Raw genomic sequence first — 57,007 nt, forward strand, 5'->3', positions numbered from 1 at the left:
ACGCCCAGCTGTTCGGTCGTCAGCACCGCGATCTGGGCGGTGTTCAGCGCCGCCACTGCCGCCGTGCTCAGGCCGGAGATGTCCGTCGTCTCGATGGCAACGATCGCTGCGGTGGACAAGGCACCGATCTGGGCCGTCGTCAGGGCACCCAGCTGGGTCGAAGTCAAGGCTTCTACCTGGGCCGTCGTCAGCACCGCCACGTCACGGGTTTCCAGCGCACGCACCTGGGCCGTCGTCAGCACGCCCAGCTGTTCGGTCGTCAGCACGCCCACTTGGGCGGTGTTGAGCGCTGCCACTGCCGCCGTGTTCAGGCCGGAGATGTCGGAGGTCTCGATGGCAACGATGGCCGCCGTGTTCAGCGCGCCTACCTGGGCCGTCGTCAGGGCGCCTAGTTGGCTGGAAGTCAGGGCAGTGACCTGGTCGGTGGTGAGCACTGCCACATCACGGGTTTCCAGGGCGGCAATCTGGCTCGTCTTGAGGACGCCGATCTGTTCCGTCGTCAGGGCAGCCACCGCAGCCGTCGTCAGGGCAGCCACCGCAGCCGTGTTCAGCGCCGTCAGGTCGCCCGTTTCGATCGCCACTACCTGGGCCGTCGTCAGGGCCCCTACCTGACTGGTCTTCAACGCGCCGATCTGGCTCGAGGTCAGGGCCACCACTTGTTCCGTGGTCAGCACGCCCACCTGGGTCGTCGTCAGGGCGGCAACCGCTGCCGTGCTCAGGCCGGAGATGTCCGTCGTCTCGATCGCCACGATGGCCGCCGTGTTCAGCGCGCCAATCTGGGCCGTAGTCAGGGCGCCCAGCTGGGTCGAGGTCAGCGCCACCACCTGCTCGGTCGTCAGCACCGCCACGTCGCGGGTTTCCAGCGCACGCACCTGGGCCGTCGTCAGCACGCCCAGCTGTTCGGTCGTCAGCACGCCCACTTGGGCGGTGTTGAGCGCCGCCACCGCGGCCGTGTTCAGGCCGGAGATGTCCGTCGTCTCGATGGCAACGATCGCTGCGGTGGACAAGGCGCCAATCTGGGCCGTCGTCAGGGCACCCAGTTGAGCCGAACTCAAAGCAGCCACCTGCTCGGTATTCAGCACCGCCACGTCACGGGTTTCCAGGGCGGCAATCTGGCTCGTCTTGAGGACACCGATCTGTTCCGTCGTCAGGGCAGCCACCTGTGCCGTCGTCAAGGAGGCAATTTGGGCTGCGGACAGGGAAGTCGTAAGTGCAGTGATATCAGTGGTTTCGATGGCCACGATCTGGGCCGTGGTCAGAGCACCGATCTGAGCCGTGGTCAGGGCGGCAATCTGGCTCGAAGTCAGCGCCACCACCTGTTCCGTGGTCAGTACCGCCACGTCGCGGGTTTCCAGGGCGGCAATCTGGCTCGTCTTGAGGACGCCGATCTGCTCCGTCGTCAGGGCAGCCACCGCAGCCGTCGTCAGGGCAGCCACCGCGGCCGTGTTCAGCGCCGTCAGGTCACCCGTTTCGATCGCCACTACCTGGGCCGTCGTCAGGGCCCCTACCTGGCTGGTCTTCAACGCACCGATCTGGCTCGAGGTCAGCGCCACCACCTGTTCCGTGGTCAGCACGCCCACCTGGGTCGTCGTCAAGGCGGCAACCGCTGCCGTGCTCAGGCCGGAGATGTCCGTCGTCTCGATCGCCACAATGGCCGCCGTGTTCAGCGCACCAATCTGGGCCGTGGTCAGAGCACCCAGCTGGGTCGAGGTCAGGGCCACCACCTGCTCGGTGGTCAGCACCGCCACGTCACGGGTTTCCAGCGCACGCACCTGGGCCGTCGTCAGCACACCCAGCTGTTCGGTCGTCAGTACCGCAATCTGGGCGGTGTTGAGCGCCGCCACTGCGGCCGTACTCAGGCCGGAGATGTCCGTCGTCTCGATCGCCACGATGGCCGCCGTGGACAAGGCACCGATCTGGGCCGTCGTCAGGGCTCCCAGTTGGCTGGAAGTCAGGGCAGTGACCTGGTCGGTGGTGAGCACCGCCACATCACGGGTTTCCAGGGCCGCAATCTGGCTCGTCTTGAGGACGCCGATCTGCTCCGTCGTCAGGGCAGCCACCGCAGCCGTCGTCAGGGCAGCCACCGCGGCCGTGTTCAGCGCCGTCAGGTCGCCTGTTTCGATCGCCACTACCTGGGCCGTCGTCAGGGCCCCTACCTGGCTGGTCTTCAACGCGCCGATCTGGCTCGAGGTCAGCGCCACCACTTGTTCCGTGGTCAGCACGCCCACCTGGGTCGTCGTCAGGGCCGCAACCGCTGCCGTGCTCAGGCCGGAGATGTCCGTCGTCTCGATCGCCACGATGGCCGCCGTGTTCAGCGCGCCAATCTGGGCCGTGGTCAGGGCGCCCAGCTGGGTCGAGGTCAGCGCCACCACCTGCTCGGTGGTCAGCACCGCCACGTCGCGGGTTTCCAGCGCACGCACCTGGGCCGTCGTCAGCACGCCCAGCTGTTCGGTCGTCAGCACCGCGATCTGGGCGGTGTTGAGCGCCGCCACTGCCGCCGTGTTCAGGCCGGAGATGTCGGAGGTCTCGATGGCAACGATGGCCGCCGTGGACAAGGCGCCAATCTGGCTGGTCTTCAACGCACCGATCTGGCTCGAGGTCAGCGCCACCACCTGTTCCGTGGTCAGCACGCCCACCTGGGTCGTCGTCAAGGCGGCAACCGCTGCCGTGCTCAGGCCGGAGATGTCCGTCGTCTCGATCGCCACAATGGCCGCCGTGTTCAGCGCACCAATCTGGGCCGTCGTCAGAGCACCCAGCTGGGTCGAGGTCAAGGCTTCCACCTGGGCCGTCGTCAGCACCGCGATGTCGCGGGTTTCCAGGGCACGCACCTGGGCCGTCGTCAGCACGCCCAGCTGTTCGGTCGTCAGCACCGCAATCTGGGCGGTGTTCAGCGCCGCCACTGCCGCTGTAGACAGGCCGGCAATATCAGAGGTCTCGATGGAAACGATGGCCGCCGTGGACAAGGCACCGATCTGGGCCGTCGTCAGGGCGCCAAACTGGCTCGAGGTCAGGGCTGCCACCTGCTCGGTGGTCAGCACCGCCACATCACGGGTTTCCAGCGCACGCACCTGGGCCGTCGTCAGCACACCCAACTGCTCAGTCGTCAGCACGCCCACTTGGGCGGTGTTCAGTGCCGCCACTGCGGCCGTGTTCAAGCCGGAGATGTCGGAGGTCTCGATGGCGACGATGGCCGCCGTGGACAAGGCACCAATCTGGGCCGTCGTCAGGGCACCAAACTGGCTGGAAGTCAGAGCGGCAACCTGCTCGGTGGTCAGCACCGCCACGTCGCGGGTTTCCAGCGCACGCACCTGGGCCGTCGTCAGTACGCCCAGCTGTTCGGTCGTCAGGGCAGCTACCGCAGCCGTCGTCAGAGCAGCCACAACAGCCGTATTCAGCGCCGTCAGGTCACCCGTTTCGATCGCCACTACCTGGGCCGTCGTCAGAGCCCCTACCTGGCTGGTCTTCAACGCGCCGATCTGGCTCGAGGTCAGCGCCACCACTTGCTCCGTGGTCAGCACGCCCACCTGGGTCGTCGTCAGGGCGGCAACCGCTGCCGTGCTCAGGCCGGAGATGTCCGTCGTCTCGATCGCCACGATGGCCGCCGTGTTCAGCGCGCCAATCTGGGCCGTCGTCAGAGCGCCCAGCTGGGTCGAGGTCAGCGCCACCACCTGCTCGGTGGTCAGCACCGCCACGTCGCGGGTTTCCAGCGCACGCACCTGGGCCGTCGTCAGCACACCCAGCTGTTCGGTCGTCAGTACGCCTACCTGGGCCGTATTCAGCGCCGCAATACCGGCTACCGACAGAGCTGAAATATCCGAAGTTTCAATGGCAACGATGGCCGCCGTAGACAAGGCCCCCACCTGAGCCGTGGTCAGAGCAGCAATCTGGGAGGACGAAAGCGACTCAACCTGGCTGGTGGTCAGCACTGCCACATCGCGGGTTTCCAGGGCAGCAATCTGCCGGGTGCTGAATACATTCAACTGCGCCGTCGTCAGCGCCGCCACCTGATCGGTACCCAAAGCCGCAACAGCGGCAACGGAAAGGGCAGAAACATCAGACGTTTCGATTGCCACCACCTGCTCGGTCGTCAGGGCGGCAATCTGGGTAGTACGCAAGGCGGCAATCTGGGCAGAACTCAGCGCGGCGATCTGATCAGTGGTGAGAACAGCCACATCGCGAGTTTCCAGCGCGGCAATCTGGCTGGTTTTGAGAACTGCAATCTGCTCGGTGGTAAGGGCAGCCACCTGAGCCGTATTCAGCGCTGCGGTCGCCGCAGTGGACAGACCGACAATATCCGTCGTTTCAATCGCAGCAATCTGGGAGGTCGTCAGGGCGCCGACCTGGGTCGTCTTCAGGGCGCCGATCTGGGCAGAGGTCAGCGCAACGATCTGGGAGGTCGTCAGGGCAGCGACCTGAGAGGTTGTTAGTGAGCCAACCTGATTCAAAACCTTGAGCACCGCGATGTCAGCCGTTTCCATCACGACCAACTGCGCCGTATTCAAGGCAGCAATCTGGGTAGAGGTAAGCGCCATTACCTGAGTTGTAGTCAGGACCGGCACTTGCACCGTAGTCAGGGCCGCTATGTCGGCCGTAGTAAGGGCAGCGATCTGCGAAGTAGAGAGGGCCGCGATCTGAGCCGTGTTCAATGCGGAAATTACACTCATTTTTTTGCCCTTTTTTTGGAAGACAGCGCTCTGACTTATAACGTAAAGATACGTAAGGCACACGATACACCATTGCGCCGATTCATTACATGAAATCGGCGTCAAGCATAAAATGTGCCCACAATCCCGTTCGAGACCGAAGGGAATCGTTACGTCGTTTTACGGCTGGTAGCTCTAATACTTTAGACCAGGGAAGAAAAAAAATTGAAAGACTTTCCATCCCCAAACGGGACGACGGAAAAGGTTCAGCCCATTCACTGGGTGACAGAGGACTTATGCACCAGAAACGTCACAGGGATGTGACAAGAATGGGCAGTTCGTACTCAGGAAGCCACCGCAAGTTCCTGGCGCCTGAACTCCGCCACCAGCAAGCCGCCCTCTAGTTTGAGAATCCGGTCAGCAGCGGCTGTTGCATTATTGCGGTGGCTGATCATGACAACCAGTCGGCCCTCTGCCTTGAGCTCCCGAACCGCCCGCAACAAACACCCTTCGCCCGCGTCATCCAGATGGGCATTGGGTTCATCCAGGACGATCAGCAAAGGATCGCCGTACATGGCCCGGGCCAAGCCGATACGCTGGCGCTGGCCAGCGGAAAGCAGATGCCCCGACTCGCCAATCTGGGTGTCATAGCCTTTCGGATGCCGCAACACCATTTCGTGAATGCCGGCCCGTTTGGCCGCCCGGACCACCTGCTCCGGATCCACTTCACCAAACCGGGCGATATTCTCGGCGATGGATCCCTCGAACAACTCGATTTCCTGCGGCAGATAGCCAATCCGGGGACCGAGAAGATGACGATCCCAAGCCTCCACATCCCGTCCATCGAGCAGAACCTCACCTTGCCGCTCCGGCCAGATACCGACCAGACAACGGGCAAAGGTGGACTTGCCGGAACCGGAAGGCCCCACCACCACCACCACCTCCCCAGGAGAAAAGCTGGCATTCAGGTGTTTGAGAATGGGCTTGGCCCGTTGGCTGGCGGTAGCCGTTAGTCCCCGGACCAGCAGTTCAGCCCGCTCCGGTACTGCATCATCCAATGAAGAAGGACGCCCCCCTCTCTCCAGCAGTTTCTCCAACCGCAGGAAGGAAACCCGGGCAGTAATGAAATTGCGCCAAGTGTTAACCATCATGTCGATGGGCGCCAAGGTACGGGACATCAGCAGATTGGCTGCCACCATGGCCCCCGGCGTCAGCCGGCCATCGATGACCAGCAGGGATGAAATGGCAATGATCAGGGACTGCTGGCTGTAGCGCACAAGCTTCGAGATTTCCTGCAGCCGGTGCGACCATTCCTGGGCCTGGTGATTCAGCCCCAGGGCCCGTTGCTGCTTCTCCCGCCAACGGCGCCGCAGGTTCTCTACCATTCCCAGGGACTCGACCACTTCACAGTGGCGGCTCTTCGCCTGCACATAGCCCAGGGCCTGGCCGCTGGACTCCAGAGCTGCCTCCAGAGGTTCGTGGGTGTAGTAATGGGTGGCCCAGGTGACACCTGCCAGGAGCAGACAAAACACAATGGCACTAAAGCCCAGCAGGGGATGCAGGATAAACAGCACCCCGATGTAAACGATGGTCCACGGCGCATCGAAAAAGGCAAAGATGGCCGGTCCGGTCAGGAACTGGCGAATGCCGGTGAGATCACCGAAACTCTGCACATGGGTTCCGGTACGATTCAGCACCGACTCGAAAGTCGCCTGAAAAACCCCGGTGCTCAAATATTCGTCCAACCGCACGCTCAGGCGCACCAGCAGCCAGGAACGCACCCACTCGGCAAAACCCATGATGCCCAGCAGGACGAAGGCAATGATGGTGAGGGAAATCAGGGTCAGTTCGCTCTGACTGATCATGACCCGGTCGAAGACCTGCAGCATGTAAAGCGTGGGCACCACCATCAGCAGGTTCGAGACGAAACTGAACAACCCCACCACCATGAACTCACGGCGGAAGCCCCATAGAGCATTGGCCAGGACGCTGCGGGAAAAGAACTCCGGCTTTTTCATGCCCCGCTCCCTCCCGAAGCCGGGGCAGGCACCGCTTTCCCCTTGATGGACTGGGGATAGAGCACGGCCAGCACCTCATCGCGCTTGCCATAGAGCTTCACGGCCCCCTCCTGGATCACCAGCAGGGAATCCACCACCCGCAAAACGCTGGTCAGGTGGGAAATAACCACCACCGCAACACCGCGGGCCTTCAGCATTTCCAGCGCCTGGGCCAGGGCCAGGTCACCAGCCTCATCCAGGCTGGCATTGGGCTCATCCAGCACCACCAGCTTGGGATTGCCATAGATGGCCCGAGCCAGGGCCACCCGCTGGCGCTGCCCGCCGGAGAGGAAGCAGCCGTCGCTGCCGACCTGACTGTCGTAGCCCTCGGGCAGGTCGGCTATGTTCTCGTGCAACCCAACGACACGCGCCGCCGCCTCCACCTGCTCCATGTCGACGTCACCGAAGCGGGCAATGTTCTCGGCCAGGGTCCCTTCAAACAGTTCCACATCCTGGGGCAGATAGCCCAGGTGCGGCCCCAGTTCCGTCTTGTTCCATTGGTAGATGTCGACGCCGTCCAGACGCACCTTGCCCACTGCGGCAGGCCAAACCCCCATCAACACCCGGGCCAGGGAAGTTTTGCCGGCAGCGGAAGGGCCGATGATGGCCAGAATCTCTCCGGGAGAAACCTTGAAATTCAGTCCTTTCAGGATCGGCGCCCCGCCACCGGGAGCCGCCGCCACCACGCCCTCCACCGTCAGATGCCCCTGGGGGGCCGGCAGCCTCATGCTGGCCGGCTTCGCCGGCAGGTCATGCAGGACCTTTTCCAGCCGATCGAAGGCGTCGCGGGCGCCCACCACGATCTTCCACATCGAGGTCAATTGCACCAGCGGCTGGACCACCCGCCCACCCAGAATGGTCGCAACGATCATGGCGCTGCCGCCACCACTCATCAGTCCTTTCAGCGTCAGCCAGCATCCGAGACCCAGCAGCAACGAGCCCTGACCGATCTGGACGACCTTGGCCAGGGTCATCCCTTTCCCCGCATGATCGGAAGCAATCGCCTGCAACCGCAGGAAACGGCGTTGCCGCACCATCCAGCGCTCATGCAGATGGGACAGCATGCCCATCGCCTGAATCACCTGGGCATTGCGCAGAACGCCGTGGGCGTAGCCCTGGGCTTCCATCATGGCACTTCCCGCCTGCTTCAGAGGGGGATCGGTACGGCGCTCCTGAACGTAGGTCAGCACAAACTGGATCAGCGCGCCGATCACCGAAAAGTGACCCAGCACCGGATTGATGCTGTAGATCAGCAGCAGGAACAGCAGGGAAACAGGAACATCCAGCGCCGCCATGAGGGCCGGACTGACAAGGAAGTCGCGCAACGTGCGCAAGTCCGAGAGGGAATGCACTGCGCCGCCTGGCAGGCGTCGCAAACTGGCATCGAACACCAGGTTGAACAGGCGGTCCCCCAGCAGGGCTTCAAGTTTGAGACCAGCCTGGAGCATGATCTCGGCCCGGACGTAATCCAGCACCACCGTCAGCACATAAAGCCCGAGCACCAAGCCCGTCAGCATCACCAGGGTGGTGAAGTTGCGGCTGTAGATGACCCGGTCGTACACCTGCATCATGTAGGCGACCGGCGCCAGGGCAAGGATATTGATGAAGCAGCTGAAAAAGAACGCCTGGCGGAAACTGCCACCCAACTGGCCAAAAATCCGCCACAGCTCTGAAGTGCGTTTGCCGGCAGCGTTCATGTCGACCTCTCTGGCAAGCACTGCACCACGGCTTCCGGCATTTCCGGCAGCAACTGTCGCCAGAACTCGGGCTCGTACTTCCACCAGGCATGCCCGCCCATCGGCGCCTGTCCACCGTTGACGGCGAAATAGAAGGAAGGCTTGAGTTCCATGGCAAAACGGGAGGCCATCACTTCATTGGGCAGAATGAAATCGGTGGATAGCCCGCCCATGATGGAGAAGAAAAGATCTTCGCTGGAGCCGGTGCGGTCGAAGATATCCACCGCAGCGCCGAACTCCTGGAGCAGGGACAGGCATTTGCGCACCCGCCGCAGCGAGAGTCCTCCATTGCCGACATGGGCCCGGGTCCGCTTGCCCCGCGGCCCATCGAAAACCCCGGCATTGACCAGAATCTCCACACCATCGGGCCAGGGCGCCCCCACATAATCGAAAGGCTGGGCAGCCCAATAATCCAGTTCGTCCTGCAGCAGGATGGCGTCGGTCTGCAGGATGAGCAGATACTCATAGCTGAGGAACCGGGTGTAGAACCCGGGACTCAGCAGCAAGCGGTTGTAACCGGGAATGGAGGCGAAGTTCTCGGCGGGAAAGGCCAAGTACTGCATTCCCGGGTAACGGGCCTGGTATGCCGAAAGATCCAGGCCTTCAGGACCGATAAAGAGCAATGGGTGCCGGCCGCCGAGCACGGTCAGGGAATGGTCCAGAGAGTACTGTTCCAGGGGGTCGAGGCGGTCCTTGTAGATGGGAACCAGGATGATGGTTTTACGCATGGCCGCCGCTCCGGGCATCATCACTGGTCCAGGCCCAGATAGCCGCCCTGGTAGCTGCGATCGCCGCTGGCAATGGCCGCGATGAACTGCTCCACGGCAAGAAAGACCTGCTCGCAACGATTGTCGATATGGTGCTTATCCAGGGCCTCCGCAACGCGTCGAATCAGGCCGCTTTGCCCGGCTGCATCGAAACGGGCGACGGCCTGGTCATTGATGGCCCGGGGATCGATCAGATCGGCCACTTCGTAATAGAGGGGAATATCGCCGAGCAAGGCCACTTCAGGCAGATTGCGATAGAAGGAGGGCACGATGGGAATCCCGCCCACCATCAGGGCGTTGTAGACCCGAATCGGCACACCGCCCAGAACCGGAGCGATCCAGTGGGTCTTGTGGGCTGCCCACTCGCGAAAGTTGTCCAGATCCGACTTGTGCTTGTAGTCGTTGCTGGCAAACCCGACCGTGGGGAAGGTCTTGGTCACGGTGGCCAGAGCCCGGTTGCGACGCTGATAATTGCCGTAGAAGGCATGAGGCCCTAACGGTTCGTTGCTGCGAGCTTCCAGCAGCACACTGAAATGGTCGGCCACAAACTTCCGGGTCCATTGATGCACGCCGATAAAAACGGGGCCAATGACGCAGGGATTGAAGTGGGACAGCAGGAAGGCGTTTTCGGAAGTCCCCGAGATATAGAAATCGCAGTTCATCGCCAACATGGCGCTCATCTGGATCCAGTGCTGGGAATCCCAGTCCCAGATGACAAACAGAACCTCTGGGTTCCGATTGTAGAACTCCATGTAGACCGGCAGATTCCTGCCCACATCGTTGTTGGTCAGGAACAGCAGGCTGCCGGGTGGAAAATGCAGATCGGGGTCGGTGAGGAAATCCGGTGGCAGAGGGATGAACTCCCGGCCCGCCGCCAGAGGCTGGCACTTCTTCAGATGCTCGCCGAGATAAACCTTGCCCACCTTGCCAAAGAGTCCGCTGGCGGCCTTCTTCTCGATCTGGCTGCGCTTGAGCATGGCCAGGGAATCGAAATAGGCATCCTGCAGAATTTCGTGGATGCCCTTGTTCAGGTCAGCCAGGGCATTGATCAACTCGACGGGATTCTTGGCGGTGGTCATTGGCAGCAATCGAAATGCAATAGTCAGGCAAGAGGGCCGGCTGGCGCCGGCTGCATACGGGCGGATACTGCCTTTACAGCATCAATCACCGCCGTTACCTGGGAATCATCAAGGGTCGGCCCCATGGGCAGACTGAGGACTTCACGGTGCAGAATCTCCGTGATGGGGAAAGCGCCTTCCCTGTACCCCAACCCGGCATAAGCCGGTTGCAGATGGGGAGGTACCGGATAGTGAATCGCCGTCTGCACACCGGCTTCATGCAGCGCCACCTGCAGCGCATCCCGCTGGGGACTGCGCACCACGTACAGGTGCCGGGCTGACACATGGCCCGGGGCCTCCTGCATCAATTGCAGCCCGGCCGCCCCCAGTTCGGCATCGTAGCGTGCCGCGATCTGGCGGCGACGCTGGTTCCAGCCATCCAGCAACGGCAGCTTGGCCCGCAGGAAGGCCGCCTGAATCTCATCCAGACGGCAATTGAAACCGGCCTCTTCATTCCGGTACTTGCTGCGGGAACCGTAATTGCGGAGCAACCGCAGTCGCTCGGCCAGTTGCGGATCGGAAGTCGTGATTGCGCCGCCATCGCCCAGGGCGCCAAGGTTCTTGCCCGGGTAAAAGCTGAAACCGGCGGCATGCCCCAGGCTGCCGGCCCGTCGCCCGTGGCAGGTTGCGCCATGGGCTTGGGCGGCGTCCTCGATCACCTTCAAGCCATGACGCTCCGCCAGGTCCATCAGAGGCGCCATCTCGGCAGTCTGGCCATAAAGATGAACCGGCATGATGGCCTTGGTACGTGGCGTGATGGCCGCCGCGACGGCCTGCGGATCCATGTTGCCGGTATGGGGCAGAGGCTCGACCGGGACCAGACGGGCTCCGGCATAGGTAACGGCCAGCCAGGTGGCGATGAAGGTATTGGCGGGAACGATCACCTCGTCCCCGGCGCCAATGTCGTAGGCCCGGAGAATCAGGTGCAGGGCCTCCAGGCCATTGGCCACGCCTATGCAGTAGTCGGTCTGGCAATAGGCTGCAAATTCGGCTTCGAACGCCTCCACCTCCTGGCCCAGGACAAGCCAGCCGGAATCCAGCACCCGTGTCAGGGCTGTATGGAGCTCCGGGGCCAGGGAACGGTTGAGTTCCTTGAGATCAAGAAAGGGAATCACGCCTGACGCTCCCGAACCGCGGACATGAACTGATCGTAATCCCGGATGTAATCGGCTTCGTCATACTTTGAGGAAGCCAACACCATGCAAACGGCACCGGACGAAAAATTGTCCAGATACCGCCACATCATGGGGCAGACATAAAGACCGAAGTAGGACCGGTTGAGATGGAAGCGGCGCTGTTCCTGCCCGTCATCCAGCACCACGTCGAAACTGCCGGACATGGCCACGATGAACTGGTGCAGGTTGCGGTGGGCATGGGCGCCCCGGTCGGCGCCGCCAGGCACATCGTAAAGATAGTAGACGCGCTGGATGTCGAAGGGCACGTGATTCCCCCCTTCGATAAAGGTCAGGTTACCCCGGGGATCGTGAATCTTTGGCAAATCCAGGATGCGACAGTCGGCCAACGGCATGGCGATCTCCTAGACCGGAGGAAGGGAGGCGACGACGTAAATCTCGCCGGCAATATCGGGATAGCGTTCGCCCATCTGCATAAAGGCCTCGATCATGGCGGGAGTCCAGTGGCTTTCGATCTGCCCGTTGGAAACCGGCTTGAGCCAGTAGCCGCCGAAAACGTCCACCCGCAATCCGGCCTGGCTGAATGCCGCCCGAAAGGACTCCGGATTAAAGACCCGGCGATGGCCGTGGTGCCGGTCCATCTCGTTGAGGGCATCCTCCTGGGGCAGCAGGCCCATGATGGTGGCGGCCTGCCGGTGCACGGAACGGGCATTGGGCACGGCGGCAAAGATCCGGCCACCGGGCTTCAGCCACTGCCGCGTCCGGGCCAGGATATCCACCGGGTCCTGCACATGCTCCAGCACATGGCCAAGGATAATGGTATCGAACCGCTGGGTCGGCTGGAATTCCTCGAACAGCGCATGCACCACGGTGGCCGCAGGAAAGCGCTGGCGCAGGCTGTCGCAAAACAGGGCCGAGCCCTCGACGATGGTCATGGCCTTGCCGGTGGTGGCCAGTAGTTCAGTCATCACGCCTTCTGCCGGCCCCATTTCCAGCAGGCTGTCCCCCTGGAGATGGCGCTGCAGGATGCGGAAACAATAGCTGATGGCCGCCGGCATGACCCCTGCGGAATACAGGGATGCCTGGGATATCTGCTGCAGTTTGCTTTTTTCTTCTGTACTCACGCACTTCCCCCGGGGCGGTGGGCCGCCCTTATCTTTCAATGAATTCAAGCATCAGGCCGTTACGGAACATGACAAAACTGATGCGCCGCCCGCCAAATGCAACTGCCGCCACCGGCGCCACGGTTACCCGGGCCCGCTGGCTGCGGGCCCACTCCAGGGCGCCTTCGATATCCGCCACCAGATAGGCGAAGTGGTACATCTTGATACCGGCATTAAGCCAGGGGATCAAAGTCTCGGCCCCGGGCAGGTTCTCCAACAGTTCGATACGGGGCCCCGGACCGACGAGAAAGCAGCCCGCCACGCCCTGCACGGGATCGGCAAAATCCTCACCTTCCTGACGATAACCAAGAAAGGCAAAGAATGGGCGCTCTTTCTCCAGGGAAGCTGTGGCATAGCCCACATGGTGGAACTCGTACCCTTCGGGCAGCTCCGCCAGGGCCTGGGGCAACTCAAGCACGATACAGCCTCCGCGCGGTCAATTGGGCCAGCTTTTCCAAGCGGGGCGCCAGATCGTGCCACGCGGCACGGTTCACCCGATGCTCCACCGCATCCACACGCCGTCCATCCAGATCGAAATGCCCCGGCAGACGGGTACGCTGGGCGATGCCGCAGGAGTCATGGAAAGACACCACGGATGCGTTATCGGCCACGGTCCTGCAATACACTTCGTCCAGCCCCAGCTGCTCGAAGGCACAACGGTAGATCAGCCAGGCACTTTCCACCGCGGCCAGGGAGCCAGGCCTGAGAATCCAGCGTCCCCATTCCCCGGCATGACCGGCGGCATCGATGTCATAGAGCGAGATCACCCCTTCGGGCAGACCATCTTGCTGCCGCTCCACCACAAAATAGTAGTCACCCGGGCGCTCATAATACTGGGCCAGCCATGCCAACTGAGCCGCCAGACTGGAGGAAGTGGCATGCAGGAAGCGGTTGAGCTGCGGATTGTTGCGCAATTCCAATACCAAGGCGGCATCCCCGTCGTCGATGGGACGCAGACGGAAAGCAGGCCCCGCCACAGTCAGGTCATGCCGCATGGAGGGCCAGAGCTCCATCCACAATCTGGCTGACGCTATTCAGCTCGGCCAGCGCTTCCTCCGAGAATTGCAGGCCCAATTCATCCTCGATGGCAAAAATGACCTCGATGTGCTTCAAGGAGTCCCACTGGGGCGTGTTCTTGCGCGAGCTGTCGGGATTCACTTCGCATTTGAGAACAGTGGCAAGAACGGCCAGTACCAAGGCTTCAATTCTCTGACGATCCATAATCGACTTATTACTCCTGGTTCAGGGTTACGCCGGCAGCCGGGGTGAAATCCCGCACCAACTGGGCCGGCATATTATGCAGTCCAGCCTCTGGATGGGTATCGCAGCCCAACAGGCGGGCCAGCCAGTCCAGTGCCGGCTGATTGCGCGGACCGTGGGCAACCCGGAATGCCAGCTCCTGGCAACCGGCAAAGATCGGCATCCGGCGCAGGGCTTCCAGGATGATGGTGTCTTCCAGCTGGCGCCCCATGGCCCGGCAGCTGACGCACAACTCTTCCACCAACAGGCATTCGCCCTGGCGCTCTGCCACGATCACCGCGATCACGCCGCTATCCGACAAACGATCGCTCAGTTGCACGCTGGCAATGCAGGCATCCCGACGCTCCAGCCGCTCGGCCACCTCGGCCTGGTTGAAACGGCGCATGGCCAGATTGAACTGGTTGGTCTTGTTGCAAAGGTCCGCCAGCCGGGTCAGTTGAGCCACCGGGTCGATGCGATACACCAGGCTCACCTGCAGGCTGCGGAAATATTCGGCCGGATCGGTTGCATGTTCGGCCAGGACATCCCGCTCCGCGTTGGCCTTGAGATCCTGGATGCGCTTGGCATCGTCACTCTCCACCTTCCAGCGCCATAGCCCCGGGTAATAGTGGATCGCGCGGCAGGTCAGGGTAGCGTCCGGGTGGGCATAGACGGCATGGACCGATGGCAGTTGCATGGTCACGCTGGCCAGTTCCCCCGGATTGTCATCGACGAACAGCACGGCATCGGCAGCAATGCGCAAGGCCTTGGCAATGCGCTCCACCGCAGCGGCCTTGTCGCCCCAGGAGACCTCGGTGGCCGAAAAGTCTTCCCAGCGCAGGGGATAATCCTGGCGCTGGGCAAACAGGGCCTCCACGTCGGCGCGCTCGTTGCGCGAGACCAGGGCCACGAAGACGCCCCGCTGCTGCAGGCCTTTGACGTAGTTTTGCAGGGCCTCGTGACCGGGCGTCAACTGCACGCCCTGAATGCCCTCTTCACCGAGTACGCCGGCATGCAGGGTATGGTCCAAGTCCAATGCCACCGCTTTTACCGGCGGCAGCAGGGCCCCAGGCAACCAGTGGCAGGCCAGCTCCCGGGCCAACTGGACCTGGGCGGCATTGGCCACGGGAGTCCCGGCCAGCGCCGCAGAGCGCGAATCCCTCAGGGGCACGCCGGCTTCGCTGCAGACGCTGCCGAGATCGGCGAAGTAAACGGCCGGCAAAGCATCCACCAGCGACTGCAAGCGGGCCCGCTGCGGCGCCTCATCGAGCCAGGTGGCAATGATGACGGGGGCCTTGGACATGCTGCGCAAGGCATGCAGACGCCCTTCCAGCCAGGGCAACCATTCATCGAAAGCCATGCGTGCCAGAAAACGGTCGCTATCCAGCCACAACAGTTCCGCATCTGCCTCCTGCCGGTCCACGAACATCAGGGAATCGTCATAGCCGCCCAGACGGAAGTCGGCCTGCCAGCCGCAGAAGGCGAAATACGGAGTCGTCAGGGGCACCAGAGGCTCGAAGGCATGGTTGCGCCACACATTGACGCTTGCCGACTGGCGGGAAGGCGCAGGAAGTTCGAGTCCCTGCAACGCCAGGCGGTTCGGGCGGGGCGCAAACAGGACAGCCTGGGCCTCGAACAGGGACATGGCCCCTTCGATGGTCTTTTCGGTCGGCAATTTTGCAGTAGCAGTCATTTCAAACGTTCCGTCGCTCAGTTGCGGCAAGCCCGATTCTATCCAACGCCCCGCCAGTCGGGCGACGGGAGTATCAGCTTTCCAGGGGGACTTTCTGCATCACCGTCAGAAGATGAGGGCCCCGCCACTCCTGAATGCGCATGCTGAAAGCGCCCTTGAAGCCGTAGGTGGCGGCCCAGCGATTCACATTGTCGAAATACAGAGGGAAGGTCTCCTCGGTAATGATATTGACGTGGGTCGGGTCCCGAAATGCCACCCCATTGGGATAGGCCGGGGTGAGGGAAAGGAACATGCCGCCCACCTTCAATACCCGGTAGACCTCGTTCATCAGTTCGATAAAGGAATTGCGCCGGTCCGGCGCATAGACCAGGCGCGGCACATGCTCGATGAAATCGTGGGCCGTCACGTAGTCAAAGAAATTGTCCTCGAAGGGAATGGGCTCCACCACCAGATCGGCACAACGGATATTGGCTTCGAGGTTTTCCAGCACATCGATGCCGTACAGTTCGTCCGCATTGAACGGGTTTTTGGGTTGGGGGCCGCAGCCCAGATCCAGCGTCTTGCTCATTGCATGCTCCCAGCCGTTGCGGCGATCCGCAGCGGCCATTGGTCATTTCTTGGAAATATAGGGGTTGCCAGGGAAGGACGTGATGGACCAGAGCCCGGAAAACTGCCGCACATCGATATCCGGCCGTTCCTTATAGACGATGGCCAGCAGATAGTTGTATTTCTGCTGGTGCCGGGCGCACAGGGTCTCGGCAGCCTCGACCTTCTGGCGGTAATCAACGAACTCGGGATTGTCTTCCCGCGCCACAATCTCGCTGGCGCCTTCGTACCACAGGTCATACAGCCCCCGGGTGGCCACTGCGGGCAAGTCCAGCCCCAGGGCAACCTTGTGCAATTCGCGGCGGGACAGGGTATAGACGTAATTGCCGGAGGCTTCGTACCCCGCCGGCCAATCCCCGACATAAGCCGGATGGTCGATCAGGGGGTCCTGGGGTTCGATCAGCACCACCGCCTTGCGCGCCACGCGCAGCATCTCGTAGAGCGCCACCATGGGACGGGGAAAATGGTGGAAGGCCTCCTTGCACAGCACGTAATCCACCGAGTCATCCTTGAAACTCAGGGCTTCGGCATTTTCGACCCGGTAATCCCGGATCAGGCCACGCTGCTTGGACTGGCGCAACAGGTGCTCGCCAATGCTGGTGGGCAGGACCGACTTGAAACCTTCCCGGGTCATATGGAAGGCATCGGCGCCGAACGGGTCACCCACCGTGATCCAGCTATTTTCCTTGGTATGGGACAGGCACTTGAAAACCGGCTCGAAAAACCGGCGGGCACGCCACCAGCCGACAATATCCATTTTCTGGAAAAGCTCGAACTCGGTGTCGTTCTGGGTATTGACCACGTCGAAATCGACATGGGAAGAATAAAGCCGCTCCACCGCCGACGGTGCCAGCCCGGTGCCTTCCAGCAAGCCTTCACGCCGCAGGAGGTCCGACAGCCGCCCTGCCAGGCCATCGCCGGCACCCGCCGACGCGACCAACCGGGCAATGTCCCCCAGCGTCCGCTCACGGCGCGCCAGGCGAGCCTCCAGCGGTGCTACATGCAGCTCGGAAAACTCTCCAAGCAAAGTGCTCACAGTCTTGTCCTGCAATTGGCAACTCCCCCAGTTAAGTTTTTTTAGCGACCTACTCAGGTACCGCACAGGGCATCTTCCGCCCCCCCGAGTTGACTGCGCCGCCACATGGCAATGTAGGCAGCCTCCAGATTACGGCAGAAAGCATCGGTATCGAACAGGGGCTGGGTCGCCAGATTGGCCTGCAGGCGGGCTTTCAGCGCCGCCAGCCGCGCCGGGTCCGTCGCCAGGGCCAGGGCCAGGGCTTCGTATTCCGCCAGGGATTTGGTGGCCAGTTCCGGCAGACCCACGGCATGCACCAGGCTGCCGGCAACCCGGGCCGGGAAGGCATTGCCCATGTAGGTGACGACAGGCAGGCCGGCCATCAGGGCATCGGCTGCCGTGGTGTGGGCATTGTAGGGATGGGTGTCGAGGAAAATGTCGGCCTGGCGGTAGCGGGCCAGATGGTCCTCGACCAGGGGAACGCGCCCGGCAAAGACCAGGCGGGACGGATCCACGCCCCGGGCCCGGGCCTCCTTGCGCAGATTGCCCTGGGACACTTCATTGCGCGACACCAGCCACAGCACACTGCCGGGCACCTGGCGCAGCAGGTTCATCCAGATGTCGAAGACGGGCGGCGACACCTTGTAGTCGTGGCTGAAGGAACAGAACACCACGCCCTGCTCGGGCAGCCCGCATTCGCTGCGACTGGGCGTGCGCTCGGAAATCTTCACCCCCGAGTCGGTCGGCAGGTAGGCATCCGGCAGATAGACGACCTTCTCGTCGTAGAAGCGCTGGTGTTCCGGGGGAATGACGAAACGGTCGGCCAGGATGTAGTCCATGTAATCCAGGCCCAGGGTGCCGGGGTAACCCAGGTAATTGACCTGCACCGGTGCCGGCCGGTAGGCGAAGACGTCGGTGCGGGAATCGGCGGTGAAACCGGCCAGGTCCACCGCAATGTCGATCTCCATCTCCCGCATCAGTTCGGCGATTTTGCGGGTACCCATCTGCTTGGCATCGATGAAATGATCGAAGGCCTTTTCCATGCGCCCGCGCAGGCGGCTCTGGTCATTGATGCCCAGGGAAATGGCAACCGTCTCGAAGCGGGACTTGTCGTGGCGCTCCAGAACCCCGGCAATCAGATGGCCCACCGGGTGTTCCCGCAGATCGGGGGAAACATAGGCGACCCGGATGCGCTCATGCCGGTACCGTTCCCCGCGCCACAGGGGCTCGGCCTTGGGATAGTGGTGCTGGGAAAAGGTCCGGGCGCAGCGTTGATGGTCTTCCGCCGAATCGGACAGGGCCATGAAGGCCAGGGACTTGCAAGCCCGCCGCCCGGCCCGCACGCCGGCGACAATGGCTTCCTGCAGGGCAGCGAAGTCGGTCCAGTCGCAGGCATGGAGGCGCTCATAGCTGAGCAGGCCGTAGCCATAATCGTAGTTGGGATTGATCGCCAGCAAACGCTGGAACATGCCCACGGCCTCGGTGCTGCGCTTGAATTCGGTGAGCAGGATGCCGCAGTTGCCCAGGGCCAGCTGGTGGTTGGGATCGTAGGTCAGCACCCGGTTGAAACGCTCCAGGGCTTCCTGGTGCCGCATCAATTCCCGCAGGAGGGCGCCGCTGTTGATCAGCACCTCGGTATAGTCCGGGCGCACTTCCAGGGCCTTGTCGTAGGCCTGCAAAGCCTCTTCCTTCTGCCCCAGGGCCTGCCGCACGGCCCCCAGCACAAACCACAGGGGGGCGAACTGGGGCGCCACCGCCACCCCGTGTTCCAGCAGGGGGACGGCCTGGGCTGCCTTGCCCTGCTTGAGCAGGATGACTCCCACCGAATACAGGGCCGCCGCATCGTTCGGATTGTTTTGCAGGCAGATGTTGAAAAGGGCCAGGGCTTCGTCGAGCCGACCCTGGTTTTGCAATTCAATGGCCTGGATCAGCAGGGTATTGGGGGCGTTCATGAATGAGCGGCGATTTCGGTCAAAGTAAGGCTGAATCTGGCTAATAACGGCACGGGCGCCCAATTATCAAGCCCATCCGGCCCTTTTGCGCAGTTTCCACGAAATAAACTCAAAAAAAACGCACTCCGTGGAGTGCGTTTTCTGGAATGCGAAAAAATCTGAATCGGAGCAATCCCCATCACACCTGGATATTCATCACATCCTGGTAGGCGGAAACCAGCTTGTTGCGCACCTGGACCATCTCCTGGAAGGAAACGTTGGCCTTCTGCAGGGCGATCATCACTTCATGCAGGTTGGTATTGGGATCCCCAGCGGAAAAATCCTGAGTCATGGACTGGGCCTGTTGCTGGGCCGAGTTGACCTGATCGATGGAATTCTTCAGCACCTGGGCGAAATCGGCCCCACCGGCCGACGCGGCAGCGTTATCCACCGACTTGGCGGCAGCGGTCCCTGCGGTGCTCCGCAGCTGACTCAACAAATTATCAATACCTTTGGTGTCCATGTGCTTCTCCAACAGTCACCAGCGTTATAGCAAAAGACAGGCCAACCTGAAAGCTATTCGTTCAAATAACCGGCCAAACGGTACTGTCTGAGCTTATGACGCAAAGTCCGCTCGGAAATTCCCAGTTTTTCAACCGCCAGTTTGCGGGAGCCCCCCACCGAGGCCAGCGTCTCGAGGATAAGCTCCCGTTCCCAGTCTTTAATACTATCGGCTTTTTTCCCGCCGGACTGAAGAGCTCCGTCCTCCTCGACCGATATGGCCTGGGGGACCTGCGGCGCCAGCTGGGGCGCCTCCATCATGACCGGAGGCGGCGGCACATAGACAGGCGCGGCCGCGGCCGGAGCACCGGGACGGGCCACCAGATGCAGATGTGCCGCATCCACCTGGTCCCCGGGCGCCAGGATCAGGGCCCGCTGCATCACATTGACCAGTTCCCGCACATTACCCGGCCAGGAATGGACGCGCAGGGCCTGTTCGGCCGCCGGCGTCAGCAGGAGGCCGGGGCGGCCAGATTTGCCGCCCTGATCGGCAAGAAAATGCCGGGCCAAGGGCACCACATCGTCCGGCCTTTGCCGCAAGGCGGGAATCAGCAAGGGAAAGACATTGAGCCGGTAATACAAATCCTCGCGGAAGATGCCCTTGGCCACTGCCTCGGCCATGTCCCGGTTGGAGGTGGCCACCACCCGGATGTCCAGGCGCACCGGCTGCTTGCCGCCGACCCGCTCCACTTCCCGCTCCTGCAGCACCCGCAGCAACTTGGCCTGCAGCGCCAGAGGCATTTCCGTCACTTCATCCAGCAGCAGGGTGCCGTTCTGGGCCTGCTCGAACTTGCCGGCCTGGGCCTGGTTGGCACCGGTGAAGGCGCCTTTTTCATAACCGAAGAGGGTCGCTTCCAGCAGGCTTTCGGGGATGGCTGCGCAATTGATGGCGACAAAGGGGCCTTTGCGCCGGGCGGAATGGTTATGGATGTAGCGGGCCACCACCTCCTTGCCCACCCCGGACTCCCCGGTGAGCAGGACGGTGGCGTCGGTCTGGGCCACCCGGGCGGCCAGGGAAAACAGGTTGCGGGAAGCGGCATCCACCGCCACCACGTCGGAATCCTCACCCATGGCCGGCAGGCGGTAACGGGCCACATGCTCGAGCAGGGCCTTGGGCTCGAAAGGCTTGAGGAGGAAGTCGCAGGCCCCCGCCCGCATGGCCTCAACCGCACGGTCCACATCGGCGAAGGCCGTCATCAGCACCACCGGCAGGTGCGGATACTGGCCACGGATTTCCTTCAACAGGGTGATGCCGTCCATGGGCTCCATGCGTACGTCGCTGACGACAATGGCCACCGGCCGTTCGGCCAGGACCTTCAGCGCTTCCGGGCCGGAGGCTGCCGAGAGGACAGCCTCACCGGCCAGTTCCAGGGTATCCACCACTGCTTCCCGCAGGTTGGGATCGTCCTCGACGACCAGGATGGGCAGGTTGTTCGCCATCTGCTTTCTAGCTTTCCACGACAAATTGGCTTGCCGGCCCCGCCGGCAATTCCAGGGTAAATTCCGAACCTTCTCCGGGCCGGGAGCGGACACTGATGGTTCCGCCATGGGCCCGGGCAACACCGAGAGCAATTGCCAGGCCAAGTCCGGTTCCCTGGCCCCGGGTTGTGAAAAATGGCTCGAAAATCCGTGCCTGGGCTTCGGGGGCAATGCCAGGCCCGGTATCGCTGACGGCGATGTAACAGCGCCCTTCGCTTACCCGGGCCTGCAGCAGCACCCGGGGCGGGCGCTCGGTCCGCCCTTCCACCACCTGCAGGGCATTTTCCAGCAGGTTGGTCAGGGCGCCGGCAATGGCCTTGCGCGCTCCCATCATTATAAAGTCGCCGACCTCGGCCTCCACCCGGAAATCCACGCCATGGCGCTTCATCAACGGCTCCACGGCCTGCACTGCCTCGGTCACCAGCGCCGCCACCGGAATGGCTTCCCGGCCGATGCTTTCACCCCGGGCAAAGAGCAGCACGTCCTGGATCAGGCGCTCCAGGCGCTTCAACTGCTCCGTCGCCTTGTCGGCAAAGCGGGTCCGGGCCTCGGGCGCCAGTTCCGGCTTGCCCAGATTGCTGCTGTACAACAGGGCCGTGGCCAGGGGCGTGCGCAGCTGATGGGCCAGGGAGGCGGCCATCTCGCCCATGGCCGCTAGGCGCTGATTGCGCTCCAGGTTGGCCTTCATTTCATGGGCATGAGTGATGTCGTGCACCAGGAGAATCTGGCCGCCGGCGGAATCCAGAGGGCTTTTGGCAATGCTCACCCGCCGACTGCCGACCTGCCATTCATCCGGCGCCCCGGTGGGTACCAAGGCCTGGCCGGAGACCCGGGACCAGCCCTCACCCACCAGATCCTGGCCGAACATGGCCTTGGCTGCCGGATTGGCCTCGGTCACCAGAAAAGCGCTATCCAGCACCACCACCCCTGCCGGCAGAGCATTGAGCAACAAGGACAGACGCTCGGACAAAGCCTCCTTTTCCTTGTACTGACGCCGCAACTCGCCGTTGGCCACCGCCAGTTCGGCCGTCAGGGAGGCCACCCGGCCCTGCAGGGCATCGTAGGCCTGGGTCAGTTCCTGGGAAACCTGATTGAAAACGTCGAAGGCTTTTTGGAGTTCCTGGGCCTTGGCGTCCGGGCGCTCCTGCACGGGTTCCGGCAACGATGGGGACATGGGAAAGAAGGCGAGAGTTGATTGCAATAAGCGGATACAATATAGAATATTTCTTAGAAATTTTCGCTTTTTGCTTGATTAGTATCTGACTTCCCGGCCCAGCGCCCCTCCTCAGTCTCTGCAAACACATACTATCGATGGCGGCAACCCAGGACACTGTAGATACCACGGCCTCCCAGCCAGGCAACAAGATCAGCGAAAAGCTTCGCGAAGCCCTGGGCCGGCTGACCAACCAGCAAAAGATCGCCCTCATGGTGGCGGTCGCCGCCATCGCCGCCCTCATCATGGGCACCATCCTGTGGAGCCGCCAGCCCGACTACAAGGTGCTGTTCAGCAACCTGTCGGAAAAGGATGGCGGCACCATCATCACCGCCCTCGAACAGCTCAACGTTCCCTACAAGTTCACCGAGGGCGGCGGCGCCATCCTGGTGCCCGGTGAAAAAGTCCATGAAGTCCGTCTGCGCCTGGCCTCTCAGGGGCTGCCCAAAGGCGGTGCCGTCGGCTTCGAGCTGATGGAAAACCAGAAGTTCGGCATCAGCCAGTTCGCCGAACAGGTCAATTTCCAGCGCGCCCTGGAAGGGGAACTGGGTCGCACCATCCAGTCCGTGGCCGCCGTCGAGTCCGCCCGGGTGCACCTCGCCATCCCCAAGCCTTCCGTATTCGTCCGGGAAGAACAGAAACCCACCGCCTCGGTCATGGTGCACCTCCACCCCGGCCGCACCCTGGAGCCCGCCCAGGTGGCGGGCATCGTGCATCTGGTGTCCTCCAGCGTGCCCCAGTTGCCCATGTCCAACGTGACGGTGATCGACCAGAACGGCAACCTGATTTCCCAGCTGAAGAGCAAGCTGATCGAGGCCGGCCTGGACCCCACCCAGATCAAGTACGTCCAGGAAGTCGAGGCCAGCGTCATCAAGCGTATCGACGACATCCTGGCACCGGTGGTCGGACCGGGCAACGCCCGGGTCCAGGTGGCAGCGGACATCGACTTTTCCCAGACCGAACAGACGGCCGAGAGCTACCGCCCCAACACCACCCCGCCGGACATCAGCATCCGCAGCCAGCAGACCTCCGAAACGGCCAACGTCAATCCGCCGGCCCAGGGCGTACCTGGCGCCCTGACCAACCAGCCGCCAGTGCCGGCTACCGCCCCCATCACCTCGCCGCCCGTGGCCGGCCAAGCGACGGCCCAGACCGGCGCCACCAACGGCCAGCCGCCCCCGCCGGGACAGATCAACGCCGCCGGCGTGCAGGCCCCCATCTATTCGGCAGGCCAGCCCATCAACACCCGCAAGGACTCCACCATCAACTACGAGGTGGACAAGACCATCAAGTACGTCAAGCAGTCGGTGGGGGTGATCAAGCGGCTGTCGGTGGCGGTGGTGGTGAACAACAAGAAGGACACCACCAAGGACGGCAAACCCACCACCCGCCCCCTGACCGAAGCAGAACTGAAGCAGATCAATGACCTGGCCCGGGAAGCCATGGGCTACGCCAAGGAGCGCGGCGACACCCTCTCCGTGGCCAATGCCGCCTTCACCGCCGTGGAGAAGGAAGACAACGAGCCGCCCCTGTGGAAGCAGCTGGCGACGCCGGAAATGGGCAAGGACCTCTTGAAATATCTGCTCATCGGCGCCATCGTTGCCTATATCCTGCTGGCTGTGGTGCGCCCCATTCTGCGCACCATGTTCCCGCCCCCGTCGCCGGAGGTCGAGGAGGAGGAAGGGGAAGAAGGCGAGGAGGACGTCGAGGTGGATCTCACCGCCATGGGCGGCGATCTCATCCTGGCCACCTACGAAGGCAAGATGCAGAAGGCGCGGGAAATCGCCCACGCCGATCCCAAGGCTGTGGCCAACATCATCAAGGATTGGATGGGCGTAAATGCCGGCTAGCGAAGATGGCCTGGAAAAGGCCGCCATACTCCTGATCGCCCTGGGCGAGGAAAACGCCGCCGCGGTGCTGCAGCAGCTCGGCCCCCGGGAAGTGCAGAAGCTCGGCCACGCCATGGCCACCCTGCGTACCGTGCCCCGGGCCCGGGTGGAATCGGTGCTGGAAGAATTCCACACCATCCACCACGAGCATGCCGCGGTGCACGTGGATACGGATGCCTACATCCGCAATGTGCTGACCAAGGCCCTGGGCGACGACAAGGCCTCCAACCTCATCTCCCGCATCCTCCAGGGCGGCGAGACCTCGGGCATCGAAGGCCTGAAGTGGATGGATGCCAGCACGGTGGCCGACCTGATCCGCAACGAGCACCCCCAGATCATCGCCACCATCCTGGTGCACCTGGAGCACGACCACTCCAGCGAAATCCTCAGCCTGTTCCCGGAACGGCTGCGCAACGACGTCATCCTGCGCGTCGCCACCCTGGAAGGGGTGCAGCCGGCGGCCCTGAAAGAGCTCAACGACGTCATGCTGCGCCTGCTCTCCGGCTCCGCCAACATCAAGAAGTCCGCCATGGGCGGTGTCCGCACCGTGGCCGAAATCCTCAATTTCATGGGCTCGGCCAACGAAACTTCGGTGATCGACTCGGTGCGGGAATACGACCCGGACCTGGCCCAGAAGATCCTCGACGAAATGTTCGTCTTCGAGAACCTGCTGGACCTGGACGACCGCAGCATCCAGCTGCTGCTGCGCGAAATCCAGTCCGACTCCCTCATCCTGGCCATGAAGGGTGCTTCCGAGAACCTGCGCGAGAAGATTTTCAAGAACATGTCCCAGCGGGCTGCCGAAATGCTGCGGGAAGACCTGGAGGCCAAGGGCCCCGTGCGCATTTCCGAAGTCGAAACCGAGCAGAAGGAAATCCTCAAGATCGTTCGTCGCCTTGCCGACGAGGGCCAGATTGTCCTCGGCGGCAAGGGCGGCGAAGAGATGATCTAGCCGTAGAGGGACCCCCGAACTGCCATGACCGCCGGCTACATCCCGAAAGAAAAGCTGACCGCCTACGAGCGCTGGGAGCTGGCCGCCTTCGACGAGCCGGAGACGCCACCGGCCCCCGAACCGGAGCCGGAACCGCCGCCCCCGGCCGAGGAGCCGCCCCCCCCGGCAGCCGAGCCGGAAGAGACCATTCCCTTCCCCACGGCGGAAGAGATCGAGCGCATCCACACCGAGGCCCACGAGGCCGGCTACAACGCCGGCTACGAGGAAGGCGCCGCCCGCGCCAAGGCTGAGGCCGAGCGCCTGGACAACCTCATTCACAGCCTGGCCCAGTCGCTGCAGGTGCTGGACCAGGACATCGCCGACCAGTTGCTGGGACTGGGTCTGGAAATCGCACGCCAGGTCACCCGCAGCGCCCTCAAGGTCAAACCGGAACTGCTGCTGCCGGTGGTCAGGGAAGCCCTGGCCGCCCTGCCCGTCAGCCATGCCCATCCGACCCTGACCCTGCATCCGACGGATGCCGCCCTGTTGCGCGAGCACCTGGGGGAACAGATCAGCCACGGCGGCTGGCGACTGCTGGAAGACCCGGACATGGAAGCCGGCGGCTGCCGGGTCCAGGCCGGCGCCAGCGACATCGACGCCACCCTGGCCACCCGCTGGAAACGGGTCCTGGAAGCCATCGGCACCGAGCAGGACTGGTTCCAGGGTTAAGCCCGGAGCACCCCCTTGAGCACCCCGCCCCCCTCCTCCCTGGCCGTGTGGCAACAGTTCCTGGCGAACTGCACCGAAGCGGCCGGCAATACCCATCCCCTGATGCCCGCGGGTCATCTGACCCGCATCAACGGACTGGTGATGGAGGCGGCCGGCCTCAAGCTGCCCCTGGGCAGTTCCTGCCGCGTCCTGCCTCCGGGCGGTTCGCCGGTGGAGGCGGAGGTGGTCGGTTTCAACGGCGAGAAGCTCTTCCTCATGCCGTCGGACGACGTCTATGGGCTGTCCCCGGGTGCCGCCGTGGTGGCCCTGGAAACCCCTTCGCCGCCCCCCCTGGTCGGCAAGCCGCCCCCCTTCCGCCGCCGTTCAGTGGACAAGGCCAAGCTGGTTCCGGTCGGCATGGGCCTTCTGGGACGGGTGGTCGATGGCGCCGGCCGTCCCCTGGACGGCCTCGGCCCCCTCCACGCGGAAGCCCTGCGCCCCCTGCACAGCCGGCCGGTGAACCCCATGTCCCGGGCTCCCATCAGCCGCACCCTGGATGTGGGCGTACGCGCCATCAACGGCCTGCTCACCGTCGGCCAGGGCCAGCGGATGGGCCTCTTCGCCGGTTCCGGCGTCGGCAAATCGGTGCTGCTGGGCATGATGGCCCGCTACACCGAGGCCGAGATCATCGTCGTCGGCCTGATCGGCGAACGGGGCCGGGAAGTGAAGGAGTTCATCGAGCAGATCCTCGGGGAAGAAGGCCGGCGCCGTTCCGCCGTCATTGCCGCCCCCGCCGACACCAGCCCCCTGATGCGCCTCCAGGGCGCCGCCTACGCCACCTCCGTGGCCGAATATTTCCGCGACCAGGGCAAGCAGGTGCTGCTGATCATGGATTCCCTCACCCGCTATGCCATGGCCCAGCGGGAAATCGCCCTGGCCATTGGCGAGCCCCCGGTGACCCGGGGCTATCCGCCCTCCGTCTTCGCCCGCCTGCCCCAGCTGGTGGAGCGGGCCGGCAACGGCCCGGACGGCGGCGGTTCCATCACCGCCTTCTACACCGTCCTGGCGGAAGGGGACGATCAGCAGGACCCCATCGCCGACTCGGCCCGAGCCATCCTCGATGGCCACATCGTGCTCAATCGCCAGCTGGCCGACGCCGGCCACTATCCGGCCATCGACATCGAGCAATCCATCAGCCGGGCCATGGTGAACCTGATCACCCCGGCCCAATTCGACCTGGTACGGCGTTTCAAGCAGCTCTATTCCCGCTACCAACGCTCCCGGGACCTGATCGCCGTCGGCGCCTATGTCGCCGGCTCGGACCCCATGGTGGACCAGGCCATCCAGCTGATGCCCCTGCTGGAAAAGTTCCTGCAACAGGACCTCTCCGACCGCTCCAGCATTGAAGCCACCCTGGCCATGCTGCAACAGATATTTCCAAGCATCGGCTAGTTTCCCTTTCCCCATACTCTAGAATGGGGAACATGGACTGGAACCGCCAATGACCAAGCCTTTCACCCTGCAACCCCTGCTGGAACTGATGCAGAACCGGGCCGACGAAGCCAGCAAGGAACTCGGCCGGCGTATTGCGGCCGAGCAGGACACCAAGGCCAAGCTGAACATGCTGATCCAGTACCGGGACGAGTACGCCGAACGCTTCCGCCAGGCCTCGGCCCAGGGTCTGAGCCCGGCAGGCTGGCGCAACTTCCAGGAATTCATCGGCCGCATTGATGAGGCCATCGCCCAGCAGCGGGTCGTGGTATTGACCTCGGAACAGCACACGGCGGCAGGCCAGGCCGAATGGCTGGCCCACCACCACAAGCTAAAAGCCATCGACACCCTGGCCGAACGCCATCTGGCTGCCGAACTGCAACGGGAAATGAAGCAGGACCAAAAGCAGCAGGATGAATTTTCGGCCCGCAAGGCCCGTTCCGATCAATCCGACGCAGCCTGACTCCCTGGCACGGGGATTGCTCATCCATCGACAGTTCCGATTTGCGGATGAGAGATAACCATGCCCAGCCCCGCCGTTGCCGCCCCCGTCAATATGCCTCCCGCCATGGCAGGGGCCGCCAATGCAGCCGCTGCCGCTTCTAGTGCTAGCACCAGCGGCGATGCATCGGCTTCGGCGGCGATCAATGGCCCGATTGGCGCCGATTTCGCCGCCCTGCTTCTGGCCCAGATGGGTACTGCGGTAGAAATGGTGGCGGGTGGCGACATCGCCGCCAATACCGAGTCCGCTGAATTGACGGAAGAAACAACCGACCCCACCGCCAACGCCAGCGACATGTCGGCATTGTTTGCCGCCCTCGCCTTTACGCAGACCCAGCCGACAACACCGGCAGCCCCGATTCTGGCCAAGGAAGCCGGCAACGGCCCGCTGACAGCGCCGGAACTCAAGATCGGCGAGGGCACCGGTAGCGCCAAGGGAGCCGATCCCCTGGCAGCACAAGCAGAGGGTGGAGTGCCATCCCCAGTCATCGGCGGTAGCGCTGCGGAGAACAGCGGCAACGATTTTGGCAACAAGCCTGGCGGCAAAGCGGCAAACATTGCCGCCTTCGACACCACACTGAAGCAAATCGAGGCCAAAACGGACATTTCCGCCCCCGTGCTGCCGGATGCACCGCCGGCCGTGCATGCCGCCCATCAGGCCCACGGCAGCGCCAATACGACTTCCTCCGTGACCCAGGCCCGGGTCGACACGCCGGTGCGGGACCCGGCCTTTGGCCAGGAATTCAGCCAGAAAATCGTCTGGCTTGCCGGCCAGGACAAGCAGTCCGCCCAGCTGACCCTGAATCCGCCCCAGTTGGGACCGGTGGAAGTCAGCCTGAAGATCAGTGGCGACCAAGCCACCGCCGTCTTCTCCTCACCCCACGCCGAGGTGCGTGAAGCCATTGAAGCCGCCCTGCCTCGTCTGCGCGAAATGATGGGCTCGGCCGGTCTGGAGCTGGGACAGGCCAACGTCAGCAGCCAGTCTTTCCAGCAGCAGCAACAGGAACAGGCCGCCCAGAACCAGGCCGGCGCCTCCCGGGGCGGCAGCACAGGCGGTATACTTGCGGAAGGTGGCAATGAACCGGCTGCAACTACAGGTACCGTGATTCGCCAGAGCAACGGCCTGGTGGACACCTTTGCCTGAGACAGACGGCCCTGCCGATAAAAACACGACCGCCAAAGCGGCATGACAAATAGAGGAGTCCACTATGGCGAAAGCCGAGGCCAAACCGGCCGCTGAAGGTGAACAGGCGCCAAAGAAAAAGGGCAAGCTGCTCATCATCATCATCGCTGCTGTCGTCCTGCTCGGCGCCCTGGGTGCGGGGGCCTTCTTCATGCTCGGCTCCTCCAACCATGATGAGGACGAAGAGGTCGCCGCCGATGCACCCAAGGCCAAGAAGAAGAGCGGCAAGGAATCCCCGCCTGTCTATGTGGCCCTGGAGAACTTTACGGTCAATCTGGTGCCCGACCAGGGAGAGCAGTATCTCCAGGTGGCGGTATCCATCGAACTGGGCGATGCTGCGGCCGGTGAGCAGATCAAGCTGCACATGCCCAAACTACGCAACAAGGTGATGCTGCTGCTGTCGAGCAAGAAAGGCTCCGACCTGGTTTCCAAGGAAGGCAAGGAAACCCTGGCCGAGGAAATGAAACAGGAAATGAACGGCGTTCTCGACCCTGCAGGCAAGGGTAAGGACGGCCCCATCAAGGAAGTGCTTTTCACCTCCTTCATCATTCAGTAGAAACCGGAACCCAATGTCCCAGGATTTCCTGTCCCAGGAAGAGGTCGACGCCCTGCTCAAGGGCGTGACCGGCGAAAGCGACGAACCGGAGCAATCCGGCGACGCCGAGGCCGGCGTTCGCGCCTACAACCTGGGCACGCAGGAACGCATCGTGCGTGGGCGCATGCCCACCATGGAGCTGATCAACGAGCGCTTCGCCCGTTATCTGCGCATTGGCCTGTTCAACTACATGCACCGCAACGCCGAAATTTCGGTGGGGCCCATCAAGGTGCAGAAGTACAGCGAGTTCATCCGCAATCTGGTGGTGCCGACCAACCTCAACCTGGTGTCGGTCAAACCCCTGCGCGGCACGGCCCTGGTGATCTTCGATCCCAACCTGGTGTTCCTGGTGGTGGACAACATGTTCGGCGGCGACGGTCGCTTCCATACCCGGGTCGAAGGGCGGGACTTCACCGCCACCGAGCAGCGCATCATCCAGGGCATGCTCAACGTGGTTTTCGGCGAATACGAGCGTTCCTGGAAGCCGGTGCACGAACTGAAGTTCGAGTACATCCGCTCGGAAATGAATTCCCAGTTCGCCAACATCGCCACCCCTTCCGAAATCGTCGTTTCCACCTCCTTCACCCTGGAATTCGGCGGCGCCACTGCCGACATGCACATCTGCATGCCCTATTCCATGGTGGAACCGATCCGGGACCTGCTCTACAGCACCATGCAGAGCGACCAGCTGTCCACCGACAAGCGCTGGGTGGGCACCCTGCGCCGGCAGTTGCAGACGGCGGAAGTGGAGCTGGTGGCAAATCTGGCCCATGCCACGGTTTCGCTGCGGCAGGTACTGAAGATGAAACCGGGCGACGTCATTCCGGTAGTCATTCCCGAAGTCCTGAACGTGGAGGTCGATGGTGTCGCCATCATGGAATGCAAATACGGCCAGCAGAGCAACCAGTACGCTCTCAAGGTAGAACGATTCATCGCGGCGGATAACCCCGACGCCCCGCAGGGAGAAGCCAATGGCTGACGAAAACACCGAGAACCCCCAGGACGCGGCCGACGCCATCGGCGAAGACGATTGGGCCGCCGCCATGGCCGAGCAGGCCATCGCGGAAAGCACCCCGGAAACCCCGGCAGCCCAGCCGGCCGACATCTTCCAGTCCTTCGGCGGTGCCGATGCCCAGAGCGGCATGATGCGCGAGCTGGACATGATCCTGGACATCCCGGTGCAACTCACCGTGGAGTTGGGCCGGACCAAGATCACCATCAAGAACCTGCTGCAACTGGCCCACGGCTCCGTGGTGGAACTGGATGCCCTGGCCGGCGAACCCATGGATGTGCTGGTCAACGGCACCCTCATCGCCCAGGGGGAAGTGGTGGTGGTTAACGATAAGTTCGGTATCCGCCTGACGGACATCATCACGCCCTCCGAACGCATGCGCAAACTGGGCCGCTGACACCAGCAGCCACCGCTTCGGCGTCGAACCGCCCTCATCCACAGGTGAGCGGCGGTTTTTTATTTCCGGTGCATGGATTAACATAGCGGCCATCCTTACCGGGAATCCGGCCCTTCATGCCGCCGCCCTGCGGCTTCAACCCATATCGACGCCCGTGCCCCAACACCCCCGCATTCCTTCGACCACGGCAGGCCTCCTGACCTTGCTGGCGCCGACGCTGGCCCTGGCCCAGAGCGCCCCGGCAGCAGCTCCCGGCGTCTCCGGCAGCAGCGTCGTGCAGGCCTTTGTCGGTCTGCTCATCATCGTTGGCCTGCTGCTGCTCGCCGCCTTTTTCATGCGCCGGATCTATGGCGGCCGCCCCTTTGGTCAGGGCCCCATGAAGTTGCTGGGCGGCATCGCCGTCGGCAACCGGGAGCGCATCCTGCTGGTGGAAGTCCAGGACACCTGGCTCATCATCGGTCTCGCCCCCGGCCAGATCCGCACCCTGCACACCCTGCCCAAGGGCGAACTGCCCCAGGGGGCAACCGGTCTGCCCGGTACTCAACCCTTTGCCCACTGGCTGAACCAGGTGATGGCACGTAAAACCGATAGTACTCAATGAATCTCGCAAAACTCCGGCCCCTGCTGCTGCTCGGCATCCTGCTGGCCCCCGCGGTCGCCCTGGCCCAGGCCGGCGGCCTACCGGCCTTCAGCAGCACCCCCGCCCCCGGCGGCGGACAGAATTACACCCTGTCCATCCAGACCCTGCTGACCCTTACGGCCCTTACCTTCATTCCGGCCGTACTGCTGATGATGACCGCCTTCACCCGCATCATCATCGTCCTTTCCATGCTGCGCCATGCCATGGGCCTGCAGACCACGCCGCCCAACCAGGTGCTGCTGGGACTGGCCCTCTTCCTCACCTTTTTCGTCATGTCCCCGGTGGCCGACCGGGTCTATACCGAAGCCTACGTGCCCCTGGCGGAAAACAAGATCACTTTCCTGCAGGCCCTGGAAAAGGCCGAGCAACCGGTGCGGGGCTTCATGCTGAAGCAGACCCGGGAAGCCGACATCGCCCTCTTCGCCGGATTTGCCGGCATCAAGAACATCGAGAGCCCGGACAAGGTGCCCCTGCGCATTCTGGTCCCGGCCTTTGTCACTTCGGAACTGAAAACGGCCTTCCAGATCGGCTTCATCATCTTCATCCCCTTCCTCATCATCGACATGGTGGTGGGCAGCGTCCTGATGTCCATGGGCATGATGATGATGTCCCCGGTCATGGTGGCCATGCCCTTCAAGATGATGCTGTTTGTCCTGGTGGACGGCTGGCATCTGGTGCTCGGCTCCCTCGTCCAGAGCTTCGCCACATGACCCCCGAAACCGTCATGAACATCGGCCGCCAGGCGGTGGAGGTGACCATCCTGGTTTCCTCACCCGTGTTGCTGGTAGCGCTGGTGGTGGGCCTGTTGATCAGTATCTTCCAGGCAGCCACCTCCCTCAACGAAACCACCCTGTCGTTCGTACCCAAGATCATTGCCATGTTCCTGACGCTGATCTTCGCCGGCCCCTGGATGCTGCAGATGATGACTGACTACATCCAGCGCCTCTATTCCAGCATCCCGAGCCTGATTGGATGATCAGTTTTACCTCCGCGGAACTGAATGCCTGGATTGCGGCCTTCATCTTTCCCCTGGTCCGCATCCTGGCCTTCGTCGCAGCGGCACCGGTATTCAATAATGCGGCGGTGCCGCGGCGTGTTCGCCTGATCCTCGGGCTGGCACTAAGCGCAGCAATCATCCCCGCGGTACCAGCTCTGCCTCCCATCGAACCGGCTTCAGGCATAGGTTTGGCGATCCTGGCCCAGCAGCTATTGATCGGAATCGCCCTGGCGACGGTCATGCGTTTCGTTTTTGCCGGCATCGGCCTGGCCGGCGAACTGATGAGTTTTCAGATGGGACTTGGTTTTGCCACCCTGTACGACCCGCAAAGCACGGCCCAGACAGGTGTTGTCGCCGAGGTGGTCACCCTATGCGCAACCATGGTTTTTCTCGCACTGAACGGACATCTGCTCATGATTGCCGGGCTGGTCGAGAGCTTCCAGAGCATCCCCATCGCCACCCCATCGGTCAGCGCCGGACTGTGGCTGAACCTGGCCGAAGCAGGTGCCAAGGTGTTCAGCATCGGCCTGCTGCTGTCATTGCCGGTCGTTATAGCCCTGATGATTACCAACCTCGCCTTGTCCATCCTCTCCAAGGCGGCGCCCCAACTCAACCTGATGGCGGTTGGTTTCCCTATCACTTTGACCATTGGACTGGGCACCCTGGCGTTGACCCTGCCCTATATGGTGCCGCCGCTGACCCGTATCTTCGACGAAGGATTCCGCCTGATGCTGGAGGTATTCGTCCCCATCAAGCCATAGCAAGCCCACTCAATCAGGGGTTGCTACGGGCCATCTGCACCAGCCCTTGGGCATACCGTTGTGCGATCGGCGTCGAAGATTCGATACCCTCGACATAATCCACCACCCGATAAGAAGCAAAGCCGTTTTCCCGCCGCAGTTGCTCTGCCCGCCGCTTGATGACCATCATGGCCTCACCGGAACCGCCGGTGTGGAAACGCTTCATCTTCAGGTCCAGCACATAGACGTTGTCCGCCACCTTGGCCTCCACCACTTCCCAGTTCGGCGCCAGAGGGTCGTAGATGTTGTAGAGAATCCAGGCACCTGCGCCAGTAAGAACGATCTTCTCCAGGGAATAGGAGATGGTTTCGCTCAGCTTAATCTGTGCATTGGGTAGCAGAGAGGACTTGTGGGGATACGATCCGCCGACGCTGTCCCATCTGGCGCAACCCGCCAGCAAAAGACTGCCGGCAAGTGCAGTAACAAGCAGCTTACCCATCACAGCATGCTGAACAGGCTGAGGCTGGAGACACTCATAAAGGCCTTTTGAGAAGCCTGGAGCTGGACCTGCTGCTTGCTCAGATCAGAAAGAGCAGAAGCGTAGTCCAGATCCCGCAAATCCGAAATGATTGAGGAATACTGGATGTCGATATCGGAACTGGCGCTGGCCAGCGAGTCAAGTTCGCCGAGCTTCGCACCCACAGTGGAACGCACGCTGACCGCATTGTCCTTGGCCGCATAGAGGTCATCCAGCGCACTGCTAATGGCACCGGGGAGGGCTGCTGCTGCTGCCGGATTATTGGCCACAGGCGTTTTCAATGTATCAATCAGGTTCTTCATGGTATCGAAGACACTCTGGTCTGACACGTTGCCATTGCGGTCCCGAACGCGCATGAAAATATCGACACCGGACTCGGTAATTTCCATTTGCCGGGAAGCATCCACCTGCAATTCACGGGTACCCTGGTCGCCAGCAAAAGTTACGTAAGGATTGGCGTTGTTATAGGGACCGGTATTGGCAGTGATGCTGAAAGGACGGACAGTGGATTGATAACCGGAGAACAGGTAGTGGCCATTGCCATCCTGGCTGTTGCTCAGGGCCACCATCTCATCCAGACGAACCTGCAGCTCTTCTGCAATCGCGGCCCGGTTGGCATCATTGAGGGTCGTGTTGCCGGCCTGGATGGTCTTATCCAGGACTTCCTGCAACACATTGACGGCGCTATTGAGCTGGGTTTCCACAAGCTTCAGGCTATCCTTGGCCTGGCCCTGGTTCTCCATGTAGCGCTTGTTCACCTCTTGTGCCTGGGTATTGATCAGCACCTGGGACGCGGCGACAGGATCATCCTCCGGCGTCACCACCCGGCGTCCGGAGGTAATCTGGTTATAGGTCTTGAGTTGGGCCGCCTGATTGTTCAGGATGCCGTTGGTCCCCGAACTGTAGATCATGTTGGTACTGATACGCATGATGGCTGCTCCTTAATCGCCGGCTGTCAATCAGCTGCGAATGGATAGAATCGTGTTGAACAGGTCGGAGGCAATGCTGATCATCTTGGCCGAAGCCTGATAGGCCTGCTGATACTTCAACAGGTTCGAGGCTTCTTCATCCAGGTTGACTCCCGACTGGCCTTCCCGGGCGGCAACCCCTTGATCCACCAAGGCTTGTTGCGCATCGCGGGTCACCTGGGTTTCCCTGGTCTTGTTGCCAATGGTACTGACCAGGCGGGCATAGGAAGCCTGATAGGTACTAGCGCCGCCATCCACCGTCCCCTGGGTCTGCAACTGCCCCAGCAGGTTTGCGTTACGGCCGTCAGAAACCCCGCCGGAATTGCGGTCCAGGGTGAAAGTATCGTTATCGGCCGGGTTGCCGCTGATTTCAAAAGAAATCCCGTTGATCGTGTATTTGGTCGAAGGGTTGTTATAGGGAACCGAGCCGGCAGAAACCGTATTGGTTCCGGATGCATCGGTATAGGTCACTGTCAAAGCCGTCGGCACGCCACCGATGGAAAAAGACAGGTTGCCCCCATTGAAGGTCATGGTGATGGTGCCTGCAGGCGCTGCCGCAGGATCCGTATATCCGGGTGAAACGGTACTGGAAGAAATGACACCGCTGCCGGTATTACTGCTGCCGGAGCCGGAACGTACCGGCTGGGCAGCAGCAAAGAGGCGGGAATCCGCAGCGATTGCCTGGTTGACCGAAATATTCCGGGCAATTTCCCGGGTCGGCTGAATCAGGAACGAATCACCTGCTGCGATACCGGCGCTGATCGAAAAGTTGATACCGTCGCTGGCGCCAACCGTCGCCGACAGTGCATTGGGATCAGCATCGCTCCATTGCTTGTTGTCAGCCAAGCGCGTCAGGGTGTAGTTCGCTCCATCGTAGGTCAGGCGATAGTCGCTGGCGGTGATGTTGGTCGCGTAATGGGCCGACGTCATGTCCAGGGTCGTACCGGTATCGGCGTAAACCTGCTGCACCAGCGAGTTCAAGTCGGTATAGCCCGGCCACTGAGTACCATCGGAAGCACGAACGGCCGTGTAGGTTCCCGCGGTCTTATCGTAGGTCAGGCTGAACGCCCCGCCATTGAGAACCATGGGCGGCGGATTGACGAAGCTGGCGCTGACTGTGGCGGTTCCCGTGTTGAGGGCATTGGCCCAGGACTTGGGGTCGGAAATATTGAAAAAGTCCGCATTGAAATCCGCGTCGCCGGCCACGTTGCCCAGCATGTCCTGGCCCAAGGCGTGCTGGGCATTGAACGTCAGCGCCAAGGAAGCAGCCACCTGACCGAGGGAGTTGGCGGCTTTGTCGAGAGACTCGCTGCGGAAGGCCAGCAAGCCCCCCAGGTTGCCTCCGGTCACCAAGTATTCTGGTAGTTCCTGAACACCACCCACGGTACGCATGCCAACCACCATCCGCTGGGGGTCGGCAACAGAAGGCTGCACCGCCAGGGTACTGGCCTTGGTACCGACCACCAGTTGCTGGCCGGTACCAAAAAATACGCTGATCGCGCCGTTGGAGTCTTCGGAGGTAGTGACCCGCACTTCCTTGTTCAACTCGGCAATAAGCTGGTCTCGCTCGTCCAGCAGGGCATTGGCGGGCTGGTTGACGGCAGCCTGGGCAGAGATGATGCGCTCGTTCAGCTCGGCAATCTGGGTCGCATAGGAATTGATGGCGGAAACCGTACTTTCCAGCTGGCTATTCACACCGGAATACATTGCCGTGAGCCGGGACTCCAGATTCTGCAGCCGGGAGGTAAAGGTCTTGGCCGAGGACACCAGGGCATCTCGGGAAGTGGTCAGGGCCGGGTTGGAGGCCACGGTTTGCACCCCCTTGAACAGATCCTGCAGGGTCGGCGACAGGCCGGCCTTCTCGTCGGCCAGCATGTTATCGATCTGCTTGATCTGATCGTAGTACTTGGATAACTCGCTGGCCTTGGTCTGGGACTGGTTGATCTGATTAGTCACCACCGAGTTGTAGATGCGGGTAACGGTATCGACCCGGGTTCCCTGGCCGATGAAGCCGGCACCGGTGGCAATGGAAATGTTGTTGGACTGGCCGATGCGCTGCCGGTTGTAGCCCGGGGTATCGACGTTGGCGATGTTATTGCCGGTCGTCAGCAGCCCCATCTGGGCGGCATTGATGCCGGTGATACCGATACCGAATAATCCGTTGGACATAGCGCACCTCGATTCCTGCCGTATTTAACGGCGAACTACCGCAAAAATTGAGGCAGGTCAGCCCTGAAGGGCCTGGCGCAAGGTGGGTCCATTGATGATGCGGCCTAGTTTGTCCGCATACATTGGGTCCGTGGCGTATCCTGCCTGTTGCAGAGATCGAGCAAACTCCATGCCATCCTGTTGCCCCAAGGCTCCCGCAAAGCGGGGGCGCTGCAGCAGGTTGGCATAGTCACGGAAGGCCTCGGCATAGGAACCGTAGGCACGGAATTTTTCCTTAGAGGTCTGGGCAACCCCATTCACATATTCGGTAGTGGCCGCCTCGACGGTAGCACCCTGCCAGCTTTTGCCGGCTTTGACGCCAAACAGGTTATAGCTGGAAGATCCATCCGCCCGACGTATTTCAGATTTTCCCCAACCGGTTTCCAACGCCGCATGAGCCACCAGGAAATGGGCTGGCACACCGGTAGCCTGGGAGGCCTCTACCGCATGGGGCCATAGCCGATTGACGAAATCCTTGCCACTCGAAGAGGCGGAGGAGGACGCCCCAGGCGTCACCTGCGCGGCAGATTCGGCACTAGCAGCGGCAGGAATTGCCGAAGCGGTACGGGCTGCATTTCTTGCCGCAATCTGCTCCCTGGCCAGGGCAAGTGCCTGACGCATGGTCTCAGGCGACGAAAGGGCCGAAACAGGGGCAACACCCGCAGATAAAGACGAGGAAGAGGGGCTCGTCGGATTATCGGCATCCGGCGGCAAAAAACGCCCCATCTGCTGTTCAATCAGTTTGGCAAACCCCAACTGCCCGGAGGACGACAGTTTCTGGGCCATTTGCTGGTCCAGCATCGACGTGTAGAAGCGGGACTGGTCGCTGTCAAACAAACCATCCTGGGGCAGGGTGTCGCGCATGCTCTTCAACATCATGTTGAGGAACAGGGACTCGAACTGCTCCGCCACCTGCTTCAGACCCTCGCGCGGGTTCTGTTTCAGTTTCAGGCGCAGGTCATCCGACTGTCGCACATCGACAGCCAGACGGGAGGCGGAGAGGTCACCGGATTTCATGATGGGTCAGATTTTAGGCGGTCCGCAGTTGCAGGTCACCCATCAAATCACTTCCAGTTCGGCACGCAGAGCACCAGCCGCTTTCATGGCCTGCAGAATAGCCAGCAAATCCTGGGGATTGGCGCCCAAGGCATTGAGGGCCTTGACCACGTCTGCCAGATTGGCACTGGCCTTCACGCTCTGCAGCGCCCCGGCATCCTGCTTGATCTGGATGTCCGCCTGGTTGGTCACCGTGGTCTGCCCGCCTGACAAGGCGTTGGGCTGGCTGACGTTCGCCTGGTTACCGATCACGACATTGAGATTGCCGTGGGCGACGGCGCAGGCATCCACATTGACCGACTGATTCATCACCACGGAACCGGTCCGGGCATTGACGATCACCTTGGCCGGCAACTTCATCGGCTGCACATCCAGGTTTTCCACCCGGCCCATAAAAGCCACCCGGGCATTAGGGTCCTCCGGCGCCCGCACCTGGATCATGCGTCCATCCAAAGCTTGAGCCACCGGACCGAAGTCCCGCGCCATCTCGCGATTGATTGCATCCACGATACGCTGAGCCGTACCGAAATCGCTGGTGTTCAGCTCGTAATGGACGAACGGTCCTTGACCCACCGGGGTCGGCACAGAGCGCTCGACAGTGGCACCGCCAGCGACGCGCCCGGCAGAAAGGTGATTGATCTGGGCCGAGGAACCTCCGGCAGAAGCTCCGGCACCGCCAACCACCACATTACCCTGGGCCATGGCGTAGACGTTGCCGTCAGCCCCCTTTAGAGGCGTCATCACCAGGGTACCGCCACGCAGGCTCTTCGCATTCCCCATGGAAGACACCGTAATGTCGATCTGTTGCCCAGGCTTGGCAAAGGGCGGCAATACGGCCGTCACCATCACGGCGGCGACATTACGCAACTGCAAGGACTGGCCGGGCGGCAAGGTCACCCCCAGTTGGGACAGCATGTTGATGATGCTCTGGACGGTAAAAGGCGTCTGGGTCGTTTGGTCACCGCTGCCATCCAAACCCACGACCAGACCATACCCCACCAGCTGGTTGTTACGCACCCCCTGAACGCTGGCCAGGTCTTTGATGCGCTCGGCCTGAGCCGGTTGCGGCAAGAACGGCAAAAGGGAGGCGGCAACAATTGCCACCCCCCGCATGGTTTTCCCAATATTCATTGCCATGGTCCTTCTCCCGCGTTTTCTCCTAGAACGGGATAAAGGTAAGGAAGAATCGTGCCAACCAGCCCATGACCTGGGCTTCATTGATAATGCCGGAGGACTTGTACTCAATCCTGGCATCGGCCATCTGGGAGGAATTAACCGCATTGGCCGCTGTGATCATATAAGGATTGACCACCCCGGAGACCCGGACAAACTCCTGCCCCTGGCCAATCGCCACCTGCTTCTCCCCGGACACCAGCAGATTGCCATTGGGCAGAACCTCGATCACGGTGGCAGTCATGGTCCCGGTAAAGACATTGCTGCTGCCGGACTCGCCCTTGCCATCAAAGGTGTTGGAACTACTGGTCTGGGCATTCAAGCCCTGGAAGGACTTGCCCGGCACACCGGCCAGGGCGGTAACGGAAGCGTTGATGGCCCCGGTTTTCTCGGCACTGGTGTTGCCCTTGATGGAGGCCTGGGTGTTTTCCACGATATTGACGACGATGGTATCGCCGACAAAACGGGCCCGACGATCCTCGAACAGGGGACGGCTGGCAGTCTGCATGAAGATGCCGCCGTTGTTGGTCGCCAAGTCGTTGCGGGGCTGGGGCCTGGCAGTCATGGGCTGGTGCACATTGGTCGGCGGCACGGAGGCGCAGCCGGAAAGCAATGTCAGCAATCCAATAATGAACGGCAGGGACAGTTTCATGGCTTTTCTCCCTGGTGGCTTACATCTGGGTCAGACGACTAAGCATCTGGTCGGAGGTGGAAACCACCTTGGAATTGAGTTCGTAGGCCCGCTGGGTCTGGATCATGGTCACCAGTTCCTCGGCCACATTCACGTTTGAGGTTTCCACGTACTTCTGGTTGAGCACGCCGAGGCCATTGGTTCCCGGCGTGTTGGGCGTAGGCGTGCCGCTGGCTGCGGTTTCCAGGAAGAGGTTTTCCCCCACGCTCTGCAAGCCAGCCGGATTGATGAAACTAACCAACTGCACGGAGCCGATCTGGACCGCTGCGGTATTTCCCGGCTGGGTCACGCTGACCGTACCATCCTTGGCAATGGTGACGGAGAGAGCATTCTGGGGAATGGTGATATTCGGCTGCAGGGGATAGCCGCTGGCCGTCACCATCTGCCCCTGATTGTCCTTATGGAAGGAACCGTCACGGGTATAGGCCGTGGAGCCATCCGGCATCAGAATCTGGAAAAAACCGGCGCCGTTGATGGCCACGTCCAGATCATTTCCTGTCTGCTGCAAATTGCCCTGGGTGTGGATGCGCTCAGTGGACACCGGCTTAACACCGGTACCCAATTGCAGGCCGGCGGGAATCTGGGTCTGCTGGGAGGATTGGGCACCAGGCTGACGCATGGTCTGATAGAGCAGATCCTCGAACACCGCCCGGGACTTCTTGAAGCCATTGGTGGAAGTGTTCGCCAGGTTGTTGGCAATCACGTCCATCTGCATCTGCTGGGCATCGAGGCCGGTGCGGGCAATCCAGAGTGAGCGGATCATTTGTTATTCCTTGCGTTGGCCAATATTAGCGGGCGGCGGTCAGCAACTGGCCAGCGGCCTTGGCGTTGGCATCTGCGTTCTGCAGCATCTTCATTTGCATATCGAACTGGCGGGCAATGGAAATCATGTTAACCATGGCATCCACTACATTGACGTTGCTGCCTTCTAGGGTTTCCGGCGCCAGGCGCACATTGGCATCCAGATTGGCCGGCTGGCCGTTCTTCTGGCGAAACAGGCCGTCAGCGCCCCGCTCAAGCTGATCCTCAGGGGGATTCACCAACTTCATGCGGGCCACGATATTGGTGGTGTTGGGCACCCCAAAGGTGGGGACCACGGAAATCGTGCCATCCGGCGCCACCGAAATACTGGAATCCGGCGGAATGCTGATGGGACCGCCTTCGCCGAGCACATTCTGACCATCTTTGGTCTGCAATTGACCGTTGGCATTCACGTCCAGGCTGCCCGCCCGGGTGTAGGCCTCCTTGCCATCGGCGCCCTGGACGGCAATCCAGCCCTTGCCCTGCACGGCCACATCCAGGGAACGGCCGGTATACATCATGGGCCCCTGATCCATCACATCCTTGACCGAAGCATCCACGGTAAAGGTGCGGGTGGCGAACCCCTCCCCTTGCACCGGCACAGCCCGAAAATGGTGCTCCTGGGAACGATAGCCGGTGGTGGCTGCATTCGCCAGGTTGTGGGCCACGCCAGCCTGCCGCATGAAGGCATGCTTGGCGCCGGTCATGGAGGTGTAGATCAGACGATCCATGGAAGTTCAGTCCAGTCGCTCAGATATTCACGGATCAGCGCAGATTGACGATGGTCTGCATGATCTGATCCTGGGTCTTGATGGTCTGGGAGTTCGCCTGGTAGTTGCGCTGCTGGGTAATCATCTTCACCAGTTCGGACGTCAGATCCACATTGGACTCTTCCACTGCATTCGATTGCACTTCCCCCAGACGACCGGTGCCCGGAGCATCCACCGTCGGCTGTCCGGAGATGGAGGTTTCGATCCACTGGTTGCCGCCGATAGACTGCAAACCATTCGGATTATCGAAACTCGCCAGCACCATCTGGCCTACATTACGTGTCTGGCCGTTGCTATAGCGGCCCTGGATAACGCCATCCTTGCCGATATTCAGGCCAGCCAGGTTGCCGGAGCTGTAGCCGTCCTGAACCCGCCGGTTGGTTGCAAAAGCATCACTGTACTGGGTCGTGCCCGCCAGGTTCAGGTTGAATGTCATGGGGCTCGTGGCCCCCCAGCTCACGCGCCCCAGATTAGCTGCAACCTGGTCCAGATCAATGGACACCGGAATCTCGGGCAATGTCCCGCCAGCCGCGGGGTTAGGTACCACAGCGGTACCATTGATCGTTGACAGTTGACCGTTGGAGTCAAAGACAATGGAAACTGGCGTCGCCAGGTTAGGCGTATCGCCGGCACCATCCATTGCAGTGCCGTCCACGTTGGTATAGAGATCCCACGCCCCGGGGGTGACGCCTGACTTGACGAAATACATCGTCATGGTATGGGCATTTCCCAAGGAGTCGTAAATCGTCAGACCCGTCTGGTAGTTAAAACCATCCGGGGAAATATTCGGCACCGTACCTGCCCCGACAGCCCAGGTTTTGGCGGGCGCATCAGAATTCAAATTGACGGCAACTTGTGCGCCAGCATACTCCCCGCCGGTACTGGTGCCGGTCGCCACCGGCGACAATTTCAGCAGATCGGCCGTAACCTGAAGCTCCTGCGGATTCTGCTGCCGGATGGAACCGTCCATGCCGGCCGGATAACCCGTCAAGCGCAGATTCTGGTCATTGACGATATAGCCGTTCTTGTCCAGGTGGAACTGGCCATTGCGGCTGTAGCTGATTGCGCCGTTCTGGCTGAGCCGGAAGAAGCCGTTGCCGTTGATGGCAATGTCCAGGGTATTGTTGGTGGTGGACACGTTGCCTTGAGTAAATTGCTGGACGATCCCTGCCAGGTTGGTACCGATACCCACCTGGTTGGCACCACCTGCCCCGAGGGTCGACGCGTAGACATCGGCGAAATGCGCATCCGCAGACTTGAAGCCGACAGTGCTGGAGTTGGCGACGTTGTTACCGATAACGTCCAGCGCTTTGGAAGAGGTATTGAGGCCACTCAAGCCTTGTTGGAATGCCATATTGTTCTCCTGTCTTTACAGAATCTGGCGAACGTCGTCGTAGTTGATCAAGGTCCCGGTTCCCACATCCAGCTGGAAACCGCTGGTCCCACGGACTACAGCAGAAACTGTGCCAACCTGTAGTGGCTGAGACGTGACCTTGGTATCGCCTTTGGTCGCCTCCACCGTCACCGTGTACACACCATTGGCAGAGACAGTGCCGGCCTCATTCTTTCCATCCCAGGCATACAGGTGGCTGCCGGCCTTGGTTGCTCCCATATCCACTTTATTGACCACCACGCCATCGGCATTCTTGATGGTCAGCACCACCTTGTCGGCATCGCTTTCCAACTCGAAACCACCGACAGCCTGACCATCAGTGAGGCCAATATTGCCGCCGGGCACCAGGACATTTTTGCCGAGCATTGCCGCCGCCTGCATGGACTGGCCATCGTCGTAGATGTTGAGAACCTTCTCCAGGGTGGAGTTGAGCTTTTCAATGCCGCTGACGGTGTTGATCTGGGCCAGCTGGCTGGTCATTTCCGCGCTCTGCATCGGATTCAACGGATCCTGGTTCTGCAGTTGGGTCACCAGCATGGTCATGAACTGGCTCTGGATGTCGTCAGCCGTCGTGGACTTTTTGCTCGTCGTCTTATCGGTCGCCACGCCATTCAGAGAGGCATACGGGTCCGTAATGGCGGTATTGGAAGAAGTACTGGTTGCCATGTTGCTCTCCTAAATCTGGTTACTGGCCCATGGCCAAGGTACGCATCAACAGGGTTCTGGCCGTATTCATTACGTCGGCATTGCTCTGGTAGGAGCGGGAGGCGGAAATCATATTGACCATCTCCTCCACCACATCCACATTGGGCATGGAGACATAGCCCTCGGCATTGGCGGCCGGATTTTTGGGGTCGTAAACCATCCTGGGCGGCGCCGCACTCTCCACCACCTGTTTCACCCTCACTCCCTGGGCCGACTCATTGCCCATGGGCGTAGCTTCGAATACCACCTGCTTGGCGCGATAGGGAGTGCCATCGGCACTGGTAATGCTGTCTGCGTTGGCCATGTTGGAAGCAACTGCATTCAGACGCACAGACTGGGCCGTCAGAGCGCTACCGGCCACATGGAACATGTTGAAAATACTCATGAACTAGACTCCTTACTGTCCGCTCTGGCCTTGAATCGCCGACAACATGGTCTTGAACTGACCACCGATGAACTGCAGACTCGCCTCGTACTGGACAGCGTTCTCGGCAAATTTGGCGCGCTCGATATCCATATCAACGGTATTGCCGTCAGCGCTGGGCTGATTGACCGTGCGATACATCAGGGAAGCGGGGCCTGCACTGCTGGTGCCAGAAATATGCCGGGGCGAGGTGGTACTCATGCCCAGGTCGGACTGCCCCTTGCCGGCCAAGGCATTTTGCAAGGCAGAGTTGAAATCAATGTCCCGCGCCTTGAAATTCGGGGTGTCCGAATTGGCAATATTGGCAGCCAGCACCTGTTGGCGATAGGCACGCAGCCCCAACGCCTGGCGGTTGAAATTTATGGTTTGATCAAGTTTGCTGACCATGGCTGCCATCCGGAAATAATTAGCTGAGCTAGCAATGCACTTTTCGTGCCACACAAAACCACCCCTCTGGGGCAAGAAATTACAGAGGGGGGCGCAACAACCAGCCATGTTTCGGCAACTTTTGCCGCCTGGAGTACCCCGCCATTCCCTGTCCTAAGGCAAAATAGCGACATGCTGCTCCCTTTCAGAATCTTTGCCCTTATCCCCACCTTAGTGCTGGCGCTGACCCTGCATTTGCAGATCGGCAATGCCCATGCCCAAACGCCTACGCAGAATGGGGACGTAGTCATCAACGCGGTGGACCAATTTCTCCGCACCCAGACCAAAGGGCTCCCGGGGCGGGTCCAGTACACCATCACACCTCTCGACAGCCGCACCCAGCTAGCCGCCTGCCCTGCGGTTGAGGCCTTCCTTCCCCCGGGCGCCCGCCTCTGGGGGCGCATTTCAGTAGGGGTAAAGTGCCTCGGCGATGCCGGCTGGAGCATCTATGTGCCGGTCCAGGTCAGCGTCACAGCCAACTACCTGGTGGCCGCCCGCCCCCTCTCACCCGGGCAACCCCTCACTCTCAATGATGTCGTTGCCCAGAGCGGCGACCTGGCCGGATTACCAAGCGGCGTCGTAACAGATGTACAGCAGGCCGTCGGCAAGACCTTGCGTAATGCCATTTCCGCCGGCCAACCTTTGCGGGCCGAGATGCTGATGGCGCCGCTGGTCGTTCAACAGGGTCAAACCGTAAAGATCATGTCCCGTGGCTCTGGCTTTTCCGTAACCAGCGAAGGGCGCGCCATGAACAACGCAGCCGAAGGTCAGATCGCCCAGGCACGCCTGGCCAACGGACAAACGGTGAGCGGCATTGCCCGGCCCGGCGGCATCATTGAGATCGGCCACTAGCCGCAGCCGGACAAGATTCAATGCCATCAGCCACACAAAAAAAACGCTAAAGTTTCTGCAGGTTTGTGCCGTTAAATCCAGCAAGATGAAAGCCTGAAAGGGTTCGCCGTGAAAATTGAATCGTCTCTCGCGCCCGCCGGCACCCCCGGGGTTGATACGCAGAAGCGCACGACCAAGCCACAGACCAAGACCGAAGCCAGTTCCGGGGATGTGCAATTGAGTTTCGCCGGACGGCTGCAGTCCCTGGAAGAGCAGGGCAACGCTCCGGTGGACAATGCCAAGGTAGCCGCTATCAAGCAGGCCATTGCAGAAGGGCGCTTTTCCATCAACGCCGACGCCATTGCGGACCGCCTGATTAATTCGGCACAAGAATTGCTGAGGAAGCAGGACCAATCCTGATCCGGCGCCCGCCCTCCTCCCTATGAATCAAGCGACGATGACCCTCAAATCCCTGTTGGAAGGCGAACTTGCCCAGATGGGGGATTTCATCAAGCTGCTGAAGGAAGAGCAAGGCGCCTTGACTGCCGGGGATACCGAAGCCCTGGAGGCCCTCAGCGCCACCAAGGTTGCTTTGGTGCAAACCTTGAATCGTAGCGGGGAAGCCCGTAACGTCGTGCTCAGAAGTGCGGGTCTGGAAAACGACCGCCCGGGCGTAGAGGCCTGGATTCGGGGCAACCCGAAGGATCTCGCCGTTCAGCAATTGTGGAACAGCCTCAAAGTCGCCGTGGTGGAAGCCAGGGAACTCAACCTGCTGAATGGAAAGCTGATTGCCATGCGCCTGCAGCACAATCAACAGACCCTGAGCGCCTTGCTGTCCACCTCCACCACTCCCCAGAGCAATCTCTACGGCCCCGACGGTCAACCGACCCAACTAAGTGGCCGGCGCATCATCGACGCCGCCTGAACCTCCGGTTCCGGGCTCCCCGTTCCCGGAGCAGCCCCCCCCTGCCCTCCCGCTTTACTTTACTACTCCAAGGCCCTCTATCTGGCAGGAGTCGCGATGCCCGCTGGCGAAGCAGGAGGAACACCGGCCGGCGGCGCCATGGGCGCCTGAGGAGTCGGAGCGACCACGGCAGGTTTTTCCGGCAGCATGGAATCAATCAGGATGCTGACCCGCCGGTTCCGGGCCCGCCCTTCCACCGTCTCATTCATCTCGACCGGCCGGGTTTCGCCGTAACCGATGGCTGTCAGATGGGTAGGAGCGACTCCGGCATCGACAAACAACCGCAGCACCGTGGTGGCCCGCACCGCTGACAACTCCCAGTTCGACGGAAATTGGGCGGTGCGGATGGGGATGTTGTCGGTATGTCCTTCGATGGTGATGGGGAAATCCGTCGGCGCCAGAACCTCACCGACCGCCCGCATGGCCCGGATGGAGGTCTGTTCCAGCTGGGCCTGACCTGGGGCGAAGAGAATGCTGTCGTTGATTTCGATAGTGACGCCACGGGCCGTCTCCAGCACCCTGACCTTGCCCTGCTGCACCAGGGGCGCCAGGACGGCAAAAATGTCCTTGGCCACATTGCGCATCTTGTCCCGTTGCTGCTGTTTGGCCTCGACGACCTTGGGATCTTCCTTCACCACGATCTGCTTGACCACACTGTCCGGCGTCCGCTTGGGCACGACCGTGATGGCGCCCCCATCGACGATGGAGGGGTTCTTGAAGGCAGTGATCAGGGAATCCGATAGCACCCGGTACTTGCCCTCGTTCACCGACGAGATGGCGTACATCACCACGAAGAAGGCAAACAGCAGGGTAATGAAGTCGGCGTAGGAAACGAGCCAGCGCTCCAGATTCTCATGCTCGTCCGCGTGCTTTTTATTGCGGCGTCCCATGGGATCAGCTCACGTAACCCTGGAGGCGGCTCTCGATGATGCGCGGGTTGTCGCCGTTGGCGATGCCGACCAGGCCATCCACCAGCATTTCCCGCAGGGTCACCAGGCGGGCAATATGAGCCTTCAGTTTGGTGGACATGGGAATCAGCACCAGGTTGGCCATGCCGACGCCGTAAATGGTGGCCACGAAGGCGACGGCGATACCGGCCCCCAACTTGGAGGGATCGGACAGGTTCTCCATCACGTGGATCAGACCCATCACCGCGCCGATAATGCCGATGGTCGGAGAGAAGCCGCCGGCGGATTCCCAGAACTTGGCACCGGCCTTCAGTTCCTCTTCATAGGTGCCGATTTCCACCTCCAGCACCTCCCGCAGACGTTCCGGCTCCGCACCGTCCACCAGCAGTTGCAGCCCTTTCTGGATAAACGGGTCGCGCAACTGGGCGATGAACCCCTCTAGGGCCAGCAGGCCCTCGCGGCGGGAGACATGGCTCCAGTCGGAAATGCTGTTGATCATCCAGGCGTGATTGACCGCCGGCGGCACCCACACCCACTTGAGCATCTTGAAAGCCCGGACCACGGTGGATACGGGACTCTGCAGCAGGACGGCACCGAAGGTCCCCCCCAGCACGATCATGGCGGCGGTGGGCTGCAGCAGGGAGCCGAGGTGCCCACCTTCGAGAATCTGACCCCCGATGATGGCACCAAGCCCCAGGAGCAAACCGATAATGCTTATGCTATCCATGGCGTTTTTTCTTCTTTCCTGAAGTCTCACCCAGAACCTTGGCCCGCAAGCGGGCGATGGCCTGACTATGCAGCTGACAGACGCGGGACTCGGTCACCCCCATGACTTCGCCGATTTCCCGCAGATTGAGGTCCTGCTCATAGTAGAGGGCCATCATCAATTTTTCCCGTTCCGGCAACTCGCCGATGGAAGCCACCAGGGTCTGCCGCAGGCTCTGCTCCTCGAGCAGGCGCAGGGGATCGGCATCGTGATCCGTCAGGTGGCGCTCCAGGAAGCCTTCCTCGCCCTCTTCGGTGAAGTCCTCGAAATAGAGCAGTTGGTGGCCCCGGGCTTCGCCCAGCATTTTCTGGTAATCGGCCAGGGACATGTCCATGGCTTCGGCCAACTCCTTTTCCGTCGGCACGCGACCGTGCTGCTGTTCGAGTTGGGTGATGGCTTGTTCGATGCGGCGCAGGTCCCGGCGCAATCCCCGGGGCAGCCAGTCGTTTTCCCGCAGGCCATCCAGCATGGCCCCCCGGATGCGCTGCGCCGCGTAGGTCTCGAACTGGGCGCCGTGCCCGGTCTCGAACCGGTTCATGGCATCCAGCAGACCGATCATCCCGTTCTGCACCAAATCCTCCACCTGCACACTGGAGGGCAGGCGTGCCATCAGGTGGTAAGCGATGCGCTTGACGAGAGGAGCGAAGCGCTGGACGAGCTGTTCCTTGTCGAGCTGACCAGCGGCGTTATACATATGTCGGTTGGGCTATCCGGCGTGGATAGGGCTCGGCGTAATGCGTTGGCTCAAGTGTAGCAGCTGTTGCACGAATTGTTCGAGTCCGCCCCCTTCCCTACCCGACTGGGGCCAGTGCAGCATGTCGGCCGCCAGGCCGCGCAGGCTGCGGGCCGCCGGACTGTCCGGGAACGCCGTGACCACGGGCTGGGCGAGTCGGGACGACTGGCGCAGGGCATCGTCCAGGGGGATGCAGCCGCTGTAGTCCAGGCTGACGTGCAGGCGCTGGCTGGCAACCTGGGCGATGTTGTCGAAAATCGCTTCCGCATCGGCGGCAGCCTTGACCTTGTTCACCAGGATGCGGAAGTCGCGCCGGGCGTAGCCGGTGCTCATTTTCTTGATCAGGGCATAGGCCTCGGTGATGGCGGAGCCGGTGGCAGAGAGCACGATCACCGTTTCCTGGGCCGCCAGGCCAAGGGGCGAAAAACCCAGGGGATGATCCACCGCCGTATCCACCAGGATGACGTCGGCCGGATGCTCCATCTCCGCCAGGCCTTCCACCAGGGCCTGCTTCTGGGCCAGGGAAAAACGGGAAAGCTTCTTCACGGCCCGGGCCGCCGGCAGCAGGCGCACGCCGGCACCAGCGGCGAGCAGCACCTCTTCCAGGGGCTTTTCCCGATTCACCACATGCACCAGGTCATAACGGGCCGGCACGCCGAACAGGGCCGCCTGGTTATCGGCGCCGGTATTCTCGTCCAGGATCAGGACTTCCTTGCCCTGGCGCGCCAGGGCGGCCGCCAGGTTGGCCACGGCCACGCTTTTGCCGACGCCTTCGCAGCCGGCGGCAAAACTCACCACCCGCAGTTGCTCGCGCCCGAACAGGCGGCGCAAGCCGGCCGCCTGGTCACCCCGGAATTCAGCCACGACGGCCTCCATAGGTGCCGGTCAGGCCCGCATTGGCCATCATCAGGGCCGGCTCGACGCCGGCATAGCGATGGGGAGAGGTTTCCGGCAGGTCCTTGAAGGCCCGGTGCAGCAGATAGGCCCGGTTAGGCAGGTGCAGATCTTCAGGCACGCGCTGGCCGTTGGAGACGTAGTGCAGCTTGAGGCCGTGGCGCATGATGGCATCCAGGGGCGTCGCCAGGCTGGCAGCTTCGTCCACCTTGGTCAGGATGCAGCCGGCCAGGTCTTCGCCCTGGTAGGCGGAGATGACGTCGTCCAGGGTATCGCCACGGCTGGTGGCCGACAGGCAGAGCAGGCGGCGCACGTCGCCGTTGGCGCCCATCAGCATGGAAATCTGCTCGGCCACCAGGCGGTCCTTCTGGCTCATGCCCATGGTGTCGATCAGCACCATGTGCTTGTGGGACAGTTCTTCCAGGGTATTGCGCAGATCGCCCACGTCCCGCACCAGATGCACGGAAACGCCGAGGATGCGGCCATAGATACGCAACTGCTCGTGAGCGCCGATCCGGTAGCCGTCGGTGGTGACCAGAGCCAGCTTGTCGGCACCGTGGCGCACCACGCAACGGGCGGCCAGCTTGGCGGTGGTGGTGGTCTTGCCGACCCCGGTGGGACCCACCAGGGCGTACACGCCGCCCCGGTCGATGATGTCGTTGTCGTTGCCGATGGTCAGCAGGGAACGGTCGGCAGCACCCTTGATCCAGGCCTGGGCCTGGGAGGCATCCAGTTCGGAAGGCAGTTCGGCCAGCAGTTCGCGGGAAAACTGGGGGGAGAAACCGGCATCCAGCATCTGGCGCAACATGTCCGTCTTCACCGGCTCCATGCGGGCAGTCTCGCCCCAGGCGAAACCGGCCATGTGCTGCTCGACGATTTTGCGCAGGGCGCGGATCTCTTCCATCATGACCGCAGCCGGGATTTCCTCTTCCTCGCGCACCGTGCGGGTACCGCCGGAGCGGGCGGCCATCTCGGGACGGGGCGCCGGACGCTGAGCCGGGCGGGCGACGGCCGGGATGGGGCCACTGGCGGGATTTGCAGCGGTACCACGCTGGGAAGGCTGCATTTCTGCGGCTCGGGGAGCAGGGGCAGGCCGGGCCGGTGCTGCGGCTGGTGCAGGGCGGGAGGCGCTGGAGAGGCTGACCTTGTAGTCCTCCACCGCCACCTCGTCCCGGGAGGGACCGGGCACGATCATGGCCATGTCGCGGGAAGCGACCGCCATGATTTCCACGCCGCCGGGAACGCCCCGGTTGGAGAGGATGATGGCGTCGGGACCCAAGGTCTCTTTGACCTTACGCAGGGCTTCCCGGGCATTTACGGCGATGAATTTTTTGACGTTCATGATCTACCCCCGATGAGCGAGGTGACTTTGATGATTTTGGATTCGGGAACTTCACTGTGGGCGATCACCTTGAGCTGGCTCACGGTGCGCCGCAGGAAGCGGGAAAGAAGGGTACGGATGCTGGCGGGCACCAGCAGCACCGCGGGCAGGCCCAGCTCTTCCTGACGCTGGGCGGCGGCGGCGGTCTCGCGCATCAGGGTATCGGCCAGGCCGGGCTCCAGGCTGCCTTCGCCGGAACCGGCAACGGCCTGGACCAGGATGCGTTCCAGTTGGGGGTCCAGGGACATGACCTGCATGTCGGCGGTGCCGGGATAGAGCTGCTGGATGATGCTGCGCCCCAGGGCGACGCGCACGGTGGAGGTCAGGGCCTCCGGATCTGCATTGCGGGGCGCGTGGTCGGCAAGGGTTTCGATGATGGTGCGCATGTCGCGGATATGCACGCCCTCTTCCAGCAGGTTCTGCAGCACCTTCTGCAGCGTTCCCAGAGGAATGACCTTGGGCACCAGATCCTCGGCCAGCTTGGGCATTTCCTTGGCCAGATGGTCCAGCAGCTGCTGGGTTTCCTGGCGCCCCAGGAGTTCGGCGGCATGGGACAGGATCAGGTGGTTGAGGTGAGTGGCGACCACGGTGGAGGCATCCACCACGGTGTAGCCGTAGGACTGGGCCTGCTCCCGCAGGCTGGCGTCGATCCAGACAGCCGGCAGGCCGAAGGCCGGATCCTTGGTCGGGGTTCCGGACACGGTACCGGCCACGCGGCCGGGATTGATGGCCAGGAACTGGCCGGGGAAGGCTTCGCCGCCGCCGACCTCGACCCCCTTCAGCTGGATGCGATAGGCGTTGGGACGCAGTTCCAGGTTGTCCCGGATGTGCACCGGCGGCACCAGGAAGCCCACTTCCTGGGCAAATTTCTTGCGGATGCCACGAATGCGCCGCAGCAGTTCCCCATCCTGGGACTTGTCCACCACCGGGATCAGACGGTAGCCCACTTCCAGGCCCAGCACGTCCAGCGGCGCCACGTCGTTCCAGCTGGCTTCCATGTTCTCGGGCGCCGGCGGCGCCTGCACCGGCACCGGCGCAGTCTTGACCAGCTCGGCCCGCTTGGAAAGCAGGTAACCCAAGCCACCCAACATGGCGGCAAGGAGGATGAAAACAAAGTTGGGCATACCCGGAATCAGGCCCATGATTCCGAGAATGGCGGCGGTAATCCACATCACCCGGGGATTGGCGAACATCTGGCCAAGGAACTGGCTGCTGATGTCCTGGTCATCCCCCACCCGGGTCACCACCATACCGGCAGCGATGGAAATGATCAGCGCCGGAATCTGGGCCACCAGGCCGTCGCCGATGGTCAGCAGGGTGTAGTTCTTGGCCGCTACCCCCACGTCCATGTTGTGCTGCAGGACGCCGACGATGAGGCCGCCGATGACGTTGATCAGCATGATGATGATGCCGGCCATGGCATCGCCGCGCACGAACTTGGAGGCACCGTCCATGGAACCGTAGAAATCGGCTTCGCTGGCCACCTCAGCCCGGCGGCGGCGCGCCTCGTCCTCGGCGATGAGGCCGGCGTTGAGGTCGGCGTCGATGGCCATCTGCTTGCCTGGCATGGCGTCCAGGGTGAAACGGGCCGCCACTTCGGCCACCCGGCCGGCACCCTTGGTGATGACCATGAAGTTGATGATCACCAGGATCAGGAAAACGACGATACCCACCGCCGTGTTGCCGCCCACCAGGAAGTGGCCGAAGGCTTCGATCACCTTGCCGGCGGCGTCCGGCCCCGTATGCCCCTGCAGCAGCACCACCCGGGTGGAAGCCACGTTCAGGGACAGGCGCAACAGGGTGGTCACCAGCAGGATGGTGGGGAAGACGGAGAAGTCCAGGGGCTTGAGCGTGTAGATCGCCACCAGCAGGACGATGATGGAAAGGGCGATGTTGAAGGTGAAGAAGAGGTCCAGGGCAAAGGCCGGCAGCGGCAGGACCATCATCGCCAGGATCATCAGGATCAGGACGGGTGCCGCCAGCTGGCGCGGATTGAGGCGCCCGAACAGGCCTTGCAGGGACATGGCGTTACTAGCCATTGGCCGCCTCCACCATCATGTCCTGGGGAATGGGCAGATCCCGGGGCGGCACCGGATAGCTGCCGCCGACTTCCCGATAACGGTTCAATTGATAGACGTAGGCCAGCACTTCGGCGACCGCGTTGTACAGGGCACCGGGAATTTCATCCTCAAGCTCGGCGAAGCGGTACAGCGTACGAGCCAGGGGCGGAGCCTCCAGGAGGGGCACGCCATGCTCGGCACCGATCTCCCGGATGCGCAAGGCCACGGCATCCACGCCCTTGGCCACCACTTTGGGCGCCCGCATGCCTGCGGTGTAAGCCAAAGCAACAGCAAAGTGGGTCGGGTTGGTGACGATGACATCGGCCTTGGGCACCGCGCTCATCATGCGACGCTGGGCAGCCTCGCGCTGCAGGCGGCGGATGCGTCCCTTGACCTCGGGACTACCTTCCATTTCCTTGTGTTCCTGCTTGACCTCTTCCTTGGTCATCTTCAGCTTGTCGTAGTACTGCCACAGCTGGAAGGGCACGTCGGCGGCAACGATGAGGAACATGGCCGCCACAATCAGGAGAAAACTCCAGGAAATCATGTCGCCGGCCATAGCCAGACCGGCATCCAGCGGCAGGGAGAGCAACTGGAAGAGCTGGTCCTGCTCACGCCAGATAACCCACACCGCCACGCCGCCGATGAGACCGGCCTTGGCCACGGCCTTGACCATCTCGACCAGCCCGTTCCACGAAAAAACGCGCTTGATGCCGTTCAGCGGATTGAGGCGCGTCAGATCGGGGGTAAAAGCTTTGGGGGCGAAATTCCATGCATTCAGGAGAAAGGGGGATGCCAGCGCTGCCAGCACCAATGCCAGGATCAGGGGCCAAAAAGCAACCACGGCGTCCCAGGACAAGGCTGAAAAACGGGTCAGGGCATATTCGGGATCATCCACGGCCCGTCGGTCCCACACCAGCCCCTTGCGGAACACCAGGGAAAGACGCTGCACGAACCAGCCGCCGAGGAACCATACCGTGCCGGCGGAAACGATCAGGACGAGAAAAGAGCCCAGCTCCCGGGAATGGGGAACCTGGCCCTGCTCCCGGGCCTGCTCTATGCGCCTGCCTGTTGGCGCTTCTGTTTTCTCGAGATCGCTATCTTCCGCCATGACCGGCATCCATATGGATTACGGCCATTATAGGAAAAAATCAAAAAAATTAAAGAGGTAAGCGATTTATTTTGTGAACAGTCTCAAAATTTTGCCGCTCCTCGGCAACTTTTGCCGCCCTGTAAACGACACCAGGGAGGCCAAGCCTCCCCGGTAGTACGTTGACTGCTAAGGGTTTTCAGGCGAATTCCAGCGCCCGTGCGCCGCCGCCCGGCCCCAGATCCAGATGCTGACCCAGATCCGAGAGCAGCTCCTTCATATCCAGGATCAAAACGATCTGACCATTGGACAGGGTGGTAACACCGGCCACGCCACGGGGACGGAAGTCGTCGAGGGACTTGATCACGGCATCGTCCCGGCCGGCGAAGCTGTCCACCGACAGGATGAAGCTGCGCTCCGCCGTCTGCATCAGCACCCCATACTCGGGATCCCGATCCTGGGGCCAGCCCAGCAGGCGGGCCAGGGAAATGACCGGCAGGATTTCGCCGCGCACCACCAGGGTCTCCTTGCCGCCCACTTCCTGCAGCTTGTCCTTCTCGATGGGCAGGATTTCCCGGACCATGGACAGGGGCAGTGCAAAAGGCTGATCGCCGAGCAGCACCAGCAGCACCGGCAGAATGGCCAGGGTCAGGGGCAGGGAGATGATGAAAACGGAGCCCTTGCCCGGCTCGGAACGGATCTCGATGGCACCGTTGAGCTTCTGGATGTTGGTCTTGACCACGTCCATGCCCACACCGCGGCCGGACACGTCGGAAATCTGGGATTTGGTGGAGAAGCCGGGCAGGAAGATCAGGTTCAGGCTCTGGCGTTCGTCCAGGGTATTGGCTTCCTCTTCGGAAATCAGCCCCTTCTCGATGGCCTTGGCCCGGATGCGCTCGGCGCTCATGCCGCGGCCGTCGTCGGCCACGATCAGGACGATGTGGTCACCTTCCTGGCGCGCTTCCAGGCGCACCACGGATTTCACCGGCTTGCCGGCCGCCGAACGTTCGTTGGACGGCTCCACGCCGTGGTCCACCGCATTGCGGATCAAGTGGATCAGGGGATCTGCCAGATCCTCGATCATGGTCTTGTCCACTTCGGTTTCTTCACCGGCCAGCACCAGCTCCACATCCTTGCCCAGCTGCCGCGCCAGATCGCGGGCAATCCGGGGATATTTCTGGAACAGGCGGCCGATCGGCTGCATGCGGGTCTTCATGACCGAGTTCTGCAGGTCGGACACCAGCAGATCCAGCTGGCTGACGGCCTGATCCAGGGCATGCAGGGTTTCGGCGTCGGTCTTGCCGGCCAGGATATCGGCCCGCAGGCTGGTCAGCCGGTTCTTGGTCAGGCCGATCTCGCCGGACAGGTTTAGTACCTGGTCAAGACGGGCCGTATCGACACGAATGGTGTTTTCCCGTACCGCGGCACGCTCTTCGACGCGGCGCCCCACCGGCGCGCCGCCGGCCCCCGGCTTGTCGTTGACACGACGACCGGAAGGCGGGAAATGGGGTTGCACCGGGGCTTCCGCCACCACCACTTCGGCAGCAGCAGGAACCACGGCCGCAGGTGCGGCAGGCGCCACACCGGTCACTGCCGCATGCAAGGCCTGCCAGTCGGGCTCGCCGGACTGGGCTGCCGGGGCAGCAGCAGGCGCCGCCACCGGCTCGGCAGCGACGGCTGCCGGAGCGTGGGCTTCCCCACCTTCCAGCACATGCCGCAGGGCATCCAGCATATCGTCTGGAGCAGGACGGGGCTGCACGCCGCCGGAAAGCTCGCCGAACATGTCGCGCACCCCCTTGGTGGCGGCCATGATGATATCCATGAGCTCAGGCGAGAGCTGCATTTCCCCATTGCGCAGGCGGTCGAACAGGTTCTCCGTCAGGTGGCACAGAGTCACTAGTTCGGTTGCATTGAGGAAGCCGGCACCACCCTTGATGGTGTGGAAGCCGCGGAAAATATCGTTCAACAAGCCCCGGTCATCTGGCGCCTTCTCCAGATCCACCAGTTTATTGTCCACATCGGACAGAAGGTCGTTGGCCTCCTGCAGGAAATCCTGCAGCAGGTCTTCCATTCCGGCGAAGTCGCTCATGGCGCTACTCCCTTAGAAGCCGAGGCTATCCAGCAGGTCGTCGACCTGCTGCTGGTTCACCACCACATCGGTACGGCCTTCACTGCTGATGACAGGACCGTTGAGGAGGCTGTTTACGTTTTCGTTGCGACGTGCGTCGGGAATCACATCCACCAGCACCTGCACCAGTTGGTTTTCCAGGTCCTGGGCCAGCACCACCACCTTCTTGATGACCTGGCCGGTCAGATCCTGGAAGTCCTGGGCCATCATGATTTCCAGCAACTGGTCGTTGGTGGCGGCCGCCTTCTGGGGTGCCGTGTCCCGGAGGAAGGCACGGGTTTCCGCCGCCAGCTGCTTGAATTCTTCCACCGACAGCTGGTTGGCGTACAGCTTGTCCCAGCGAGCCCCCAGGGCGCGGGAGGAAGTTTCAAGCTCATCCTGCAGCGGCTTGGCAATATCGGTTGCGTTGAGCACCCGGCACGCCGCCTGTTCGGTCAGGTTGGCAACGTAGGCCAGGCGATCGGTGGCATCGGGAATGGCATGGACCGTCTTTTCCAGGAGCTTGTCGTAACCCAGCTCATGCAAGGTGTCGTGCAGCTGCCGGGCCATGTGGCCGATTCGTTTGAAGACCCGGTCCCGTTCGTCGCCCGTCGCCTCGCCCTCACCATCCTCGGCGGCAGGAATGACTTCAACGGCAGGCTCGGCGACCGGTGCCACGGTG

At 61.9% G+C, this 57,007-nt stretch carries 55 protein-coding genes and 1 pseudogene (1 of these 56 cut by a window edge); 16 read left to right on the forward strand and 40 right to left on the reverse strand.

The window, feature by feature from the left end; translation table 11 throughout:
* The 19 genes and pseudogenes from EV678_RS13770 to EV678_RS13855 all read right to left on the reverse strand — a co-directional run.
* Positions 1-3,980 (reverse strand): heme utilization protein (locus tag EV678_RS13770; protein WP_207222273.1); only part of this gene is annotated, 3,980 nt, incomplete at its 3' end.
* Positions 3,981-4,016: 36 nt separating this feature from the next.
* A pseudogene (locus EV678_RS16610) lies at positions 4,017-4,664 on the reverse strand (heme utilization protein); the annotation flags it as partial.
* A 323-nt stretch (positions 4,665-4,987) separates the two neighbouring features.
* The gene (locus EV678_RS13775; protein WP_130459945.1) at positions 4,988-6,661 is read right to left on the reverse strand and encodes a type I secretion system permease/ATPase; all 1,674 of its coding nucleotides are present in this window, start codon (positions 6,659-6,661) and stop codon (positions 4,988-4,990) included.
* Positions 6,658-8,397, reverse strand: a complete 1,740-nt coding sequence (locus EV678_RS13780; RefSeq protein ID WP_014236856.1) for a type I secretion system permease/ATPase — start codon at positions 8,395-8,397, stop codon at positions 6,658-6,660. The genes EV678_RS13775 and EV678_RS13780 overlap by 4 nt, the downstream gene beginning before the upstream one ends.
* Complete coding sequence (locus EV678_RS13785; RefSeq protein WP_130459946.1) at positions 8,394-9,164, reverse strand: DUF5672 family protein; 771 nt, start codon at positions 9,162-9,164, stop codon at positions 8,394-8,396. Before EV678_RS13785 ends, EV678_RS13780 begins: the two co-directional genes overlap by 4 nt.
* A gap of 20 nt (positions 9,165-9,184) precedes the next feature.
* Positions 9,185-10,282 carry a hypothetical protein gene (locus EV678_RS13790; protein ID WP_130459947.1) on the reverse strand — a complete coding sequence of 366 codons (1,098 nt, stop codon included), beginning with the start codon at positions 10,280-10,282 and terminating at the stop codon, positions 9,185-9,187.
* 23 nt (positions 10,283-10,305) lie between these two features.
* Positions 10,306-11,436: a DegT/DnrJ/EryC1/StrS family aminotransferase gene (locus EV678_RS13795; protein ID WP_130459948.1), complete on the reverse strand. Its 1,131-nt coding sequence runs from the start codon at positions 11,434-11,436 to the stop codon at positions 10,306-10,308.
* Positions 11,433-11,849, reverse strand: a complete 417-nt coding sequence (locus EV678_RS13800) for a sugar 3,4-ketoisomerase (RefSeq protein ID WP_014236852.1) — start codon at positions 11,847-11,849, stop codon at positions 11,433-11,435. Before EV678_RS13800 ends, EV678_RS13795 begins: the two co-directional genes overlap by 4 nt.
* Before the next feature lie 9 nt (positions 11,850-11,858).
* A complete protein-coding gene (locus tag EV678_RS13805; protein WP_014236851.1) occupies positions 11,859-12,512 on the reverse strand; it encodes a class I SAM-dependent methyltransferase in 654 nt (217 codons plus the stop codon).
* A 94-nt stretch (positions 12,513-12,606) separates the two neighbouring features.
* Positions 12,607-13,035: a VOC family protein gene (locus tag EV678_RS13810; protein ID WP_130459949.1), complete on the reverse strand. Its 429-nt coding sequence runs from the start codon at positions 13,033-13,035 to the stop codon at positions 12,607-12,609.
* The gene (locus EV678_RS13815) at positions 13,028-13,612 is read right to left on the reverse strand and encodes a GNAT family N-acetyltransferase (RefSeq protein WP_130459950.1); all 585 of its coding nucleotides are present in this window, start codon (positions 13,610-13,612) and stop codon (positions 13,028-13,030) included. The genes EV678_RS13810 and EV678_RS13815 overlap by 8 nt, the downstream gene beginning before the upstream one ends.
* On the reverse strand, positions 13,602-13,838 hold the full coding sequence (locus tag EV678_RS13820) for an acyl carrier protein (protein ID WP_043797977.1): 237 nt from the start codon (positions 13,836-13,838) through the stop codon (positions 13,602-13,604). Before EV678_RS13820 ends, EV678_RS13815 begins: the two co-directional genes overlap by 11 nt.
* Positions 13,839-13,848: 10 nt before the next feature.
* Positions 13,849-15,549: an HAD-IIIC family phosphatase gene (locus EV678_RS13825; RefSeq protein WP_130459951.1), complete on the reverse strand. Its 1,701-nt coding sequence runs from the start codon at positions 15,547-15,549 to the stop codon at positions 13,849-13,851.
* A 73-nt stretch (positions 15,550-15,622) separates the two neighbouring features.
* Positions 15,623-16,117, reverse strand: a complete 495-nt coding sequence (locus EV678_RS13830; RefSeq protein WP_014236846.1) for a methyltransferase domain-containing protein — start codon at positions 16,115-16,117, stop codon at positions 15,623-15,625.
* Between the two features lie 42 nt (positions 16,118-16,159).
* On the reverse strand, positions 16,160-17,206 hold the full coding sequence (locus EV678_RS13835) for a class I SAM-dependent methyltransferase (RefSeq protein ID WP_130459953.1): 1,047 nt from the start codon (positions 17,204-17,206) through the stop codon (positions 16,160-16,162).
* Between the two features lie 38 nt (positions 17,207-17,244).
* Positions 17,245-19,122, reverse strand: a complete 1,878-nt coding sequence (locus EV678_RS13840) for an O-linked N-acetylglucosamine transferase, SPINDLY family protein (RefSeq protein ID WP_130459954.1) — start codon at positions 19,120-19,122, stop codon at positions 17,245-17,247.
* 178 nt (positions 19,123-19,300) lie between these two features.
* A complete protein-coding gene (fliE, locus tag EV678_RS13845) occupies positions 19,301-19,624 on the reverse strand; it encodes a flagellar hook-basal body complex protein FliE (protein WP_130459955.1) in 324 nt (107 codons plus the stop codon).
* Positions 19,625-19,677: 53 nt separating this feature from the next.
* Entirely contained in the window at positions 19,678-21,102 is a 1,425-nt protein-coding gene (locus tag EV678_RS13850) for a sigma-54-dependent transcriptional regulator (RefSeq protein ID WP_130459956.1), read from the reverse strand.
* A 7-nt stretch (positions 21,103-21,109) separates the two neighbouring features.
* Positions 21,110-22,315, reverse strand: a complete 1,206-nt coding sequence (locus EV678_RS13855) for a sensor histidine kinase (RefSeq protein ID WP_130459957.1) — start codon at positions 22,313-22,315, stop codon at positions 21,110-21,112.
* Between the two features lie 137 nt (positions 22,316-22,452).
* Between EV678_RS13855 and fliF the strand changes: the two genes are divergently transcribed.
* From fliF to fliR, 13 genes are all read left to right on the forward strand, one after another.
* Positions 22,453-24,204: a flagellar basal-body MS-ring/collar protein FliF gene (gene fliF / locus EV678_RS13860; RefSeq protein ID WP_014236840.1), complete on the forward strand. Its 1,752-nt coding sequence runs from the start codon at positions 22,453-22,455 to the stop codon at positions 24,202-24,204.
* Positions 24,194-25,195 carry a flagellar motor switch protein FliG gene (gene fliG, locus EV678_RS13865; protein WP_014236839.1) on the forward strand — a complete coding sequence of 334 codons (1,002 nt, stop codon included), beginning with the start codon at positions 24,194-24,196 and terminating at the stop codon, positions 25,193-25,195. Before fliF ends, fliG begins: the two co-directional genes overlap by 11 nt.
* Before the next feature lie 24 nt (positions 25,196-25,219).
* The gene (locus EV678_RS13870; protein ID WP_014236838.1) at positions 25,220-25,903 is read left to right on the forward strand and encodes a flagellar assembly protein FliH; all 684 of its coding nucleotides are present in this window, start codon (positions 25,220-25,222) and stop codon (positions 25,901-25,903) included.
* Between the two features lie 15 nt (positions 25,904-25,918).
* Positions 25,919-27,334 (forward strand): flagellar protein export ATPase FliI, encoded by a 1,416-nt coding sequence (gene fliI / locus EV678_RS13875; RefSeq protein WP_014236837.1) that lies wholly within the window; start codon positions 25,919-25,921, stop codon positions 27,332-27,334.
* A gap of 49 nt (positions 27,335-27,383) precedes the next feature.
* The gene (gene fliJ, locus EV678_RS13880) at positions 27,384-27,836 is read left to right on the forward strand and encodes a flagellar export protein FliJ (protein ID WP_014236836.1); all 453 of its coding nucleotides are present in this window, start codon (positions 27,384-27,386) and stop codon (positions 27,834-27,836) included.
* A 60-nt stretch (positions 27,837-27,896) separates the two neighbouring features.
* Complete coding sequence (locus EV678_RS13885) at positions 27,897-29,018, forward strand: flagellar hook-length control protein FliK (RefSeq protein ID WP_130459958.1); 1,122 nt, start codon at positions 27,897-27,899, stop codon at positions 29,016-29,018.
* A gap of 64 nt (positions 29,019-29,082) precedes the next feature.
* The gene (gene fliL / locus EV678_RS13890; RefSeq protein WP_014236834.1) at positions 29,083-29,613 is read left to right on the forward strand and encodes a flagellar basal body-associated protein FliL; all 531 of its coding nucleotides are present in this window, start codon (positions 29,083-29,085) and stop codon (positions 29,611-29,613) included.
* Positions 29,614-29,626: 13 nt separating this feature from the next.
* Positions 29,627-30,631 carry a flagellar motor switch protein FliM gene (gene fliM / locus EV678_RS13895; RefSeq protein WP_014236833.1) on the forward strand — a complete coding sequence of 335 codons (1,005 nt, stop codon included), beginning with the start codon at positions 29,627-29,629 and terminating at the stop codon, positions 30,629-30,631.
* Positions 30,624-31,061 carry a flagellar motor switch protein FliN gene (gene fliN / locus EV678_RS13900; RefSeq protein WP_014236832.1) on the forward strand — a complete coding sequence of 146 codons (438 nt, stop codon included), beginning with the start codon at positions 30,624-30,626 and terminating at the stop codon, positions 31,059-31,061. Before fliM ends, fliN begins: the two co-directional genes overlap by 8 nt.
* Before the next feature lie 154 nt (positions 31,062-31,215).
* The gene (gene fliO, locus EV678_RS13905; RefSeq protein WP_130459959.1) at positions 31,216-31,662 is read left to right on the forward strand and encodes a flagellar biosynthetic protein FliO; all 447 of its coding nucleotides are present in this window, start codon (positions 31,216-31,218) and stop codon (positions 31,660-31,662) included.
* A complete protein-coding gene (fliP, locus tag EV678_RS13910) occupies positions 31,659-32,411 on the forward strand; it encodes a flagellar type III secretion system pore protein FliP (RefSeq protein ID WP_014236830.1) in 753 nt (250 codons plus the stop codon). The genes fliO and fliP overlap by 4 nt, the downstream gene beginning before the upstream one ends.
* Positions 32,408-32,677, forward strand: coding sequence for a flagellar biosynthesis protein FliQ (fliQ, locus tag EV678_RS13915; RefSeq protein WP_014236829.1), 270 nt, complete (start codon positions 32,408-32,410; stop codon positions 32,675-32,677). Before fliP ends, fliQ begins: the two co-directional genes overlap by 4 nt.
* Entirely contained in the window at positions 32,674-33,459 is a 786-nt protein-coding gene (gene fliR / locus EV678_RS13920; RefSeq protein ID WP_130459960.1) for a flagellar biosynthetic protein FliR, read from the forward strand. The genes fliQ and fliR overlap by 4 nt, the downstream gene beginning before the upstream one ends.
* A 13-nt stretch (positions 33,460-33,472) precedes the next feature.
* On the opposite strand, the gene EV678_RS13925 is transcribed toward fliR, so the two are convergent.
* Genes EV678_RS13925 through flgB form a run of 12 tightly spaced genes read right to left on the reverse strand, consistent with a single transcriptional unit; the run spans position 33,473 to position 44,552 of the window.
* A complete protein-coding gene (locus EV678_RS13925; RefSeq protein WP_130459961.1) occupies positions 33,473-33,937 on the reverse strand; it encodes a hypothetical protein in 465 nt (154 codons plus the stop codon).
* Positions 33,937-34,905 carry a flagellar hook-associated protein FlgL gene (gene flgL, locus EV678_RS13930; protein ID WP_130459962.1) on the reverse strand — a complete coding sequence of 323 codons (969 nt, stop codon included), beginning with the start codon at positions 34,903-34,905 and terminating at the stop codon, positions 33,937-33,939. Before flgL ends, EV678_RS13925 begins: the two co-directional genes overlap by 1 nt.
* A gap of 30 nt (positions 34,906-34,935) precedes the next feature.
* Positions 34,936-37,113: a flagellar hook-associated protein FlgK gene (flgK, locus tag EV678_RS13935; RefSeq protein WP_130459963.1), complete on the reverse strand. Its 2,178-nt coding sequence runs from the start codon at positions 37,111-37,113 to the stop codon at positions 34,936-34,938.
* 57 nt (positions 37,114-37,170) lie between these two features.
* Positions 37,171-38,169, reverse strand: coding sequence for a flagellar assembly peptidoglycan hydrolase FlgJ (flgJ, locus tag EV678_RS13940; protein WP_130459964.1), 999 nt, complete (start codon positions 38,167-38,169; stop codon positions 37,171-37,173).
* Positions 38,170-38,211: 42 nt separating this feature from the next.
* Positions 38,212-39,345 carry a flagellar basal body P-ring protein FlgI gene (locus tag EV678_RS13945; RefSeq protein WP_412784077.1) on the reverse strand — a complete coding sequence of 378 codons (1,134 nt, stop codon included), beginning with the start codon at positions 39,343-39,345 and terminating at the stop codon, positions 38,212-38,214.
* A 22-nt stretch (positions 39,346-39,367) separates the two neighbouring features.
* Positions 39,368-40,033, reverse strand: a complete 666-nt coding sequence (locus EV678_RS13950; RefSeq protein ID WP_014236822.1) for a flagellar basal body L-ring protein FlgH — start codon at positions 40,031-40,033, stop codon at positions 39,368-39,370.
* Positions 40,034-40,052: 19 nt separating this feature from the next.
* Complete coding sequence (gene flgG, locus EV678_RS13955; protein WP_014236821.1) at positions 40,053-40,835, reverse strand: flagellar basal-body rod protein FlgG; 783 nt, start codon at positions 40,833-40,835, stop codon at positions 40,053-40,055.
* Between the two features lie 25 nt (positions 40,836-40,860).
* Complete coding sequence (gene flgF / locus EV678_RS13960; protein WP_130459965.1) at positions 40,861-41,604, reverse strand: flagellar basal-body rod protein FlgF; 744 nt, start codon at positions 41,602-41,604, stop codon at positions 40,861-40,863.
* Positions 41,605-41,638: 34 nt separating this feature from the next.
* Complete coding sequence (gene flgE, locus EV678_RS13965; RefSeq protein ID WP_130459966.1) at positions 41,639-42,997, reverse strand: flagellar hook protein FlgE; 1,359 nt, start codon at positions 42,995-42,997, stop codon at positions 41,639-41,641.
* Between the two features lie 15 nt (positions 42,998-43,012).
* A complete protein-coding gene (locus EV678_RS13970) occupies positions 43,013-43,702 on the reverse strand; it encodes a flagellar hook assembly protein FlgD (protein WP_130459967.1) in 690 nt (229 codons plus the stop codon).
* Positions 43,703-43,721: 19 nt separating this feature from the next.
* Positions 43,722-44,126 carry a flagellar basal body rod protein FlgC gene (gene flgC / locus EV678_RS13975; protein ID WP_014236817.1) on the reverse strand — a complete coding sequence of 135 codons (405 nt, stop codon included), beginning with the start codon at positions 44,124-44,126 and terminating at the stop codon, positions 43,722-43,724.
* A gap of 12 nt (positions 44,127-44,138) precedes the next feature.
* Positions 44,139-44,552: a flagellar basal body rod protein FlgB gene (gene flgB / locus EV678_RS13980; RefSeq protein ID WP_014236816.1), complete on the reverse strand. Its 414-nt coding sequence runs from the start codon at positions 44,550-44,552 to the stop codon at positions 44,139-44,141.
* Between the two features lie 171 nt (positions 44,553-44,723).
* Between flgB and flgA the strand changes: the two genes are divergently transcribed.
* The 3 genes from flgA (at position 44,724) to EV678_RS13995 (ending at position 46,347) form a co-directional block, all read left to right on the forward strand.
* Complete coding sequence (gene flgA / locus EV678_RS13985) at positions 44,724-45,443, forward strand: flagellar basal body P-ring formation chaperone FlgA (protein ID WP_014236815.1); 720 nt, start codon at positions 44,724-44,726, stop codon at positions 45,441-45,443.
* Positions 45,444-45,551: 108 nt separating this feature from the next.
* Positions 45,552-45,842, forward strand: coding sequence for a flagellar biosynthesis anti-sigma factor FlgM (gene flgM, locus EV678_RS13990; RefSeq protein WP_014236814.1), 291 nt, complete (start codon positions 45,552-45,554; stop codon positions 45,840-45,842).
* Between the two features lie 37 nt (positions 45,843-45,879).
* Positions 45,880-46,347 carry a flagella synthesis protein FlgN gene (locus tag EV678_RS13995; RefSeq protein WP_165397534.1) on the forward strand — a complete coding sequence of 156 codons (468 nt, stop codon included), beginning with the start codon at positions 45,880-45,882 and terminating at the stop codon, positions 46,345-46,347.
* 77 nt (positions 46,348-46,424) lie between these two features.
* Here the strand turns inward: EV678_RS13995 and motD are convergent, their stop codons facing one another.
* The 9 genes from motD to cheZ all read right to left on the reverse strand — a co-directional run.
* On the reverse strand, positions 46,425-47,276 hold the full coding sequence (motD, locus tag EV678_RS14000) for a flagellar motor protein MotD (protein WP_014236812.1): 852 nt from the start codon (positions 47,274-47,276) through the stop codon (positions 46,425-46,427).
* Positions 47,277-47,280: 4 nt separating this feature from the next.
* On the reverse strand, positions 47,281-48,021 hold the full coding sequence (locus EV678_RS14005; RefSeq protein ID WP_014236811.1) for a flagellar motor protein: 741 nt from the start codon (positions 48,019-48,021) through the stop codon (positions 47,281-47,283).
* Positions 48,014-48,754 (reverse strand): RNA polymerase sigma factor FliA, encoded by a 741-nt coding sequence (locus tag EV678_RS14010; protein ID WP_130459969.1) that lies wholly within the window; start codon positions 48,752-48,754, stop codon positions 48,014-48,016. Before EV678_RS14010 ends, EV678_RS14005 begins: the two co-directional genes overlap by 8 nt.
* Before the next feature lie 12 nt (positions 48,755-48,766).
* Complete coding sequence (locus tag EV678_RS14015) at positions 48,767-49,657, reverse strand: MinD/ParA family ATP-binding protein (protein WP_130459970.1); 891 nt, start codon at positions 49,655-49,657, stop codon at positions 48,767-48,769.
* A complete protein-coding gene (flhF, locus tag EV678_RS14020) occupies positions 49,650-51,029 on the reverse strand; it encodes a flagellar biosynthesis protein FlhF (RefSeq protein WP_130459971.1) in 1,380 nt (459 codons plus the stop codon). Before flhF ends, EV678_RS14015 begins: the two co-directional genes overlap by 8 nt.
* On the reverse strand, positions 51,026-53,107 hold the full coding sequence (gene flhA / locus EV678_RS14025) for a flagellar biosynthesis protein FlhA (protein WP_014236807.1): 2,082 nt from the start codon (positions 53,105-53,107) through the stop codon (positions 51,026-51,028). Before flhA ends, flhF begins: the two co-directional genes overlap by 4 nt.
* The gene (gene flhB / locus EV678_RS14030) at positions 53,100-54,239 is read right to left on the reverse strand and encodes a flagellar biosynthesis protein FlhB (protein ID WP_014236806.1); all 1,140 of its coding nucleotides are present in this window, start codon (positions 54,237-54,239) and stop codon (positions 53,100-53,102) included. Before flhB ends, flhA begins: the two co-directional genes overlap by 8 nt.
* 178 nt (positions 54,240-54,417) lie before the next feature.
* Positions 54,418-56,307: a chemotaxis protein CheA gene (locus EV678_RS14035; protein WP_014236805.1), complete on the reverse strand. Its 1,890-nt coding sequence runs from the start codon at positions 56,305-56,307 to the stop codon at positions 54,418-54,420.
* 12 nt (positions 56,308-56,319) lie between these two features.
* Positions 56,320-57,007: the 3' portion of a protein phosphatase CheZ gene (gene cheZ, locus EV678_RS14040; RefSeq protein ID WP_130459972.1), read on the reverse strand. 179 nt of this gene lie beyond the right edge of the window; only the last 688 of its 867 coding nucleotides appear in the window; its start codon lies off the right edge, out of view; the stop codon is at positions 56,320-56,322.

Source organism: Azospira oryzae (genome assembly GCF_004217225.1).
Lineage (GTDB): Bacteria > Pseudomonadota > Gammaproteobacteria > Burkholderiales > Rhodocyclaceae > Azospira > Azospira oryzae.

Excerpts from the sequence above, each read along its gene's own strand:
- EV678_RS13775 (WP_130459945.1), bottom strand. The coding sequence starts at position 6,661 with ATGAAAAAGCCGGAGTTCTTTTCCCGCAGCGTCCTGGCCAATGCTCTA.
- EV678_RS13780 (WP_014236856.1), bottom strand. The coding sequence starts at position 8,397 with ATGAACGCTGCCGGCAAACGCACTTCAGAGCTGTGGCGGATTTTTGGC.
- EV678_RS13785 (WP_130459946.1), bottom strand. The coding sequence starts at position 9,164 with ATGCGTAAAACCATCATCCTGGTTCCCATCTACAAGGACCGCCTCGAC.
- EV678_RS13790 (WP_130459947.1), bottom strand. The coding sequence starts at position 10,282 with ATGACCACCGCCAAGAATCCCGTCGAGTTGATCAATGCCCTGGCTGAC.
- EV678_RS13800 (WP_014236852.1), bottom strand. The coding sequence starts at position 11,849 with ATGCCGTTGGCCGACTGTCGCATCCTGGATTTGCCAAAGATTCACGAT.
- EV678_RS13805 (WP_014236851.1), bottom strand. The coding sequence starts at position 12,512 with ATGCCGGCGGCCATCAGCTATTGTTTCCGCATCCTGCAGCGCCATCTC.
- EV678_RS13815 (WP_130459950.1), bottom strand. The coding sequence starts at position 13,612 with ATGCGGCATGACCTGACTGTGGCGGGGCCTGCTTTCCGTCTGCGTCCC.
- EV678_RS13820 (WP_043797977.1), bottom strand. The coding sequence starts at position 13,838 with ATGGATCGTCAGAGAATTGAAGCCTTGGTACTGGCCGTTCTTGCCACT.
- EV678_RS13825 (WP_130459951.1), bottom strand. The coding sequence starts at position 15,549 with ATGACTGCTACTGCAAAATTGCCGACCGAAAAGACCATCGAAGGGGCC.
- EV678_RS13830 (WP_014236846.1), bottom strand. The coding sequence starts at position 16,117 with ATGAGCAAGACGCTGGATCTGGGCTGCGGCCCCCAACCCAAAAACCCG.
- EV678_RS13840 (WP_130459954.1), bottom strand. The coding sequence starts at position 19,122 with ATGAACGCCCCCAATACCCTGCTGATCCAGGCCATTGAATTGCAAAAC.
- fliE (WP_130459955.1), bottom strand. The coding sequence starts at position 19,624 with ATGGACACCAAAGGTATTGATAATTTGTTGAGTCAGCTGCGGAGCACC.
- EV678_RS13850 (WP_130459956.1), bottom strand. The coding sequence starts at position 21,102 with ATGGCGAACAACCTGCCCATCCTGGTCGTCGAGGACGATCCCAACCTG.
- EV678_RS13855 (WP_130459957.1), bottom strand. The coding sequence starts at position 22,315 with ATGTCCCCATCGTTGCCGGAACCCGTGCAGGAGCGCCCGGACGCCAAG.
- fliF (WP_014236840.1), top strand. The coding sequence starts at position 22,453 with ATGGCGGCAACCCAGGACACTGTAGATACCACGGCCTCCCAGCCAGGC.
- fliG (WP_014236839.1), top strand. The coding sequence starts at position 24,194 with ATGCCGGCTAGCGAAGATGGCCTGGAAAAGGCCGCCATACTCCTGATC.
- EV678_RS13870 (WP_014236838.1), top strand. The coding sequence starts at position 25,220 with ATGACCGCCGGCTACATCCCGAAAGAAAAGCTGACCGCCTACGAGCGC.
- fliJ (WP_014236836.1), top strand. The coding sequence starts at position 27,384 with ATGACCAAGCCTTTCACCCTGCAACCCCTGCTGGAACTGATGCAGAAC.
- EV678_RS13885 (WP_130459958.1), top strand. The coding sequence starts at position 27,897 with ATGCCCAGCCCCGCCGTTGCCGCCCCCGTCAATATGCCTCCCGCCATG.
- fliL (WP_014236834.1), top strand. The coding sequence starts at position 29,083 with ATGGCGAAAGCCGAGGCCAAACCGGCCGCTGAAGGTGAACAGGCGCCA.
- fliM (WP_014236833.1), top strand. The coding sequence starts at position 29,627 with ATGTCCCAGGATTTCCTGTCCCAGGAAGAGGTCGACGCCCTGCTCAAG.
- fliN (WP_014236832.1), top strand. The coding sequence starts at position 30,624 with ATGGCTGACGAAAACACCGAGAACCCCCAGGACGCGGCCGACGCCATC.
- fliP (WP_014236830.1), top strand. The coding sequence starts at position 31,659 with ATGAATCTCGCAAAACTCCGGCCCCTGCTGCTGCTCGGCATCCTGCTG.
- fliQ (WP_014236829.1), top strand. The coding sequence starts at position 32,408 with ATGACCCCCGAAACCGTCATGAACATCGGCCGCCAGGCGGTGGAGGTG.
- fliR (WP_130459960.1), top strand. The coding sequence starts at position 32,674 with ATGATCAGTTTTACCTCCGCGGAACTGAATGCCTGGATTGCGGCCTTC.
- EV678_RS13925 (WP_130459961.1), bottom strand. The coding sequence starts at position 33,937 with ATGGGTAAGCTGCTTGTTACTGCACTTGCCGGCAGTCTTTTGCTGGCG.
- flgL (WP_130459962.1), bottom strand. The coding sequence starts at position 34,905 with ATGCGTATCAGTACCAACATGATCTACAGTTCGGGGACCAACGGCATC.
- flgK (WP_130459963.1), bottom strand. The coding sequence starts at position 37,113 with ATGTCCAACGGATTATTCGGTATCGGTATCACCGGCATCAATGCCGCC.
- flgJ (WP_130459964.1), bottom strand. The coding sequence starts at position 38,169 with ATGAAATCCGGTGACCTCTCCGCCTCCCGTCTGGCTGTCGATGTGCGA.
- EV678_RS13945 (WP_412784077.1), bottom strand. The coding sequence starts at position 39,345 with ATGGCAATGAATATTGGGAAAACCATGCGGGGGGTGGCAATTGTTGCC.
- EV678_RS13950 (WP_014236822.1), bottom strand. The coding sequence starts at position 40,033 with ATGAAACTGTCCCTGCCGTTCATTATTGGATTGCTGACATTGCTTTCC.
- flgG (WP_014236821.1), bottom strand. The coding sequence starts at position 40,835 with ATGATCCGCTCACTCTGGATTGCCCGCACCGGCCTCGATGCCCAGCAG.
- flgF (WP_130459965.1), bottom strand. The coding sequence starts at position 41,604 with ATGGATCGTCTGATCTACACCTCCATGACCGGCGCCAAGCATGCCTTC.
- flgE (WP_130459966.1), bottom strand. The coding sequence starts at position 42,997 with ATGGCATTCCAACAAGGCTTGAGTGGCCTCAATACCTCTTCCAAAGCG.
- EV678_RS13970 (WP_130459967.1), bottom strand. The coding sequence starts at position 43,702 with ATGGCAACCAGTACTTCTTCCAATACCGCCATTACGGACCCGTATGCC.
- flgC (WP_014236817.1), bottom strand. The coding sequence starts at position 44,126 with ATGAGTATTTTCAACATGTTCCATGTGGCCGGTAGCGCTCTGACGGCC.
- flgB (WP_014236816.1), bottom strand. The coding sequence starts at position 44,552 with ATGGTCAGCAAACTTGATCAAACCATAAATTTCAACCGCCAGGCGTTG.
- flgA (WP_014236815.1), top strand. The coding sequence starts at position 44,724 with ATGCTGCTCCCTTTCAGAATCTTTGCCCTTATCCCCACCTTAGTGCTG.
- EV678_RS13995 (WP_165397534.1), top strand. The coding sequence starts at position 45,880 with ATGACCCTCAAATCCCTGTTGGAAGGCGAACTTGCCCAGATGGGGGAT.
- motD (WP_014236812.1), bottom strand. The coding sequence starts at position 47,276 with ATGGGACGCCGCAATAAAAAGCACGCGGACGAGCATGAGAATCTGGAG.
- EV678_RS14005 (WP_014236811.1), bottom strand. The coding sequence starts at position 48,021 with ATGGATAGCATAAGCATTATCGGTTTGCTCCTGGGGCTTGGTGCCATC.
- EV678_RS14010 (WP_130459969.1), bottom strand. The coding sequence starts at position 48,754 with ATGTATAACGCCGCTGGTCAGCTCGACAAGGAACAGCTCGTCCAGCGC.
- flhF (WP_130459971.1), bottom strand. The coding sequence starts at position 51,029 with ATGAACGTCAAAAAATTCATCGCCGTAAATGCCCGGGAAGCCCTGCGT.
- flhA (WP_014236807.1), bottom strand. The coding sequence starts at position 53,107 with ATGGCTAGTAACGCCATGTCCCTGCAAGGCCTGTTCGGGCGCCTCAAT.
- flhB (WP_014236806.1), bottom strand. The coding sequence starts at position 54,239 with ATGGCGGAAGATAGCGATCTCGAGAAAACAGAAGCGCCAACAGGCAGG.
- EV678_RS14035 (WP_014236805.1), bottom strand. The coding sequence starts at position 56,307 with ATGAGCGACTTCGCCGGAATGGAAGACCTGCTGCAGGATTTCCTGCAG.